The 54,926-nt window shown below is 70.7% G+C and carries 55 protein-coding genes (2 of these 55 cut by a window edge); 23 read left to right on the top strand and 32 right to left on the bottom strand.

The genetic code is table 11. From position 1 onward, the window contains the following. On the top strand, nt 1-1,179 hold the 3' portion of the coding sequence (gene miaB, locus QQA12_RS06225; RefSeq protein ID WP_233324825.1) for a tRNA (N6-isopentenyl adenosine(37)-C2)-methylthiotransferase MiaB. Its footprint begins 114 nt before the window's first position; 1,179 of the gene's 1,293 nt are visible here — the last part of the coding sequence; the start codon falls outside the window, past its left edge; its stop codon occupies nt 1,177-1,179. 271 nt (nt 1,180-1,450) lie between these two features. Here the strand turns inward: miaB and QQA12_RS06220 are convergent, their stop codons facing one another. From QQA12_RS06220 to QQA12_RS06205, 4 genes are read right to left on the bottom strand one after another with little or no spacing between them, the layout of a single operon-like run. Next, a complete protein-coding gene (locus tag QQA12_RS06220; protein ID WP_226050021.1) occupies nt 1,451-2,539 on the bottom strand; it encodes an ABC transporter permease in 1,089 nt (362 codons plus the stop codon). Next, nucleotides 2,536-3,462 carry an ABC transporter ATP-binding protein gene (locus QQA12_RS06215; RefSeq protein ID WP_054668637.1) on the bottom strand — a complete coding sequence of 309 codons (927 nt, stop codon included), beginning with the start codon at nt 3,460-3,462 and terminating at the stop codon, nt 2,536-2,538. The genes QQA12_RS06220 and QQA12_RS06215 overlap by 4 nt, the downstream gene beginning before the upstream one ends. A gap of 20 nt (nt 3,463-3,482) precedes the next feature. Next, a complete protein-coding gene (locus QQA12_RS06210) occupies nt 3,483-4,448 on the bottom strand; it encodes an HlyD family secretion protein (protein ID WP_226050022.1) in 966 nt (321 codons plus the stop codon). Next, the gene (locus QQA12_RS06205) at nt 4,441-5,175 is read right to left on the bottom strand and encodes a TetR/AcrR family transcriptional regulator (protein ID WP_226050023.1); all 735 of its coding nucleotides are present in this window, start codon (nt 5,173-5,175) and stop codon (nt 4,441-4,443) included. The genes QQA12_RS06210 and QQA12_RS06205 overlap by 8 nt, the downstream gene beginning before the upstream one ends. 192 nt (nt 5,176-5,367) lie before the next feature. On the opposite strand from QQA12_RS06205, the gene QQA12_RS06200 reads away from it, so the two are divergent. From QQA12_RS06200 to QQA12_RS06160, 9 genes are all read left to right on the top strand, one after another. After that, nucleotides 5,368-6,351, top strand: a complete 984-nt coding sequence (locus tag QQA12_RS06200) for a PhoH family protein (RefSeq protein WP_056932112.1) — start codon at nt 5,368-5,370, stop codon at nt 6,349-6,351. 88 nt (nt 6,352-6,439) lie between these two features. Next, on the top strand, nt 6,440-6,877 hold the full coding sequence (locus QQA12_RS06195; protein WP_226050024.1) for a hypothetical protein: 438 nt from the start codon (nt 6,440-6,442) through the stop codon (nt 6,875-6,877). 56 nt (nt 6,878-6,933) lie between these two features. Further along, on the top strand, nt 6,934-7,419 hold the full coding sequence (gene ybeY, locus QQA12_RS06190) for an rRNA maturation RNase YbeY (RefSeq protein WP_054664592.1): 486 nt from the start codon (nt 6,934-6,936) through the stop codon (nt 7,417-7,419). Nucleotides 7,420-7,501: 82 nt separating this feature from the next. Continuing rightward, nucleotides 7,502-8,017: a hypothetical protein gene (locus tag QQA12_RS06185; RefSeq protein ID WP_226050025.1), complete on the top strand. Its 516-nt coding sequence runs from the start codon at nt 7,502-7,504 to the stop codon at nt 8,015-8,017. A gap of 43 nt (nt 8,018-8,060) precedes the next feature. Beyond that, nucleotides 8,061-8,624, top strand: a complete 564-nt coding sequence (locus tag QQA12_RS06180; RefSeq protein ID WP_225546734.1) for a hypothetical protein — start codon at nt 8,061-8,063, stop codon at nt 8,622-8,624. Nucleotides 8,625-8,693: 69 nt separating this feature from the next. Further along, entirely contained in the window at nt 8,694-9,572 is an 879-nt protein-coding gene (locus tag QQA12_RS06175; protein WP_182212466.1) for an HlyC/CorC family transporter, read from the top strand. 53 nt (nt 9,573-9,625) lie between these two features. Beyond that, complete coding sequence (locus QQA12_RS06170) at nt 9,626-10,822, top strand: DUF4105 domain-containing protein (protein WP_225546733.1); 1,197 nt, start codon at nt 9,626-9,628, stop codon at nt 10,820-10,822. Nucleotides 10,823-10,837: 15 nt separating this feature from the next. Further along, nucleotides 10,838-11,851, top strand: coding sequence for a magnesium and cobalt transport protein CorA (locus tag QQA12_RS06165; RefSeq protein WP_152985045.1), 1,014 nt, complete (start codon nt 10,838-10,840; stop codon nt 11,849-11,851). Between the two features lie 54 nt (nt 11,852-11,905). Continuing rightward, nucleotides 11,906-13,210, top strand: a complete 1,305-nt coding sequence (locus QQA12_RS06160; protein WP_226050026.1) for a Xaa-Pro peptidase family protein — start codon at nt 11,906-11,908, stop codon at nt 13,208-13,210. Nucleotides 13,211-13,234: 24 nt separating this feature from the next. Here QQA12_RS06160 and QQA12_RS06155 read toward each other — a convergent pair whose 3' ends face one another. From QQA12_RS06155 to QQA12_RS06130, 6 genes are all read right to left on the bottom strand, one after another. Continuing rightward, entirely contained in the window at nt 13,235-14,602 is a 1,368-nt protein-coding gene (locus QQA12_RS06155) for an NAD-dependent succinate-semialdehyde dehydrogenase (protein WP_226050027.1), read from the bottom strand. 101 nt (nt 14,603-14,703) lie between these two features. Beyond that, nucleotides 14,704-15,549 carry an ABC transporter permease subunit gene (locus QQA12_RS06150; protein ID WP_054664574.1) on the bottom strand — a complete coding sequence of 282 codons (846 nt, stop codon included), beginning with the start codon at nt 15,547-15,549 and terminating at the stop codon, nt 14,704-14,706. After that, complete coding sequence (locus QQA12_RS06145; RefSeq protein ID WP_226050028.1) at nt 15,546-16,472, bottom strand: ABC transporter permease subunit; 927 nt, start codon at nt 16,470-16,472, stop codon at nt 15,546-15,548. The genes QQA12_RS06150 and QQA12_RS06145 overlap by 4 nt, the downstream gene beginning before the upstream one ends. Continuing rightward, nucleotides 16,469-17,611, bottom strand: a complete 1,143-nt coding sequence (gene potA, locus QQA12_RS06140; protein ID WP_056932098.1) for a polyamine ABC transporter ATP-binding protein — start codon at nt 17,609-17,611, stop codon at nt 16,469-16,471. The genes QQA12_RS06145 and potA overlap by 4 nt, the downstream gene beginning before the upstream one ends. 258 nt (nt 17,612-17,869) lie before the next feature. Beyond that, entirely contained in the window at nt 17,870-18,997 is a 1,128-nt protein-coding gene (locus QQA12_RS06135; RefSeq protein ID WP_226050029.1) for a polyamine ABC transporter substrate-binding protein, read from the bottom strand. A gap of 139 nt (nt 18,998-19,136) precedes the next feature. Continuing rightward, nucleotides 19,137-20,528: a glutamine synthetase family protein gene (locus QQA12_RS06130; protein ID WP_054664559.1), complete on the bottom strand. Its 1,392-nt coding sequence runs from the start codon at nt 20,526-20,528 to the stop codon at nt 19,137-19,139. Between the two features lie 175 nt (nt 20,529-20,703). Between QQA12_RS06130 and QQA12_RS06125 the strand changes: the two genes are divergently transcribed. Then, nucleotides 20,704-21,996, top strand: a complete 1,293-nt coding sequence (locus QQA12_RS06125) for an FAD-binding oxidoreductase (RefSeq protein ID WP_233324819.1) — start codon at nt 20,704-20,706, stop codon at nt 21,994-21,996. A 46-nt stretch (nt 21,997-22,042) separates the two neighbouring features. Here QQA12_RS06125 and QQA12_RS06120 read toward each other — a convergent pair whose 3' ends face one another. From QQA12_RS06120 to QQA12_RS06095, 6 genes are all read right to left on the bottom strand, one after another. Continuing rightward, complete coding sequence (locus tag QQA12_RS06120; RefSeq protein WP_226050031.1) at nt 22,043-23,299, bottom strand: TolC family protein; 1,257 nt, start codon at nt 23,297-23,299, stop codon at nt 22,043-22,045. Then, nucleotides 23,296-23,598, bottom strand: a complete 303-nt coding sequence (locus tag QQA12_RS06115) for a DUF3240 family protein (protein WP_054664553.1) — start codon at nt 23,596-23,598, stop codon at nt 23,296-23,298. Before QQA12_RS06115 ends, QQA12_RS06120 begins: the two co-directional genes overlap by 4 nt. Further along, entirely contained in the window at nt 23,598-26,657 is a 3,060-nt protein-coding gene (locus tag QQA12_RS06110; RefSeq protein WP_182334025.1) for a CusA/CzcA family heavy metal efflux RND transporter, read from the bottom strand. Before QQA12_RS06110 ends, QQA12_RS06115 begins: the two co-directional genes overlap by 1 nt. A gap of 4 nt (nt 26,658-26,661) precedes the next feature. Continuing rightward, a complete protein-coding gene (locus tag QQA12_RS06105; protein WP_226050032.1) occupies nt 26,662-27,744 on the bottom strand; it encodes an efflux RND transporter periplasmic adaptor subunit in 1,083 nt (360 codons plus the stop codon). A 248-nt stretch (nt 27,745-27,992) separates the two neighbouring features. After that, on the bottom strand, nt 27,993-29,390 hold the full coding sequence (locus tag QQA12_RS06100; RefSeq protein ID WP_226050033.1) for a histidine kinase dimerization/phospho-acceptor domain-containing protein: 1,398 nt from the start codon (nt 29,388-29,390) through the stop codon (nt 27,993-27,995). Continuing rightward, entirely contained in the window at nt 29,377-30,042 is a 666-nt protein-coding gene (locus QQA12_RS06095; RefSeq protein ID WP_054664541.1) for a response regulator transcription factor, read from the bottom strand. The genes QQA12_RS06100 and QQA12_RS06095 overlap by 14 nt, the downstream gene beginning before the upstream one ends. Before the next feature lie 165 nt (nt 30,043-30,207). Between QQA12_RS06095 and QQA12_RS06090 the strand changes: the two genes are divergently transcribed. Next, nucleotides 30,208-31,518: a diguanylate cyclase gene (locus tag QQA12_RS06090; RefSeq protein WP_226050034.1), complete on the top strand. Its 1,311-nt coding sequence runs from the start codon at nt 30,208-30,210 to the stop codon at nt 31,516-31,518. A gap of 87 nt (nt 31,519-31,605) precedes the next feature. Further along, a complete protein-coding gene (locus QQA12_RS06085; protein ID WP_054664537.1) occupies nt 31,606-32,067 on the top strand; it encodes a bacteriohemerythrin in 462 nt (153 codons plus the stop codon). A gap of 148 nt (nt 32,068-32,215) precedes the next feature. Here QQA12_RS06085 and QQA12_RS06080 read toward each other — a convergent pair whose 3' ends face one another. Beyond that, complete coding sequence (locus QQA12_RS06080) at nt 32,216-33,496, bottom strand: MFS transporter (RefSeq protein WP_200909216.1); 1,281 nt, start codon at nt 33,494-33,496, stop codon at nt 32,216-32,218. A gap of 372 nt (nt 33,497-33,868) precedes the next feature. On the opposite strand from QQA12_RS06080, the gene QQA12_RS06075 reads away from it, so the two are divergent. Continuing rightward, nucleotides 33,869-34,303 carry a PepSY domain-containing protein gene (locus QQA12_RS06075; RefSeq protein ID WP_054664533.1) on the top strand — a complete coding sequence of 145 codons (435 nt, stop codon included), beginning with the start codon at nt 33,869-33,871 and terminating at the stop codon, nt 34,301-34,303. A gap of 75 nt (nt 34,304-34,378) precedes the next feature. On the opposite strand, the gene dapA is transcribed toward QQA12_RS06075, so the two are convergent. The 3 genes from dapA to QQA12_RS06060 form a co-directional block, all read right to left on the bottom strand. Beyond that, entirely contained in the window at nt 34,379-35,278 is a 900-nt protein-coding gene (gene dapA / locus QQA12_RS06070; RefSeq protein ID WP_226050035.1) for a 4-hydroxy-tetrahydrodipicolinate synthase, read from the bottom strand. 105 nt (nt 35,279-35,383) lie between these two features. After that, nucleotides 35,384-35,740 carry a GlpM family protein gene (locus QQA12_RS06065; protein ID WP_226050036.1) on the bottom strand — a complete coding sequence of 119 codons (357 nt, stop codon included), beginning with the start codon at nt 35,738-35,740 and terminating at the stop codon, nt 35,384-35,386. Nucleotides 35,741-35,794: 54 nt separating this feature from the next. Beyond that, entirely contained in the window at nt 35,795-36,154 is a 360-nt protein-coding gene (locus QQA12_RS06060; protein ID WP_226050037.1) for a DUF1304 domain-containing protein, read from the bottom strand. A gap of 121 nt (nt 36,155-36,275) precedes the next feature. On the opposite strand from QQA12_RS06060, the gene QQA12_RS06055 reads away from it, so the two are divergent. The 3 genes from QQA12_RS06055 (at nt 36,276) to QQA12_RS06045 (ending at nt 39,647) form a co-directional block, all read left to right on the top strand. Next, nucleotides 36,276-37,151, top strand: coding sequence for a plasmid replication/partition related protein (locus QQA12_RS06055; RefSeq protein WP_226050038.1), 876 nt, complete (start codon nt 36,276-36,278; stop codon nt 37,149-37,151). Between the two features lie 136 nt (nt 37,152-37,287). Beyond that, on the top strand, nt 37,288-38,361 hold the full coding sequence (locus tag QQA12_RS06050; RefSeq protein ID WP_182212468.1) for a DUF5671 domain-containing protein: 1,074 nt from the start codon (nt 37,288-37,290) through the stop codon (nt 38,359-38,361). A 2-nt stretch (nt 38,362-38,363) separates the two neighbouring features. After that, a complete protein-coding gene (locus QQA12_RS06045; RefSeq protein ID WP_056932108.1) occupies nt 38,364-39,647 on the top strand; it encodes a DUF445 family protein in 1,284 nt (427 codons plus the stop codon). Nucleotides 39,648-40,008: 361 nt separating this feature from the next. On the opposite strand, the gene QQA12_RS06040 is transcribed toward QQA12_RS06045, so the two are convergent. Both QQA12_RS06040 and QQA12_RS06035 read right to left on the bottom strand, forming a co-directional pair. After that, the gene (locus tag QQA12_RS06040) at nt 40,009-40,356 is read right to left on the bottom strand and encodes a RidA family protein (protein ID WP_054664520.1); all 348 of its coding nucleotides are present in this window, start codon (nt 40,354-40,356) and stop codon (nt 40,009-40,011) included. A 50-nt stretch (nt 40,357-40,406) separates the two neighbouring features. Continuing rightward, nucleotides 40,407-40,982, bottom strand: coding sequence for a DUF998 domain-containing protein (locus QQA12_RS06035; RefSeq protein WP_226050276.1), 576 nt, complete (start codon nt 40,980-40,982; stop codon nt 40,407-40,409). A 215-nt stretch (nt 40,983-41,197) separates the two neighbouring features. Between QQA12_RS06035 and mprF the strand changes: the two genes are divergently transcribed. Then, entirely contained in the window at nt 41,198-43,756 is a 2,559-nt protein-coding gene (mprF, locus tag QQA12_RS06030) for a bifunctional lysylphosphatidylglycerol flippase/synthetase MprF (protein ID WP_226050040.1), read from the top strand. Here mprF and QQA12_RS06025 read toward each other — a convergent pair. Both QQA12_RS06025 and QQA12_RS06020 read right to left on the bottom strand, forming a co-directional pair. Beyond that, nucleotides 43,722-45,092: an AcvB/VirJ family lysyl-phosphatidylglycerol hydrolase gene (locus QQA12_RS06025; RefSeq protein WP_226050041.1), complete on the bottom strand. Its 1,371-nt coding sequence runs from the start codon at nt 45,090-45,092 to the stop codon at nt 43,722-43,724. The two genes, mprF and QQA12_RS06025, sit on opposite strands and share 35 nt — an antisense overlap. 70 nt (nt 45,093-45,162) lie before the next feature. After that, a complete protein-coding gene (locus QQA12_RS06020) occupies nt 45,163-45,351 on the bottom strand; it encodes an oxidoreductase-like domain-containing protein (protein WP_226050042.1) in 189 nt (62 codons plus the stop codon). Nucleotides 45,352-45,402: 51 nt separating this feature from the next. Here QQA12_RS06020 and QQA12_RS06015 point away from each other — a divergent pair, with 51 nt between their 5' ends. Further along, on the top strand, nt 45,403-45,525 hold the full coding sequence (locus QQA12_RS06015; protein ID WP_267913850.1) for a hypothetical protein: 123 nt from the start codon (nt 45,403-45,405) through the stop codon (nt 45,523-45,525). A gap of 662 nt (nt 45,526-46,187) precedes the next feature. Here the strand turns inward: QQA12_RS06015 and QQA12_RS06010 are convergent. Further along, nucleotides 46,188-46,787 (bottom strand): hypothetical protein, encoded by a 600-nt coding sequence (locus QQA12_RS06010; protein WP_226050043.1) that lies wholly within the window; start codon nt 46,785-46,787, stop codon nt 46,188-46,190. Between the two features lie 88 nt (nt 46,788-46,875). Continuing rightward, nucleotides 46,876-47,463 (bottom strand): RNA 2',3'-cyclic phosphodiesterase, encoded by a 588-nt coding sequence (thpR, locus tag QQA12_RS06005; protein WP_056932764.1) that lies wholly within the window; start codon nt 47,461-47,463, stop codon nt 46,876-46,878. A 297-nt stretch (nt 47,464-47,760) separates the two neighbouring features. Between thpR and QQA12_RS06000 the strand changes: the two genes are divergently transcribed. Then, the gene (locus tag QQA12_RS06000) at nt 47,761-48,873 is read left to right on the top strand and encodes a tetratricopeptide repeat protein (RefSeq protein WP_226050044.1); all 1,113 of its coding nucleotides are present in this window, start codon (nt 47,761-47,763) and stop codon (nt 48,871-48,873) included. A 27-nt stretch (nt 48,874-48,900) separates the two neighbouring features. Here the strand turns inward: QQA12_RS06000 and QQA12_RS05995 are convergent, their stop codons facing one another. From QQA12_RS05995 to QQA12_RS05980, 4 genes are all read right to left on the bottom strand, one after another. After that, nucleotides 48,901-49,233: a zinc ribbon domain-containing protein YjdM gene (locus tag QQA12_RS05995; protein ID WP_054664497.1), complete on the bottom strand. Its 333-nt coding sequence runs from the start codon at nt 49,231-49,233 to the stop codon at nt 48,901-48,903. A gap of 81 nt (nt 49,234-49,314) precedes the next feature. Then, on the bottom strand, nt 49,315-50,208 hold the full coding sequence (locus QQA12_RS05990; RefSeq protein WP_226050045.1) for a DUF4097 family beta strand repeat-containing protein: 894 nt from the start codon (nt 50,206-50,208) through the stop codon (nt 49,315-49,317). Between the two features lie 12 nt (nt 50,209-50,220). Beyond that, nucleotides 50,221-50,745: a hypothetical protein gene (locus tag QQA12_RS05985; protein WP_226050046.1), complete on the bottom strand. Its 525-nt coding sequence runs from the start codon at nt 50,743-50,745 to the stop codon at nt 50,221-50,223. Beyond that, nucleotides 50,742-51,320 (bottom strand): sigma-70 family RNA polymerase sigma factor, encoded by a 579-nt coding sequence (locus tag QQA12_RS05980; protein ID WP_226050047.1) that lies wholly within the window; start codon nt 51,318-51,320, stop codon nt 50,742-50,744. The genes QQA12_RS05985 and QQA12_RS05980 overlap by 4 nt, the downstream gene beginning before the upstream one ends. A gap of 367 nt (nt 51,321-51,687) precedes the next feature. On the opposite strand from QQA12_RS05980, the gene QQA12_RS05975 reads away from it, so the two are divergent. The 3 genes from QQA12_RS05975 (at nt 51,688) to QQA12_RS05965 (ending at nt 54,166) form a co-directional block, all read left to right on the top strand. Continuing rightward, nucleotides 51,688-52,269 (top strand): mechanosensitive ion channel family protein, encoded by a 582-nt coding sequence (locus QQA12_RS05975; RefSeq protein ID WP_054664487.1) that lies wholly within the window; start codon nt 51,688-51,690, stop codon nt 52,267-52,269. Nucleotides 52,270-52,402: 133 nt separating this feature from the next. Continuing rightward, nucleotides 52,403-53,653, top strand: a complete 1,251-nt coding sequence (locus QQA12_RS05970; protein ID WP_226050048.1) for a sugar transporter — start codon at nt 52,403-52,405, stop codon at nt 53,651-53,653. A 48-nt stretch (nt 53,654-53,701) separates the two neighbouring features. Beyond that, entirely contained in the window at nt 53,702-54,166 is a 465-nt protein-coding gene (locus QQA12_RS05965; protein WP_226050049.1) for a GNAT family N-acetyltransferase, read from the top strand. Between the two features lie 92 nt (nt 54,167-54,258). Here the strand turns inward: QQA12_RS05965 and QQA12_RS05960 are convergent, their stop codons facing one another. Together QQA12_RS05960 and QQA12_RS05955 are read right to left on the bottom strand one after the other, a co-directional pair. Next, on the bottom strand, nt 54,259-54,525 hold the full coding sequence (locus QQA12_RS05960; RefSeq protein WP_056932757.1) for a DksA/TraR family C4-type zinc finger protein: 267 nt from the start codon (nt 54,523-54,525) through the stop codon (nt 54,259-54,261). Nucleotides 54,526-54,601: 76 nt separating this feature from the next. Next, a protein-coding gene (locus tag QQA12_RS05955) for a DUF2058 domain-containing protein (RefSeq protein ID WP_054664476.1) crosses the window boundary here: on the bottom strand, nt 54,602-54,926 show its 3' portion. 233 nt of this gene lie beyond the right edge of the window; 325 of the gene's 558 nt are visible here — the last part of the coding sequence; its start codon lies beyond the right edge, outside the window; it ends in the stop codon at nt 54,602-54,604.

The raw sequence follows: 54,926 nt of genomic DNA, 5'->3' as shown, positions 1-54,926 counted from the left end.
CGCGAGAAGGCGCAGGAAAAGGTGTTCAGCCAGCTCGGCCGCTGGAAGGAGCTCAAGGCCGGCGGCCGCGACGTCATCATCGGCGTCGGCGGCTGCGTGGCGTCGCAGGAGGGCGAGGCCATCGTCAAGCGCGCGCCCTACGTGGACCTGGTGTTCGGGCCGCAGACCCTGCACCGGCTGCCGGAACTGATCCGTGCCCGCCGCGAGCAGAACCGGCCGCAGGTGGACATCAGCTTCCCCGAGATCGAGAAGTTCGACCGCCTGCCCGAGCCGCGCGCCGAAGGCCCGTCCGCATTCGTGTCGATCATGGAAGGCTGTTCCAAGTACTGCTCGTTCTGCGTGGTGCCCTATACCCGCGGCACCGAGGTCAGCCGCCCGTTCGAGGACGTGGTGGTCGAATGCGCGCAGCTGGCCGCGCAGGGCGTGCGCGAGATCAACCTGCTCGGGCAGAACGTCAACGCCTACCGCGGCCCGTATGGCGACGGGGAGCTGGCGGACCTGGGCCTGCTGATCCGTACCATCGCCGAGATCGACGGCATCGGCCGCATCCGTTTCACCACCTCGCACCCGCTGGAGTTCAGCGATTCGCTGGTGGACGCCTACCGCGACGTGCCCAAGCTGGCCAACTACCTGCACCTGCCGGTCCAGGCCGGCAGCGACCGCGTGCTCAGCGCGATGAAGCGCGGCTACACCGCCCTCGAGTTCAAGGCCAAGATCCGCAAGCTGCGCGCGGTGCGCCCGGACATCTCGATCAGCTCGGACTTCATCGTCGGCTTTCCCGGCGAGACCGAGGCCGATTTCGAGAAGACCATGAAGCTGATCGAGGACGTGGGCTTCGACCAGAGCTTTTCCTTCATTTACTCGCGCCGCCCCGGCACGCCGGCCGCCGACCTGGAGGACACCACCTCCGAGGCCGAGAAGCACGCACGCCTGTCGCGCCTGCAGGCGCACATCAACGCATATGCCGCCGACATTTCCAGGAACATGGTCGGCAGCGTGCAGACCGTGCTGGTCGAAGGCACCTCGCGCAAGGACGACAACGAGCTGACCGGCAAGACCGAGAACATGCGCTCGGTGAACTTCCCGGGCCCGAAGCGGCTGATCGGCCAGTTCGTCGACGTGGTCATCACCGAGGCGCTGACCAATTCGCTGCGCGGGCGCATCGTCACCGCCGACTGAATCGTGCCCGATGGCCGGCGGGCACGCCCTGGCGTGAACTGCCGGCCACTTCCGGAGTGGCCGAGCAGGCCTTGCGTGTGGCGGGCGGCACCATGGTTTGCCGGCATGGTCGCGCAGGCATCAGCCATACCCGCGGTGGACAACCGGCCGCGCCCTGGACAGATCTTTACCAGCACCCGCAACGCCTTGCCACGCATGGCCTGCGCGCATCCATCCACAGCTTCGTCGTGCAGGCATCCACATGCGGTGTGGACAACCGCGCAGCGTGCGCTCAGTCCAGCCGCTTGCGGAAGCGCAGGATCGCGCCGGCCATCATCACCGCGCTGAAGACCAGCAGCGCCAGCGCATCGGGCCACAGCTCCCACAGGCTCGCGCCGCGCAGCATCATGCCGCGGATCAGGCGCAGGAAGTGGGTCAGCGGCAGCAGCTCCGCCAGCCACTGCACCGAGCGCGGCATGCCCGAGAACGGGAACATGAAGCCGGACAGCAGGATCGACGGCAGGAACAGGAAGAAGGTCATCTGCATCGCCTGGAACTGCGACTGCGCGCGGGTCGAGATCAACAGGCCCAGCGCCAGGTTGGCGACGATCAGCAGGCTGGCGGCGATGAACACGTGCCACAGGCTGCCCGCCATCGGCACGTGGAAGAACCATGCGCCCAGTGCCAGCACCATGCCGGTCTGCAGCAGGCCGACCGCCACGTAGGGAACGACCTTGCCGACCATCAGCTCGGCACTGGTCAGCGGCGTGGCGATCAACAGTTCCATGTTGCCGCGCTCGCGTTCGCGCACGATCGCCACCGCGGTGAACAGCACCATGGTCATGGTCAGGATCACCCCCACCAGCCCCGGCACGATGTTGGTCGCGGAACTGCGCTGCGGGTTGTAGAAGCTGACCACGCTGATCGCACCCGGCGCCAGCGGGTCGAAAGCCATGCCCTCCAGCGGCATGCGCGCCAGCTGCGCCGCCGCACTCTGGACCGCGTTGTCGCTGCCGTCGACCAGGATCTGCAGCGCCTCGCGGCCTTCGGCGCGGCGGCGCTCGTAGTCCGGCGGGATGACGATGCCGATGCTGATCTCGCCGCGGCGCATGGCATCGAGCAGTTGCTGCGGCGTCGCCGCCTCCAGCACCGGCGAGACCACGCCGCTGGCCACGATGTCGCGCGCCAGCATCCGCGAGGCCGAGGTGCGCGCCTGGTCGGCGAAGCCGGCGGACAGGTCGCGCAGGTTGGTGTTGATCGCGTAGCCGAACAGCAGCAGCTGCATCACCGGGATGCCGATGATCATCGCCAGGGTGATGCGGTCGCGTCGCATCTGCCGCAGCTCCTTGGTCATCACCCCCAGCAGGCGGCGCAGCTTCATGCGTCGCCCCTGCCGGCCGCCGGGCGCTGCCGGGTCGCGGCGACGAACACGTCCTCCAGGCTGGCGGACTGCGGCAGCAGGCGCGCGGCGATGCCCGCCGTCTCCAGCGCCTGCGCCAGCGGCGCCTGCCCCGCGTCCTTGTCCAGCAGCACGCGCAGGCGGTTGCCGATCTGCGCCACGCTGGCCACGCCCGCGCAGGCCGACAGTACCCGTGCCGCCTGCCGGGGCTGGTCGGCATCAATCACCAGGGTGCGCCCGGCCAGCGCGGCGGTGAGTTCGGCCGGGGTACCGTCGGCCACCAGCACGCCGCGGTCGAGGATGGCAATGCGATGGCAGCGCTCGGCCTCGTCCATGTAGTGGGTGGAGACCAGCAGCGTGGTGCCGGCATCGGCCAGCTCGAACAGCTTCTCCCAGAAATCGCGGCGCGACTCCGGGTCCACCGCACTGGTGGGCTCGTCGAGGAACAGCAGTTCCGGCTGGTGGATCACCGCCGCCGCCAGCGCCAGGCGCTGCTTCTGGCCGCCGCTCATGGTGCCGGCCAGCTGCTTCTGCCGGTCCTGGAAATGGTACTGCTCGACCAGCGCGTCGATGCGCCGCCGCGCCTGCGCCCTGGGCAGGTCGTGCACGGCCGCGAGGAACTCCAGGTTCTCGCGCACGCTCAGGTCGTCGAACAGCGAGAACTTCTGCGTCATGTAACCGATGCGGCTGCGCAGTGCCTCGGCCTGCTCGGGAATGCGCAGGCCCAGCACCTCGATCTCGCCGGCGCTGGGCGTGAGCAGGCCGCACAGCATGCGGATGGTGGTGGATTTGCCCGAGCCGTTCGGGCCGAGGAAGCCGTACACCTGCCGGCGCGGCACGTCCAGGTCGACGCCGTCCACCGCCAGCAGCGTGCCGAAGCGCCGCACCAGGCCGCGCGCACGGATAGCGACGCCCTCGTCCTCCATCACCGCGTCCCCGCCGCCGCGTCGGCCAGCACCTGCAGCGGCGCGCCCACCGGCAGCGCCGCAGCCTCCTTGCCCAGGCTGATTTCAGCCAGGTAACTCAGGCGCTCGGTATCCTGCCCGGTCAATGCAAAGTAGGGAGTGAATACCGGGTCGCTGCGGATCATGCGCACGCGCCCGTCGAACACCTGCCCGGCCGGCTGTATCTGCACCCGCAGGCGGTCACCCACCGCCAGGCGGTTGCGCAGCGCCTGCGGCAGGTAGACACGCGCATGCGGCGCCTCGCCCACCAGCAGTACCACCAGCGGCGCCCCCACCCCGGGCTGGTCGCCGAGCTTGTAGGGAAGGCTGTCGACGCGGCCGGCACGCGGCGCCACCAGCGTCAGCTTGTCCAGCAGCACCGATTGCGCCGTGGCCGTGGCCCGGGCCGACGCCAGTGCCGCCTCGCCCTGCGCCAGTTGTTCGCTGCGGCTGCCGCGCAACCGTTCGTCCAGCACCGCCGCGGCCAGCCGCACCTGTGCCTGTGCGCTGCGCGCGGCGGCAAGGGCGCGGTCCAGCTCCGCCGGCGCCACCAGCTGGCGCCGGGCCAGCGGCTGCAGCCGCGCGTGGTATGCCTGCGCTTCCCGCGCCTGCGCCTGCGCCGCGGCCAGCGCCGCGCGGGCCTGGTCGATGTCCTCGACGCGCGGACCGTGGCGCAGCTCCAGCAGCGCGGCGTCGCTTTGCTGCACCCGCGCCTGCAGCGCGTCCAGCTGCGACCGGGTCTGCGCCGGTTCCAGCTGCATCAGCGACGCACCGGCAGCGACCTGCTGGCCTTCGCGCACGTCAAGGCGCACGATGCGCTCGGACACCGGCGCCGGCACCGTCACCCGGTCCCATTCCAGCGTGCCCAGCGCCTGCGGCGCCGGCTGCGAGCAGCCGGCCAACGCCAACGCCAACAGCATTGCCACGGGGATGCCTTGGTCATTCATGTCCCGGCTCCAGAGCGTGCGTCAACATCGCCAATGCGTGCCGCTGTACCGCATCGGCGCCCAGTTCCCCGGCACCGAACACCTGCTGCCAGATCGGCGCACTGGCCAGCGGGAACATCGTCAGCCCGACCATCGACACCACCATCAGCCGCGGATCCAGCGCCGGGGCGAGTCGCCCGGCCTGTTGCGCGGCGCTCAACCGCTCCACCAGCAGGCGCGGCAGCAGCGGCCCGGCCTGTTCGATCATCATCCCGCGCAGGGCACCGCCTTCGCAGAGGATTTCCCGTACCCACAATGTCGGCAGCCACGGATTGGCGACCACCGCGCGGGTGATGCCGGTGACGAAGCCGCCCACCATCGCCGCCACGTCGTCCCCCGCCTCGGCCACGCCGGCATGGACCGTGGCCATGACCGGCAACAGCCGCTCGGCCACGACCGCCTGCCGCAGCTGCAACTTGTCACCGAAGTAGTAGTGGACCAGCGCCGGCGTCACTCCGGCGCGACGGGCGATGTCGCGCAGCGAAGTGGCGTTGATGCCGTGGGCGACGAAGCAGGCCAACGCCGCGTCCAGCAGCCGTTCGCGCAGGTCGACGGCATCGGCGCCGGGCCGCCGTCCCGGTGCGCGCTTGCGAGGCTTGCGCGCGACAGGCACCGGCTGCGCCTCGGCAGGCCGCGGCAGGGCGGCACCGGCAGGGTCCGCGGCTGGATTGGATCGGATGCGTTTCATGACCCTATTTAATTCAATGTATAATTAAATTTCAATGATGATCCGTAGCGGCCTGCACGGGGTGACGGCCCGCGGCGCCGTGGCGCCGGCCCTGCCCGCCCTCTCGAGGCATCCGCGCGAAGCTGAAGTGAGACAATGCGGCATCGGCGCAGCGGCATTGATACCGGGCGCATCGGCACCATTTCTGCATCCATGACCGCGACCATCCATCACGACTTCACTCTCGACCCGGCCGACAACGAGCGGCTGGCCAACCTTGCCGGCCCGTTCGACGAGAACCTGCGCCAGATCGAACTGCGCCTGGGCGTGCAGATCGCCAACCGCGGCAACGTGTTCCGCGTCACCGGGCCGGACAAGGCCGCCAGCGAGGCCGAACGCCTGCTCAAGGCGCTCTACGATGAAGCCGCCGGCACCACCCTGGACAGCCACGCCATCCACCTGCTGCTGAGCCGTGCCAATGTCGAGCAGGTGGCCGAGCGCGCCTACGAGGCCCAGGATGTGGCGATCAAGGTCAAGCGCGGCACCGTGCGTGGCCGCGGCCAGAACCAGTCGCGCTACCTGCACCAGATAGCCACCCACGACATCAACTTCGGCATCGGCCCGGCCGGCACCGGCAAGACCTTCCTGGCGGTGGCCATGGCGGTGGAAGCACTGAACGAATCGCGCGTGCAGCGGCTGATCCTGGTACGCCCGGCGGTGGAGGCCGGCGAGAAGCTGGGCTTCCTGCCCGGCGACCTCACCCAGAAGGTCGACCCCTACCTGCGCCCGCTGTACGACGCGCTGTACGAGATGCTGGGCGTGGAAAAGGTCGCCAAGCTACTGGAAAAGAACGTCATCGAGATCGCCCCGCTGGCGTACATGCGCGGGCGCACGCTCAACGACGCCTTCGTGATCCTGGACGAAGCCCAGAACACCACCATCGAGCAGATGAAGATGTTCCTGACCCGCCTGGGCTTCGGCTCCACCGCGGTGGTCACCGGCGACCTCACCCAGACCGACCTGCCCAAGCACGTCAAATCCGGGCTGCGCGACGCCATCGAGGTGCTGCGCGACGTCGAGGGCGTGAGCTTCACCTTCTTCGAATCGCGCGATGTGGTCCGCCACCCGCTGGTGGCGCGGATCGTCAGCGCCTACGACCGCCGCGACCTGCAGCGGGTCAACCCCGCGGCCGGGTAAGGACCGGCACGCCCGGCACCGATCCGCGCGGGAGGTGGCATGACCGGAGACGGGCGACGCGACGCCCGCCACCGCCATCGACGCGGCTGTGCTCGCGGCCAAGGCCAAGGCCGGGCAACCGGCCGGGCACAAGCTGCACCTGAGCATGCGCCCGCCGCCGCAGGACTGGCCGCCGTATTCCAACGGCTCTCTGTCCTGCAGGCAGCGCTGCTACTTCAGGCTGCGCGCCCCGGCAGCGCAGGCGCGTATTCCGCAGGATGAACTCGACGTACTGACCGACCGGGCCGCACGCGTGCTGGCCCCTGCCCTGCAGGTGGCCGATGCCGGCGGCTGCGCAGGCCGCACCCTTCATGTATCCAACGACATGAGGCCGGAAGCGTGGGCGGCGCAACCGGTCCGCCAGATCACCCTGCTGCTGGGCGACAACCGCCATGCGTCCGCCGAAGAAGCCGGCATCGCCGACCCGCGCGCCACCGCCGAGATCGTGGAAATCGCCTTCGACGCGGACGCGTGGAAGTCGCAGTGAAACGGCTTGCGCGCGATACTGTGCATCTCCGCACTGCCTGATCGCTGGAACCTGCCATGACCAAGGGCCCCGTCCGTCTCGATGTCGCCGTCAGCTACGCCCTGCCCCGCGCCGGGCTGCCGGCCGCGGTGAGTTTCCGGCGCTGGGTCGCCGCGGCGCTGGAGGGACGCATCCGCGAGGCCGACCTGGCGATCCGCCTGGTCGATGCCCGCGAAGGCCGCTCGCTGAACCGCCATTACCGCGGCAAGGATTACGCCACCAACGTGCTCAGCTTCCCGGCCGAGATTCCCGAAGGACTGCCCAAGGGCGTCAAGTTTCCGCTGCTAGGCGACCTGGTGATCTGCGCGCCGGTGGTCGCGCGCGAAGCCGGCGAGCAGCGCAAGGCACTCAACGCGCACTACGCGCACCTGACCGTGCACGGCGTACTGCACCTGCTCGGCTGGGATCACGAGGACGACAAGGAAGCCGAGGCGATGGAACAGCTCGAGCGCGAGATCCTCGCCGAACTGGGCATCGCCGACCCCTACGCCGGCGAGCGCTGACCGCGCCGACCGCACCCCGGTTGCAGCCGGCGTCCATTCATCATTCAATGGTGCCACTCAGCCGCCAACCGAGTCATTCAGGATGAACGACCACACCCCGGCCCCGGTTCCGTCCACTCCACACCATCGCATCAGGCGCGTCGTACGCATGGTGTTTGGCACGGTGTTCCTGGTGTCGTTCGCGGCCACCTGCTGTCTGTCGCTGATGGCGCCGCTCTTCGGCACGCGCACGTTTCCCGCGACGTGGGCGCTGGGGGTGGCAGGGCTGTCGCTGTTGACGGCGCCAATGGGCTGGCGCGCGATCGCCCGTCTGTTCGCCGGGCGTCCAGTCGCGGCGCTGCCGTTCTTCCGTGCATCGCCCCTGATGCTTGGCCTGGCATTCGCGCTGGCGGCGGCGTACTTCGCCCTGGCTCCGCGGTTCGATGCGGCCCAGGCGGCATTCTCCCTGCATATCAACACGGCAATGGCCCTGCAGGCGATCGGCGCGGCGGCAACGCTGCTGTTGCTGTGCACACTGCTGGCCGTTCCGCTGATCCTGCTGCTGCGCCTGCTGGGATGGAGTGGCGACTGGCTGTGGCGGCGGATGAGCGCGCACTGATAACGTGGGCGTCCCTGCAACCGCCCCGCCCCTCGTGCCCACGATCCGCCCGATACCGCTGCTGCTCGCCGCCGCGCTGCCTGCCACCGCACTCGCCGACCCGGCGATCGACCTGCCCGCCCTGATCGAGTGCCGCCAGGGCGTGAGCGAGTTCGTCGCGCTGGCGCCGATCGCCGCCGATCCGCTCAAGGCGGTGGCCCTGGGCTGGCGGCCGCTGCCGCAGGGCAACCTGTTCATGAACGAGTACATGCTGAACACGCCGGTGACCGTGTTCGGCCATACGTCCGACCATATCGCCATGGCCGGCTCCAGCATCATGGCAATCCTCGACCTGGCCGATCCACGGCCGCTGGCCAAGGCGCTGGAACTGGAAACCGGCTACGACGCCGACGGCAAGTTCATGGCCGGCCGCGAGCTTGTCAGCCGCGACGTCAACGATGCCAGGACCGGCGAAGCGCTGATCGAATCTGTGATCCTGAGCGTGTCCAACGTCAAATCCCACCCCGGCAAGACCCTGGCCGGCTGCACCTACAGCCTGGATCTGCCGGCCGAGAACGAGGTGCCGGCCCCCGCCGCGGGCGCCACGGCGGACACGCCGCCGGGCTGAGCAGGCGCCCGCGGACATCCTGCTAGACTTTCCGTACCGCCCGGTCCGCCGGGTGCCCTGAACGAAGAGATGTCCGAAGACGACAGTAGTACCCCCCCGGAGCTGGGCGAAAAGAAACGCGGCTGGCTTGAACGCCTCAGCGCGGCCTTCTCCGGCGAACCCCATACCCGCGACGAACTGGTGGCCGTGCTGCAGACGGCCGAACAGGACGGCCTGATCGCCGCCGATACCCTGCGCATGATGGAAGGCGCCATCTCGGTGGCCGAGCTGACCGTCGGCGACGTGATGATCCCGCGCTCGCAGATGGTGTCCCTTCCGGTCGAGCAGCCATTCCTGGAACTGATGAAGCAGGTGGTCGAATCCGGCCATTCGCGCTTCCCCGTGCACGGCGAGAACAAGGACGACGTGCTCGGCATCCTGCTGGCCAAGGACCTGCTGCGCGGCGTGGTCGCCGACAACAGCTACGCCACCATCCGCGAACTGCTGCGCCCGGCGGTGCTGATCCCCGAGTCCAAGAAGCTCAACGTGCTGCTCAAGGAGTTCCGGCTCTCGCGCAACCACATGGCGATCGTGGTGGACGAGTACGGCGGCGTCGCCGGGCTGGTCACCATCGAGGACGTGCTGGAGCAGATCGTCGGCCAGATCGACGACGAGCACGACGAGGCCGAGGACCACACCGCGCAGATCGCCATCCAGGCCGACGGCCGCTACGTGGTCGACGCGCTGACCGCGATCGAGGACTTCAACGAACGCTTCGGCGCCGGGTTCTCCGACGACGACTACGACACCATCGGCGGACTGGTCACCGAGGCCATCGGCCACCTGCCCGAGATCGGCGACGAACTCACCCTGGACCGTTTTGTGTTCCGGGTGGCGCGTGCCAACGCGCGGCGGGTGCAGGCCTTCCACGTCACCGTGCTGCCGCCCGACCCGCAGGAAGACGCTTGACCGCCCCGCGCCTCTCCCGGCCGCTGCGCCGTGCGCTGCCGCTCGCACGCCTGCTGGCGTGCGCGCTGCTGTACCTGCTGGTGGCCGGCGTGGCATCGGCCGCGGCCACCCCCGCCGCCGATGCCGCAACCGGGGCACCGCGCATCGGCGTGGTGACGATGCAGCCCGGCGAGGTGTTCTTCGAACGTTTCGGCCACGACGCGCTGGTGGTGGCCGAGCCCGGCGGCGGCCCCGCCATTTCCTACAATTTCGGCTTCTTCGACCCGTCCGAGCCCGACTTCATCGGCAACTTCGTGCGCGGGCGGATGATGTACTACCTGGTCGCGCTGCCGCTGGACGAGGACCTGGCGCAGTACCGCGATGCCGGGCGCGGCGCATCCATCCAGTGGCTGGACCTGCCGCCACGGCAGGCGCAGGCGCTGGCCGACGACCTGGCCGAGCGCTCGCGGCCGGAGAATGCACGCTACCGCTACGACTACTTCACCGCCAACTGCTCGACGATGGTGCGCGACGCGCTCGACCGCGCCATGGGCGGCAGCCTGCAGTCGCAGCTGTCCGGGCGTTCGCGCGGCAACACCTACCGCAGCGAAGCGGTGCGGCTGGCCTCGCCGTCACCGTGGATGTGGCTGGGCTTCGACCTCGGCCTGGGCCCGTGGGCCGACCAGCCGCTGTCGCGCTGGCAGGAGGCGTTCGTGCCGATGCGGCTGGCCGACGGCCTGCGCGAGGCGCGCAACGGCGAGGGACGCCCACTGGTGCAGGCCGAACAGGAACTGCTGCCGCAACGGCTGGCCCCCGAGCCGGGCGAGCATGACCGCACCTGGTGGCCCTGGCTGCTGACCGGCCTGGTCCTGGCCGGGCTGGTCTACGCCGCTCGCCGCCACCGGCGCATGCTCGGTGGCGTCGCGCTGCCGTTCTGGCTGTTCTGCGGCGTGGCCGGCGTGCTGCTGGCCTACCTGTGGGGTGCCAGCGAACACCGCGCCGCCTGGGGCAATCGCAACCTGCTGCTGCTCAATCCGCTGGCGCTGGCCCTGCTGCCGGGCGCCTGGCAACTGCTGCGCGGGCGCCTGCCGGGCCGTGCGTTCGGCTGGCTGCTGTGGACGCTGGCCGCCATCGCCGCGCTGTCGCTGCCGCTGCATTGGCTGTCGCTGCAGGCCCAGTTCAACATGCAGTGGATCGTGCTGCTGCTGCCGGTCCACCTGGCGCTGGCACTGGTGCTGGGCCGCCGCGGCTTGGCGCCTGCGCCGGGCTGAGGCACGATGCGGCCCATGGACCCCGGTATTTCTCCCGCGGTGGCGCCGGCCAACCCGCCCTGTGTCATCAACTGCACCTGGTATGGCGAGGACGGCACGTTGCGCAATCTGTCGCTGGATTCGATCAGCGACGTGCTCGAAGCCAGCAGCCGGGGCTTTGTCTGGGTCGGCCTGTACGAACCCGACGACGCCGTGCTGGACAAGGTCCAGGCCGAGTTCGGGCTGCATGACCTGGCCATCGAGGACACGCGCAAGGCGCACCAGCGGCCCAAGGTGGAGACCTACGGCGACTCGCTGTTCGTGGTGGTGCACACCGCGCAGGTTGTCGAGGAGCGCATCCGCTATGGCGAGACCCATGCCTTCCTCGGCCCGCGCTATCTGGTGACGGTGCGCCACGGCGCCTCGCTGTCGTACGCGCCGGTACGCGCGCGGCTGGAACGCGAGCACGACCTGGTGGCCCAGGGGCCGTCGTTCTGCCTGTATGCGGTGCTCGACGCGGTGGTGGACAACTACCTGCCGATCACCGACAGCTTCGGCGATACGCTGGATTCGCTGGAGAAGGACATCTTCGCCGAGAACTACCGGCGCCGCACCGTCATCCGCCTGTACGACCTCAAGCGCGAACTCAACAAGATGCGGCTGGCGGTCACCCCGCTGCAGGACGCGCTGGCGCAGCTGCAGCGCAACCCGGTGCAGCTGCTCAACGACGACGCACGGCTGTACCTGCGCGACGTGCAGGACCATGCCGCGCGGGTCAACGACGCCATCGACACCCTGCGCGAAATGCTCGGCACCGCGCTGAGCGTGAACCTGTCGCTGGTCACCCTGGCGCAGGGCGAGACGGTCAAGCAGCTCGGCGCGTGGGCGGCGCTGCTGGCCGCACCGACCCTGATCACCAGCTGGTACGGCATGAACTTCACCCACATGCCGGAGCTGGCCGGACGCTTCGCCTACCCCCTGCTGGTGCTGATCGTCGGCGCGGTCTGCGCGGTGCTGTACCGGCTGTTCAAGCGTTCCGGCTGGCTGTAGGCCCGCACCGCCCGCGGCCACTCCGACCCACATCACTGCCCTGCGGGGAACGCCATGCGCAACGATGCCCTCTTCGATCACCGCCGCCGGCATTTCCTGCGCGGCTCGCTGGCCGCCGGCGCCATGGCGCTGCCGGTGCTGGGCCAGCCGGGCAGCGTGCTGGCTGCCGAGGGCCGCGGCGATGCGGCGGCGATGCCCGCGTCGATCCGCGCGCTGCAACCGGTCGCGCAGCGGGTGGTGCCGATCAGCGCCGGCGAACGCGCGCAGCGCCTGGCGCGCGCGCAGCAGCTGATGGAGCGGCACCGGATCGATGCGGTGTTCATCGGCGCGGGCACCTCGTTGACCTACTTCACCGGCATGCACTGGTGGAACAGCGAGCGCCTGACCGGGGTGATCCTGCCGCGCTCGGGCGAGCCGGTCTATGTCACCCCCGAGTTCGAACGCGGCCGCACGCTGGAACAGATCCGGCTCGGCAACGACGTGCGCGGCTGGCAGGAAGACGAGGATCCGTATGCGCTGGTCGCGCAGGTGCTGCGCGGCGTCGGCGCCGGCAATGGCACGATCGGCATCGAGGAGACCGTGCCGTTCTTCCGCAGCAAGGGCATCATGGGCGCCCTGCCCCACGCCACCTTCGTCGATGCCTGGCCGGTCACCGCCGGCTGCCGGCGCATCAAGAGCCCGGCGGAACTGGCGCTGTTGCGCCTGGCCAACCAGACCACGCTGGCGGTGTACGAGGCAGTGTGGAAGGCGCTGGTGCCGGGCATGAGCGAGGACGACATCGCCGGGCTGGTCGCCATGGCCTATGCCCGCACCGGCCTGCGCGGCAGTGCCGACGTCAACATCGGTCCATACACCGCCTCGCCACACGGCTCGGATGCGCCGCAACGGCTCACCGAGGGCATGCCGGTCATCTTCGACGGTGGCTGCAGGGCCGACGGCTACACCAGCGACATCACCCGCACCGTGGTGCTGGGCCAGGCCGGCGACGACATCCGCCGGGTCTTCGACATCGTGCTCGACGCGCAGACCAGCGCGCTGCGGGCGGCGCGCCCCGGCGTGGCGATGGAGGCGCTGGACGCCGCCGCGCGCAAGGTCATCGTCGATGCCGGCTACGGCCCGGACTACGCCTACTTCAGCCACCGCCTCGGCCACGGCATCGGCATGGACATGCACGAGTGGGATTACCTGGTCCGCGGCAACACCCGCCTGCTCGAACCGGGCATGACCTTCAGCGACGAACCCGGGATCTACATCCCCGGCAGGTTCGGCATGCGCCTGGAGGACATCCTGCACATCACCGCCGACGGCGCCGAACTGCTGACCCCGCAGAGTCCGTCGATCGATCACCCGTTCGGCTGACGCACCGCGCGTGCCGGCACCGGCTCAGGCCACGTAGACGGTCTTGATGTTGGTGAATTCACGGATGCCGTGTTCGGCCAGTTCGCGGCCGAAGCCCGAGCGCTTGGTGCCGCCGAACGGCAGCCGCGCATCGCTCCTGACCACGGAATTGACGAACGCCGCGCCGCACTGCAGCTGCGCGGCGACCCGCTCGCCGCGCGCGGCGTCGCCGGTCCACACGCTGCCGCCGAGCCCGAACGGGGTGTCGTTGGCCACCCGCACCGCCTCGGCCTCGTCCTTCACCCGCACGATCGCCGCCACCGGGCCGAACAGTTCCTCCTCGTAGGCCGGCATGCCCGGCGCGACGTGGTCGAGGATCGACGCCGGGTAGCCCGCATGCGTACCGGCCAGCGGCTCGCAGCCCAGCAACGCTCTGGCGCCCTGGTCGATGCTCTGCCGCACCTGCCGGTGCAGGCCGTCGCGCAGGTCGGCGCGCGCCAGCGGCGCCAGCGTGGTGGACGGGTCCTGCGGATCGCCGTACACCCGCGCCTTGGCCGCCGCGACGAAGCGCTGCACGAAGGCGTCGGCAATGGCGTCGACCAGCACGAAGCGCTTGGCCGCGATGCAGGTCTGCCCGGCGTTGTCGAAGCGCGATTTCACCGCCGCGGCCACCGTCGCGTCCAGGTCGGCGTCGTCCAGCACCACGAAGGCGTCGCTGCCGCCCAGCTCCATCACGCACTTCTTCAGCTGGTCGCCGGCGTTGGCGGCGATGGCGCGGCCGGCGCGCTCGCTGCCGGTCAGGGTGACCGCCTTGACCCGGCGGTCGCGCAGCACCCCGGCCGCCTGTTCGTTGTCGATGTGCAGCACCGCGAACACCCCGGCCGGCATGCCGGCATCGGCCAGCACCGCGGCGATCAGGTCGGCGCAGCCGGGCACGTTGCTGGCGTGCTTGAGCAGCGCCACGTTGCCGGCCATCAGCGACGGCGCGAGGAAACGGAACACCTGCCATACCGGGAAATTCCACGGCATCACCGCCAGCACGCAGCCGATCGGCTGGTAGACCACGTAGCTGCGCTGCGCCTCGGTCGGGATCGGCTGCGGGCTGAGGTAACCGGCGGCATGGTCGGCGTAGTACTCGCAGGCCGCCGCGCTCTTCTCGATCTCGGCCAGCGCCTCGCCGCGCAGCTTGCCCATCTCCCGGGTCATCGTGCGCTGGATCTCGTCGCGGCGCGTGCGCAGCGCCGCGGCCACCTGGCGCAGCAGCACGCCGCGCTGCTCCAGCGGCAGGCCCGACCACGCCGGGAACGCCGCCTGCGCGGCGGCCAGCCGCTGCTCGACGGCGACGGCGCTCATCAGCTCGACCGTGCGCAGGTCACGGCCGTCGAAGGGGTTGAGGGTCGGGTAGGAAGCCATGGCGCTGCACCTGCATGAAACGGATGCGTCCATGGTAGCGCCGCCGGCGTTGCGCCCGCGTCAGCAGGCCAGGCGCCGGCCGCGCCCGGCCTGCGGCCGGATCAACCGTTGTCCTGCAGCGCCAGCTGCATGTCGCGCTGGCGCCGCCTGTCGGCGCGGGCGGAGATCCACCAGCCGAGGACCGCCACGGTCGATACCGCCAGCACCAGCAGCGTGGCCAGCGCGTTGATCTTGGGACTCACGCCCATGCGCACCGAGGCGAAGATCTTCATCGGCAGCGTGGTCGAGCTGGGCCCGGCCACGAAGCTGGCGATCACCACGTCGTCCAGCGACAGGGTGAAGGCCAGCAGCCAGCCGGACAGCAGCGCCGGGGCGATGATCGGCAGGGTGATCAGGAAGAACACCTTGAGCCGGTTGGCGCCCAGGTCCATGGCCGCCTCTTCCAGCGAGCGGTCCAGCTCCTGCAGGCGCGAGGACACCACCACGGTCACGAACGACAGGGTGAAGGTGACGTGCGCGATCCAGATCGCCACCACGCCCTTGGACGGCAGCCCGAACAGGCCGCCCATCGACACCAGCATCAGCAGGATCGACAGGCCGATGATCACCTCCGGCATCACCAGCGGCGCGGTCACCAGCGCGCCGAACACGGTCTTGCCGGGGAAGCGCCGGAAGCGGGTCATCGCCATCGCCGCCATGGTGCCGAGCACCATCGACGCGCTCGCGGTCCAGAACGCGACCTTGACGCTGACCCAGGCCGCGTCCAGCAGTTGCCGGTCGCGGAACAGCTCGCCGTACCACTGTGTGGAAAAGCCCGCCCACACCGTCGCCAGCCGCGAGGCATTGAACGAATACAGCATTAGCAGCAGGATCGGCAGGTACAGGAAGGCGTAGCCGAGCAGCAGCACGCCCCAGCCCAGCCAGCGTTGGCCGCGGACCATGCTCATGCCAGCTTCCCTTCCAGCGCGCGCTGCTGGGACCGGTTGAAGATGATGATCGGGACCAGCAGCAGGACCAGCATCACGATCGCCACCGCCGAGGCCAGCGGCCAGTCGCGGTTGTTGAAGAACTCGCCCCACAGCACGCGGCCGATCATCAGCGTGTCCGGCCCGCCCAGCATTTCCGGGATGACGAACTCGCCCACCGCCGGGATCATCACCAGCATGCAGCCGGCGACGATGCCGCTGCGCGACAGCGGCAGGGTGATGCGCACGAACGCCTGCCACGGCCTGGCGCCGAGGTCGTAGGCCGCCTCCAGCAGGCGATGGTCGAGCTTGACCAGGTTGGCGTACAGCGGCAGCACCATGAACGGCAGGTAGCAGTAGACGATGCCGATATAGGCCGCCAGCGGCGTGTACAGGATCTGCAGCGGCGCGTCGATCAGGCCCATCCCCAGCAGCGTGCGGTTGACCAGGCCGTTGCTGTCGAGGATGCCGATCCAGGCATAGACGCGGATCAGGAACGAGGTCCACGACGGCAGCACCACCAGCATCATCGCGATGTTGCGCGCCGACGGCGACATGCGCGAGATCACGTAGGCCATCGGGTAGCCGATCAGCAGGGTGAGCACGGTGGCGATCACCGCGATCCTGATCGAGCTGAGGTAGGCGACCACGTACTGGCTGTCGGCGAACAGCTGGGTGTAATTGCCCAGGTTGAGGTTGACGGTGAAGGCGTTGTCCACGTACGCCACGATGGACGTGTACGGCGGCATCGCCACCGCCATCTTCGCGAACGAGATCTTCAGCACGATCAGGAACGGGATCGCGAAGAACAGCAGCAGCCACAGGTAGGGCACGCCGATCACGCCGGCGCGGGTGCCCGGCAGCCAGCGCCGCCAACCGCCAGGGTTCGGCCCGCGCGCGCTCATGAGGTCAGCACCACGCCGTCGTTGTCGTCCCAGCTCACCCAGACCTCGTCGTTCCAGGTGATGCCGTCGCTGTCCCAGCGCTTCATGTTGGCGAAATTGGACAGGATCTTGGCGCCGCTGGGCAGGCGCACGTGGTAGACCGAATGGCTGCCGAAGTAGGCGATGTCCTCGACCACCCCGAACGCCTTGTTGGTGTCGCCGGCGGGCTCGTCCTTGGCGATGTGCACCTTTTCCGGGCGCAGCGCGAACGCCACCGGCTGCCCTTCATAGCCGGTGATGCCGTGGCCGACGTAGATTGGTGCCGGGAAGTCGGCGGTGCGCACGGTGACGTACTCGGGCAGGTCCTCGTCGATCACGCCCTCGAACAGGTTCACCGAGCCGATGAAGCCGGCGACGAAGCGGTTGGCCGGCTGCTCGTAGATGTCGTCCGGCTTGCCGATCTGCTGGATCCAGCCCTGGTCCATCACCGCGATGCGGGTGGCCATGGTCATGGCCTCTTCCTGGTCGTGGGTGACCATCACGCAGGTCACGCCGAGCTGCTCGATGATGTTGACCAGTTCCAACTGCATCTTCGAGCGCAGCTTCTTGTCCAGCGCGCCCATCGGCTCGTCCAGCAACAGCAGCTTGGGGCTCTTGGCCAGCGAGCGCGCCAGCGCCACGCGCTGCTGCTGGCCGCCGGAGAGCTGGTGCGGCTTGCGCTTGCCCAGCTTCTGCAACTGCACCAGTTCCAGCATCTCGCCGACGCGGCGGGCGATGGCGTCGCGGGCCATGCCGTCCTGCTTCAGGCCGAAGGCGATGTTCTGCTCCACGGTCATGTGCGGGAACAGCGCGTAGGACTGGAACATCATGTTGATCGGCCGCTCGTAGGGCGGCAGCGCATTGATTTCCTGGCCGTCGAGCAGGATCCGGCCGCGGGTCGGGGTCTCGAAGCCGGCCAGGCAGCGCAGCAGCGTGGACTTGCCGCTGCCCGAGCCACCCAGCAGCGCGAAGATCTCGCCCTTGCGCACGTCCAGGTTGACGTCGTCGACGGCGACGAAGCCATCGAACTCCTTGCGCAGGTCGCGGATGGACAGGTAGCCGGGCTCGCTGTTCAGGGCGATGGCGTCGGGCCGGATGTCGGGCTTGGCATCAACGGGCATGAAGGGTTCCGGGAACGGGCGGGACGGACGGGCGCGCGTAGTGTAGTGCCGGCATTTTGCCGGGGACATCACGCTTTTTCACGAAAGAACGTCCTGTTCGACGCCCCCTCGGCCGGAGGCGCACGGCAGCCGTGCCCGGCGCGGGCGCAGCCCCCTGGAGTCCAAGGGGGCCGGCCAGAGGCACGGGCGACGCGCGGAAAGGGGGCCATGGCCCCGGGGTTGCCCTGCGGCTCCCGGGGAACCGTGCGAACGCGTGGTTCAGCGCCCGGTCTTGATCTCGGTCCAGAGCCGGGTATAGAGCTTGTCCACTTCCGGCGGGTTGATCGCGTAGGTGAACATCTTCGCCGCCACGTCCTGCGGCGGATAGATGGTGCGGTCCTCGCGGATCGCCGCGTCCACCAGCGGCGTGGCCGACTTCACCGGGTTGGCGTAGTGGGTGACGTTGGTGTTGTTGGCGGCCACCTGCGGCTCGAGCAGGTAGTTGATGAACGCATAGGCGTTCTCCGGGTGCTTGGCATCCTTCGGGATGGCCAGCATGTCGAACCACTGCGGCGCGCCTTCCTTCGGGATCGAATAGGCCACTTCCACGCCGTTTCCGGCCTCCTCGGCGCGGTCGCGGGCCTGGATGATGTCGCCCGACCAGCCCACCACCAGGCAGGTGCTGCCATTGGCCAGCGAACCGACGTACTGGCTGGAGTGGAAGTTCTGCACGTACGGGCGGATGCTCTTGAGCAGGTCCGCGGCCTTCTGGATGGTGGCCGGATCGGTACTGTGCGGGTCCTGGCCCAGGTAGTGCAGCGCGATCGGGATCATGTCCGCCGGGGTGTCGAGGATGGTGACCCCGCAGTCCTTCATCCTGGCGATGTTCTCCGGCTTGAACACCAGGTCCCAGCTGCCGGCGATGTCGGTGCTGCCGCCGAAGCGCTCCTTGAGCTTGGCCACGTTGTAGCCGATGCCGGTGGTGCCCATCATGTACGGCACGCCGTATTTGTTCTCCGGGTCCTGGCCGGCGATGCGCGCCATCACCTCCGGGTCGAGGTTGGCCAGGTTCGGGATCTTGCTCTTGTCCAGCGGCAGGAACACCCCGGCCTGGATCTGGCGGCCGAAGAAATTCAGCGTCGGCACCACGATGTCGTAGCCGCTGTCGCCGGTCAGCAGCTTGGTCTCGACCATCTCGTCGCTGTCGAACACGTCGTAGGTGACCTTGATGCCGGTCGCCTTCTCGAAGTTCGGGATGGTGTCCTCGGCGATGTAATCCGAGTAGTTGTAGACGTTGAGGACCTTGGCCTCGCCGCCGGCGTCGGCGGTCTGGGCGCCCTGCTCCTTGCCACCACAGGCGGCAAGCAGGGACAGGGCGACGCCAGCGGTCAGGATGCGCAGATTCATGGGTTCTCCAGTGTGATCCGGGAGGGGGCCGGCTGAACCGGCGGGACGGGCCATTGTCCCACGAAGCACCGGGCGGAGCGACGCCGCCCGCCCCGCCTTCACGCGGCCGCGGCGGCCGGAACGCGCACCGGGCGGGCGTTCACACGTTGAGCAGCAGGAACTCGCGCTCCCAGGAACTGATGACCCGGAAAAAGGTCTCGTACTCCTTGCGCTTGACCGAGACATAGGCCCGGCAGAAGCGGCGGCCGAGCAGTTCCTGCAACGGCTCGCAGCCTTCCAGCCCGTCCAGCGCCTCGCCCAGCGAGCGCGGCAGCGCGTAACCGGGCGCCTTGGCGTTGCCGGCCACCGGCGCGGTCGGGGTGAGTTTCTCGCGGATGCCGAGCAGGCCGCAGGCCAGGGTCGCGGCCATCGCCAGGTAAGGGTTGGCGTCGGAGCCGGCGAAACGGCTTTCCACGCGGCTGTTCTCCAGGCTGTCGATCGGCACGCGCAGGCCGCAGGTGCGGTTGTCGAAGCCCCACTCCACGTTGCTCGGCGACACCTCGCCGAACACCAGCCGGCGGTAGGAATTCACGTTCGGGGCGAAGAACGCCATCGCCATCGGCACGTACTTCTGCAATCCGCCCAGGTACTGCATGAACAGCGCGCTGTACTCGCCCTCGCCGTCGCCGGCGAACACGTTGGCGCCGTCGCGGATGCGCAGCAGGCTCTGGTGGATGTGCATCGCGCTGCCCGGCTCGTTCTCCATCGGCTTGGCCAGGAAGGTGGCGTACACCCCGTGGCGCAGCGCCGCCTCGCGCATGGTGCGCTTGAACAGGAACACCTGGTCGGCCAGCGCCATGGCATCGGCGTGGGTGAAGTTCACCTCCAGCTGCGCCGCGCCGGATTCGTGGATCAGCGTGTCCACGTCCAGCTGCATCGCGTCGCAGTAGTCGTACATCAGGTCGAGGATCGGGTCGAACTCGTTGACTGCGTCGATCGAATACGACTGGCGCGCGGTCTCCGGGCGCCCGGAACGGCCGGCCGGCGGCAGCAGCGGGAAGTCCGGGTCGGTGTTCTTCTGCACCAGGAAGAACTCCACCTCCGGCGCGACGATCGGCTTCAGCCCCAGTTCCTCGTAGGCGGCCAGCACCCGCCGCAGCACGTTGCGCGGCGCCAGTTCGTGCGGCTGCCCATTGCGGGTGTAGCAGTCATGGATGACCTGCGCGGTCGGGTCGGTCGCCCACGGCACCATGCGCACCGTGTCCGGGTCCGGGCGCAGCACCATGTCCGAATCGGCCGGCGCCACCAGTTCGTAGTAGTCGTCGGGCGAGTCGCCGGTGACGGTGGTGGCGAAGATGCCCTCGGGCAGGCGCGTGCCGTAGTCGTGCGAGAACTTGTCCGCGGGGATGATCTTGCCGCGCGCGTTGCCGGTGATGTCCGGCACCAGGCATTCGACCTCGGTGATGTTGCGCTGCTTGAGCCAGCGCAGCAGGGTGCTGTCTTCCTGCACGACGGCGGGCTTGCGGGGGCGGGAACGGGGACGGGAGCTCATGACGGTTCGGCTTCGGTGGCATGACAGGCGCCCGCCACCGGTCTGTATGCCCTGCCCCGGTGGACAGGCCTGCTGGCACGCTACTGCCGCGCCGGCGTTTAGGCAACCGCATGCCGCCGTGCCCCGCGCTGCCGGGACACGTAGACTGCACTGCCCGCCCGCTTCGATGCGCCTGATGCCCGACGCCGCCGCCCGGCCCGACTATCCACCCAGCTGGTATGCGGCCAGCCTGCCGCCGCTGGCGCCGCGCGCGCCGCTGCGCGGCCACGCGCGCGCCGACGTGGCGGTACTGGGCGCCGGCTATACCGGACTGACCGCCGCCCTGGCCCTGGCCGAAAAGGGCTACCGGGTGACCGTACTGGAGGCCGAACGCGTCGGCTGGGGCGCCTCCGGCCGCAATGGCGGGCAGGCACTGGTCGGCTATGGCTGCGACCTGCATACGCTGGAATCGCTGCTCGGCCATGACGATGCGCGGCTGCTGTTCGAATTCTCGCGCGAGGGCCTGCGCCGGCTCAGGCAACGCATCGCGCGGCACGGCATCGACTGCGACTGGCGCGATGGCCATGCCAGCGTGCCGATCCGCCGCCGCCAGGAACGGGCGCTGCGCGCGGACATGGAAACCCTGGCGCGGCGCTACGACTACCCGCTGCAGTGGTGGGACCGAGCGCAGTTGCGCCAGGTACTGGCCAGCGACCGCTACCGCGGCGCGCTGTACGACCCGGGCAGCGGCCACCTGCACCCGTTGGCGTATGCGCAGGGGCTGGCGCGCGCGGCCGAGGCGGCCGGTGCCACCGTGCACGAGCATTCGCCGGTGCAGCGGCTGGAGCGTGGCGCGCGCCCGCTGCTGCATACCGCGCAGGGCAAGGTCGAGGCCGATTTCGTGGTGCTGGCCGGCAATGCCTGGCTGCAGGGCATCGCCCCGGAACTGGAAACCCGGATGATGCCGGTCGGCACCTATATCGGCGCGACCGCACCGCTCGGCGCCGAACGCGCGCGCGCACTGATCGGCAACGACATGGCCGTGGCCGACGTGAACTGGGCGCTGGACTATTTCCGCCTCAGCCGCGACCACCGGCTGCTGTTCGGTGGCCAGGCCAGCTATTCGGCGCTGCCGCCGCCGGGCCTGCGCGGGGCGATGACCCGGCGCATGCGCGCGGTGTTCCCGCAGCTGGCCGACGTGGAACTGGAATACGTCTGGGGCGGCTACATCGACATCACCCGCAACCGCGCCCCGCACTGGGGCCGGCTCACTCCCAACATCTACTTCGCGCAGGGCTTCTCCGGCCACGGCGTGGCCAGCACCGGCCTGGCCGGCGATGTCATCGCCGAGGCCATCGCCGGCCAGGCGCAGCGGCTGGACGTGTTCGAACGGATCGCGCACCACCGCTTTCCCGGCGGTACCGCGCTGCGCCGCCCGCTGCTGGTGGCGGCGATGTCCTGGTACAAGCTGCGCGACCTGCTGTGGTGAGCGGCCGGCCACGCGGCCGGGCCGTGTCCGGTGCCCGGCGCCGCGCTCAGGCGTCGTTGTCCCCGGCGTCGTGCCACAGCTCGTGCGCGTCGACGCGGATGAGCAGGGCCGCCTCCAGCGCATTGGCACGGGCGTCGGATTCGGCCAGCGCGCTTTCCTGCTCCTGGCGCTGCGCGGCGATCAGCTCGGCGATCCCGGCCTCGCCCAGCGCATAGGCGCGACGGACCTTGGCGGTGCTGGCACGCACCGCCTCCAGCGCCTGGCGGCTGTCACGCCACAACCGCCAGGCAGCATCGGCGTGGCGCACGGTCTGCTCGGCCTCGCGCTGGATCATGCGCCGCATGCTCTCGGCCATGGCACTGCCGGCCTCGGCACTGGCGCGTTGCGCGTCGGCAGTGGCCGAACGCGCCGCGCCGCCGAACGGAATGCTGACCACCACCCCGAGCGAGCGTTCCTCGCCACCGCGCTCGTCCAGCCAGCGCAGGCCCACACTGGGATCCGGCCGGCGCTCGGCGCGGGCGCGCAGGGCCGCACGGTCCAGCCGCTCGGCCTCGCGCTCGGCGGCGCCGATCTCGTGGCTGCGGCTGACGATATGGTCGATGTGCAGTTGCGCACCCGCATCATCGGCGACCGGTTCCGGCAGCGCCGGCGCGCGCCCGGGCAGCGGGATCGAGGGAAACGTGGTGCGCAGGGCGATGCGCGCGGCCTCGCAGCGTGCCGCCGCCGCGGTCGCCTGTGCATGGGCCTGCGACAACGCGGCCTGCGCGCTGTCGAGGTCGCGCCGGGCGGCATCGCCGGCGGTGACACGGCGGGCGATGGCGTCGCGGTCGCGCTGCACCAGCTCCAGCTGCGCCTGTGCCTGGGCCACCCCGCCTTCGGCCCGCAGCCACTCCATCCACTGCGCCAGCAGCAGGCGCGCGGCCTGGTGCTCGGCATCGGCCAGCTGCAGGCCTGCGACCTCGCGGCCCAGCCGCCCGAGCTCGCGATCCAGCCGCGCCTTGCCCGGCAGCCGCACGCCACGGGTGAGCTGCGCTTCGTACTCGCGGTAGTCCAGCCCGCCGTGCACGCGTCGCTGCTGCGACATCAGGCTCAGGGTCGGCTCGTGCGCACCGGCCGCCAGCCCGCGCGCCTCGGCCTCGGCACGGCGGGTGCCGGCCGCGGCGGCCTGCACCTGCGGATGCGCGGCGATGGCCTGCAGGACCAGCGTCTCCGGCGGCAGGTAGCCGGCATCGGTGGCGGCCGGTGCCACGCCGGGAAGGGCAAGGCAGGCGGCCAGCGCCAGGGTCGAGCGCAGGCGTCTCATGCCAGCCTCCCGAAGCGTTCGACGATCTCGCTCCACCAGCGGATGTCGGCGCCGGGCAGGCGCTGGCGCAGTCCGTCCAGCACGTCGTCCACGCGCTCGGCCGGCAGCACCAGCCAGGCCATGTCGCGGGCGACGCGGCCGCGCACGCGCTCGCGGCTGCTGGCCTTGTCGAAGCTGCTGCCATGGCCTTCGCCATGCAGCGTGGTGAAACCGGGCAGGTCGGGCATGTCGAGCAGCGCGGCGATCACCGCGTCCTCCAGTACGGGAGAGAAAACCAGGTTCAGGCGACGCAGTTCCATCAACGGGCTCCGAAGCGGCGGAACAGGACCGGCAGCAGCAACAGCGTCAGTGCGGTCGAACTGACCAGCCCGCCGATCACCACGATCGCCAGCGGGCGCTGGATCTCCGAGCCGGGGCCGCTGGCGAACAGCAGCGGCACCAGCCCCAGGCCGGTGATGCTGGCGGTCATCAGCACCGGGCGCAGGCGCCGCCGCGCGCCTTCGCGCACCACCGTCGCCATGGCCATGCCGGTAGCGGACAACTGGTTGAAATGCTCGACCAGCACCAAGCCGTTGAGCACCGCGATGCCGAGCAGGGCGATGAAGCCGATCGAGGCCGGCACCGACAGGTATTGCCCGGTCAGCCACAGCGCGAGCACGCCACCGACCATCGCGAACGGCACGTTGCCCAGTACCAGCAGCGCCTGCCGCATCGAACCGAAGGTGGAGAACAGGACCAGGAAGATCAGGCCGATGGCCACCGGCACGACCATGCCCAGGCGCGCGGCGGCACGCTGCTGGTTCTCGAACTGGCCGCCCCAGACGATGCGGTAGCCTTCGGGCAACGGCACCTCGCCGGCGACCCGGGTACGCGCCTCCTCGACGAAGCCGACCAGGTCACGGCCGTCGACATTGGCCTGCACCAGGGCGAAGCGCGAGCCGTTCTCGCGGCGCACCGCCACCGGGCCGGTGCTGCGCTCGATCTGCGCCAGCGCCGACAGCGGCACCTCGCCGGCGCCATCGCCGCGCGCCAGCAGCAGCCGCTCGAAGCGCGCCGGGTCCTGCTGCACGCCGGCATCCCCGCGCACCAGCACCGGGATGCGCCGGTCCGGTGCGATCACGGTGCCGGCCGGCAGGCCCTCGATCTGCGCGCGCAGTTCGTCCTGCACGTCGGCCACGGCCAGGCCGGCGCGGCCGGCGGCCTGGGCATCGATCTGCAGGCGCAGGTATTCCACGCCCTCGGCGGTCTGCGCCAGCACGTCCTGCGCGCCGGCCACGTCCTGCAGCACCTGCGCGATGCGCGTGCCGAGCTGGTTGACGGTGGCCAGCTCCGGCCCGAACACCTTGACCGCGACGTCGCCACGGCTGCCGGTGAGCATCTCGCTGACCCGCATCTCGATCGGCTGGGTGAAGCCATAGCCGACGCCCGGGAAATCCTCCAGCACGGTGCGGATCTGGTCGGCCAGCCATTCCTTGTCCGGCTTGCGCCACTGCGCCTTGGGCTTGAGCTCCAGGAACACGTCGCTCTCGTTCAGGCCCATCGGGTCCAGGCCGAGTTCATCCGACCCCACCCGCGCGATCACGTGCAGGATCTCCGGCACCCGTGCCTTCAGCGCCCGTTCCACCGCCAGGTCCTGTTCGACGCTGCTTTCGATGCCGATCGACGGCAGCTTGGCCAGCTGCACCAGCAGGTCGCCCTCGTCCATGGTCGGCAGGAAGGTCTTGCCGACGCCGAACCACGCCGCCACGCCCAGCAGCAGCGCCGCGCCGGCACCGATCGCCACGCGGCGCGGCCGCGCCAGCGCACCGTCGAGCAGCGGCATGTACAGGGCATCGAGCTTGCGCATCAGCCACGGCTCGCTGTGGGCGCGTTCGCGCAGCAGCAGCGAGGCCAGCACCGGGATCACCGTCAGCGACAGCAGCAGCGAGCCGGCCAGCGCGAACACGATGGTCAGCGCCACCGGGCCGAACAGCTTGCCCTCCAGCCCTTCCAGCGTCAGCAGCGGCAGGAACACCAGGCAGATGATGAGGATGCCCGATGCCACCGGCGCGGCCACTTCGCGCACCGCGGCGAACACCCGGTGCAGGCGCGGCAGGCCCGCGCCGGACGCACCGGGGTCGAGCCGGCTGACGGTGTTCTCCACCACCACCACCGCCGCATCGACCAGCATGCCGATGGCGATCGCCAGCCCGCCCAGGCTCATCAGGTTCGCGCTCATGCCGAACGCGCGCATCATCAGGAACGTGAGCAGCGCCGCGAACGGCAAGGTCAGCGCCACCACCAGCGCCGCGCGCAGCTCGCCCAGGAACAGCAGCAGCAGCACCACCACCAGTACGGTGGCCTCGAGCAGGGCCTTGGTGACGGTGCCGACCGCGCGGTCGATCAGCGCGCTGCGGTCATAGAACGGCTCCACCCGCACCCCGGCCGGCAGTTGCGGCGCCAGCTCGGCCAGGCGCGCGCGCACCGCGCTGACCACCGCGCCGGCATCGGCACCGCGCAGGCCGACCACGATGCCCTGCACCGCCTCGCCCTGGCCGTCGCGGGTGACCGCGCCATAGCGGGTCATCCCGGCCATGCGCACCTGGGCCACGTCGCCGACCCGCAGGGTGATGCCGTCCTGTACCTTCAATACGATCCGGCGCAGATCCTCCAGCCCGCGCACCGCGCCCTCGGCGCGGACCACCAGCGCTTCCTCGCCGTCGCCGAGGCGGCCGGAGCCATCGTTGCGGTTGTTGCGCTCCAGCGCGTCGGCCAGGTCGCGGAAATGCAGGCCGGCGGCCGACAGCGCGGCGCGGTCGGGCACGACCACGTAGCTGCTCACCTCGCCGCCGAGCGCGTTCACGTCGGCCACGCCGGGGATGGTGCGCAGCGCCGGGCGGATCACCCAGTCCAGCAGCGCGCGGCGCTCGGCCAGCTCCAGGTCGCCGCCCTCGATGGTGAACATGAAAAGATCGGACAGCGGCGTGGCGATCGGCGCCAGCCCGCCGCCGACGCCGTCCGGCAGCGCGACGTTGCCGAAGCGCTCGGCAACCTGCTGCCGCGCCCAGTAGATGTCGGTGCCTTCGGCGAAGTCCAGGGTGATGTCGGCGATGGCGTACTTGGCGGTGGAGCGCAGCATCGTGCCGTTGGGCAGGCCGAGCAGCTCCAGCTCCAGCGGCGCGACGACGCGGCTCTCCACTTCCTCCGGGGTCATCCCCGGCGCCTTCAGGATCAGCTTGACCTGGGTCGGCGCGATGTCCGGGTAGGCATCCACCGGCAGTTTCAGGAACGCCAGCGCGCCGGCCAGCGCCAGCCCCGCGGCGGCCACCAGCACCAGCACCCGCTGGGTCAGGGAGAATTCGACCAGGCGTCCGAGCATCGGCTTACTCCCCGGCCGCCAGCAGCGCCTTCAATGCGCTGGTACCGGCCACCGCCACCGCCGTACCGGCCGCGAGCGGCCCGCGCACCACCACCTGGGTCGCCGATTCGCCCAGCACCTCGACGGTCACCACCCGGTAGCCGCCAGCCGTGGCGGCGAACACCACGCTGTCGCGCCCCACCCGTGCCAACGCGCCGCGCGGCAGCGCCAGCGCTCCCTGCGGTGCCGGCAGTTCCAGCGTCACCGCCACCGGCTGGCCCGGTACGAGCACGCTGCTGGCCTCGAAGCGTGCGCGCACCGGCACGGTCTGGCTGGCGCCATCGACCGCGCTGCCCACGGCGGTGATCCGGCCACGCGCGTCGGTACCGTCGATGCGCGCCACCTGCCCGGCCGCCAGGCGCATGCGTGCTGCCGCCGGGGCGCGTATGGCCACGTCCAGCTGCGAGGTATCGGCCACCACGAACGCGGCGGCCATCGCCTCCAGCGCCTGCCCCGGCGCCACCTTGCGCTCGAGCACGCGCCCGGCCAGCGGTGCGCGCAGCTCGTATTCGCCCGGCAGCCCACCCCTGGCCGCCGGCGCCAGCGCCAGTGCCCGCGCGAACTGCGCCTGGGTGGCCCCGGTCTGCTCCTGCAACGCGCGGCTGCTCTCGGCACGTGCGGCCGGCACGATGCCCTCGGCCAGCAGGTCGGCATCGCGCCGCGCCTGCCGCGCCGCCAGCCGTGCTTCGCTGGCCGCGCGCCCGGCATCGGCCTCGAGCATCATCCGTTCGCGGCTTTGCACCCGCGCCAGCGGCGCACCGGCGGCGACCTGGCTGCCCTCGACCGCCAGCACCCGGGTCACCGTACCGGCGTACGGCGCGGTCACCACCGCGCTGCGTTCCAGCGCCGGTTCCACCGTCGCCGGCAGGTGTTCGAGCGGAATGCCGGTGGCTGCGACCGCCGCCGCGTTGCGTACGCCCAGTGCGCGCGCCTGCTCGGCCGGCATGCGGATCGCCGCAGGTGCGGCGGCAGCCACCACGGTGCAACTGGCCAGCAGCAGCGCCAGGCCGAACGGCAGCGCCGGAAGGAAACGGGTACGGCAGGACATCGAACAACCTCGACGTGGGGTGCGGGGGTGCCGGGAGTCTGCGCGGCGCGGCTTTGGAAACGCTTAAGGTGCTCGAGTGCGAAGCAGTTGCGTTTGCGTCTCCGCCATGGCGGCGATGGGCCCCGGTACGCACCGCGATACCGGCCAAGACGCTGCCTGCGGCGACACCCGGTGCCCGCAGCCGGCAATGGCCGGTGACCGGCTGCGGCCGGTCCGGGAGATGGAATGCCGGTGTCGGCCCTGCGGCCTCAGGCTTCGGGCAGCGCCGGGAACGGGCCAAGGCGGGCGACGAGGTCGCCGGCGTCGAGCCGGAAGTGCAGCTGCAGCACCAGTACCCGCGCCAGGGTCCGTGCCAGGGCCAGGCCGAGCCCGCCGTGGGTATCGGGCGCCCGTTCCGGGCGCTTGCGCCAGAAACGTTCGCCCAGCCGCGGCAGGTCGCTGTCATGCAGGTCGGGCGCGGGATTGCGGACCTCGAGCCAGGCGCCCTCCGCCGTCACCTTCACCCCGGCGAGGATGCGGCTGCCGGCCGGCGCGTATTCGACGGCGTTCTGCAGCAGGTTGGCGACGATGCGCTCGAGCAGGGCGGCATCGCTCGACGTCCACCACTCCGCCGCGCCTTCGAGCTGGATGTGCGCACCGGCGGACGTGGCGCGGGCCAGCACCTGCCGCTGCTGTTCGAGCAGCGCGCGCAGGTCGAGCGGCTCGGGTTGCGGTTCGGCCTGCCCCGATTCGTAGCGCGACAGGGCCAACAGGCCATCGACGCTGCGTTGCATGCGTTCCACCGCCGCCAGCGATATCGCCAGCGCCGCCGCCGCGCGGCCGGGGTCGCCACCGCGCAATGCCAGCTCGGCGCTGGTGCGGATCTCGGCCAGCGGCGTGCGCAGTTCGTGGGCGACGTCGCGCGCGAACCGGCGTTCGCGTTCCAGCGCGTCGTAGAGGCGGCCGAACGCGCTGTCCAGGGCCGCGGCCAGCGGCGCCAGCTCGGACGGCAGCGTCGCATCGAGCAGCGGCACCTGCGCGGTTTCCGGCGACAGCGACCCCACCCGGCCGCCCAGCCGCAGCAGTGGCCGCAGGCCACGGTTGACCACCACGATCGCCAGCGTCGCCGCGCCCAGCGCCGCCAGCAGGCTGACCAGCAGCAACGACAGGTGGATGCGCCGCTCCAGCACGTCGACATCGGTGCGTTCGATGGCGACGGTGATCAGCGCCGCGCGCGGGTCGCCGGCCGGGCCCGGGGCCACCTGCTGCGCCACCGCGCGGCCACGGTGGCCGTCGGGAAGCACCAGGTCGTAATACAGCGGTTCGGCGGCCGGCATCCGCGGGGGGCGTGCCAGCGCCTGCGTGCCGCTGGAGGACGAGCGCGCCAGCACCGCGCCGGCCGTGTCCCAGATGGTGTAGAAATCGGTGTGCCCGTGCTCGCGGAACTCCGGCATCAGCGCATCCACCGGGGTGCCGCTGGCGAGCAGCGCGCCGACCGCGCGCGCGCGGTCGAGCAGCTGCGCGTCCAGCCGCGCGTACAGGTGGTGGTCGAGCATCTGGTCCAGCAGCAGGAACAGCACCACCAGCAGGCTGCCCAGTCCCCCGACCAGCGCCACGATCAGGCGCCGCCGGATCGACCTCAGCCAGCGCCGCTCAGACGACCACATAGCCGAACCCGCGGCGGGTCTCGATCAGGCCATCGACGCCGGCACGCGCGAGCTTGGCCCGCAGGGTGCTGACCAGCACCTCGATCACCTTGTCCGAGGCGGTGCTGCTGCCGGCATACAGCCGCTCGAACAACGCGTTGCGGGTATGCACGCGGCCGCGCTCGCGCAGCAGCAGCTCCAGCAGCGCGTACTCCTTGGGCGACAACGCGATCGCCCCGCCCGGGCCGGTCGCCAGGCAGGTGGCGGTATCCACGCTCAGCGCCCCGGCGGCCAGCCGCGGCGAGGCGTCGTCGAAGCGGCGCCGCGCCAGCGCCTTCAGCCGCGCCAGCAGTTCGTCGAAGGCGAAGGGCTTGACCAGGTAGTCGTCGGCGCCGCGGTTGAGCGCCTCGACCCGGTCGCTGACCTGGTCGCGCGCGGACAGCACCAGCACGCGCGTGGCGCGCCGCTGCGCGCGCAGCCCATCCAGCACCCCGAGTCCGTCGACGCCCGGCAGGGCCAGGTCCAGCACCATCAGGTCATAGTCGTAATGCGCCAGGAATCCCAGCGCCTGGGTACCGTCGGCGGCCGCGTCCACCGCATGGCCCTCCGCGGCCAGGGCAAGGGCCAGGCTCTCGCGCAGGGCGGTGGAATCCTCGACAAGCAACAACCGCATGGGGCAGACGGCATCAGCAGAGACGGCGGCATCATGCCCTGTCTGCCCGGCCAATGCACCGCGGGCCCGTCATCGCGGCGTCGCCGGGGCCGGGGCCGGGTTAAAGTCCGCCGCGCCGCGGCCGCTAACTGGATGCGACGACCCGCCACCGGATCCCACCCACCCATGACAGTGTCGCCGCCGGCCGGCTTCGACAGCCGACCGATCACCCCCCTGCCCCAGCGCATCCTGCTCGTCGAGAACTCGCGCACCTTCACCACGATGCTGCGCGAGGCCATCGAGCAGCGTCTGGAACTGCCGGTCAGCGTGGCCTCCTCGCTGGCCGAGGCCGGCGCCCTGCTCGACGCAGAGGACGACTGGTTCCTGGTGCTGACCGGGCTGGTGCTTTCCGACGGCGACCGCGACGGCGTGGTGGCCTACTTCGTCGAACGCGGGCTGCCGACCATCGTGGTCAGCAGCGTCTACGACGAGGACCTGCGCCGGCGCGTGCTGCAGCAGGACATCATCGACTACGTACTGAAGAACACGCCCGGCAGCCTGGATTACCTGGTGTGGCTGGTACAGCGGCTGGAGCGCAACCGCCGCATTTCGGCGCTGGTGGTGGACGATTCGCCCTCGGCGCGCGGCTATGCCGCTTCGCTGCTGGCCATGTACGGCTACCGGGTCACCGAGGCCGGCGACGGCCAGGCCGCACTGCAGGCGCTGGAAGCCGACCCGGCGATCCGCCTGGCCATCGTCGACCAGGAGATGCCGGGGATGGATGGCGTCGAATTGACCCGGCGCCTGCGCGCACTGCGCGCGCGCGACCGGGTCGCGGTGATCGGCATCTCCGGCAACTCCGACCCTTCGCTGATCCCGCGCTTCCTCAAGAACGGCGCCAATGACTTCCTGCGCAAGCCGTTCTCGCGCGAGGAGTTTTTCTGCCGGGTCTCGCAGAACGTCGACCAGCTGGAGCTGATCGGCACCCTGCAGGACCTGGCCACCCGCGACTTCCTCACCGGCCTGCCCAACCGCCGCAGCTTCCTGGAGCGCAGCCAGCGCCACCTCGAGCGGCATGGCGCCGAGGCCGGCAGCGTCGCGGTGGCCATGGTCGACATCGACCACTTCAAGCACATCAACGACAGCCTCGGCCACGAGGCCGGCGACCAGGCGCTGCGCGCCGTGGCCGGGGTCCTGCATGCCCACACCCGTCCGCAGGACCTGAGCGCCCGCTTCGGTGGCGAGGAATTCTGCCTGCTGGTCGGCGCACCGGACGAGGACGCCTGCACCCGTCACTTCGAGCAGTTGCGCGCGGCCGTGGCCGCCCTGGAGCTGAGCCTGGGTGGCAGCACGCTGCGCATGACCGTCAGCATCGGCGTATGCCGCATGCCCGCGCACAACTGCACGCTGCATGCGCTGATCGCCGAGGCCGACCGCCAGCTGTACCTGGCCAAGGCCGGCGGCCGCAACCGCGTCCACGGCGTGACCCTGAACTGACCGCCGGCGGGCTTTGATCCAGATCAACGCGCCGCACCACCGCCCTGCCTAGAGTGCGCCCGACAGCATCTACTTGGAGAAGCGGCGGTGGCACTTTTGGTCTGGCAGGACGATCTCAACACGGGCGTGGAGGTCATCGACCACCAGCACATGCGCATCGTGGAGATGCTCAACCACCTGCATGTGACCCAGAAGAGCATGGAGCGGGTCGCCGTGGGCGAGGTGATCGACGAACTGATCGACTACACGCTGTCGCACTTTGCCTTCGAGGAAGAGCTCATGGAGGAGGCCGGCTACCCGTTCTGCGCCGCGCACAAGCGCGTGCACGAGGTCTTCATCAAGCGCGTCTCCGAGTACCGCATGCGCTTCGAGTCCGGCGAGGACATCACCGACGACCTGCGCAACATGCTCTCGCGCTGGCTGTTCAACCACATCCGCGGCGACGACAAGGCCTACGCCGAGCACGTCAAGCGCCACCTCAACAAGTTCGCCCGCGAACACGAGGAAGGCGGCTGGCTCGGACGCACCCTCAAGCGCCTGTTCCGCTGATCGCACCGGGAGCCTGCCGGCGCCGCGCGGCGCATGGCGGCAGGCCCTGCACCATGGAACCGCCGGGAACGATGCCCGGCACCCGGCCATCGACGGCCGATGGCCGCCAAGGATGGCGGCCCCTCTTGCCCGCCACGCGCGGGACGGATCAGGGCCGCGCCGCGGCGCGGCGCTGGATCGCCCACAACGCCAGCGCGGTGGCCAGCGCGGTGGCGCACAGGTAACCGCCGACCGCACCGACCCCGAACCTGCCCGCCAGCCATGTGGCCGCATACGGCGCCGGCGCGGCGCCGAGGATGCCGGCAAGGTTGAACGACAGCGATGCGCCGGTGTAACGCACCTGCACCGGATAGAGGCTGGCCAGCATGGTGCCGCAGGGGCCATAGGTCAGGCCCATCAGGAACAGGCCCAGCGACAGGAACCCCAGCACCTGCCACGGGTGCGCGGCCTGGAACAGCGGCTTGAACAGCAGGCCGAACACGAAGATCGCCAGCGTCGCCCACAGCATCGTGCGGATCGTGCCGTGGCGGTCGCCGTGCAGCGCCGCCAGCGGGATGCCGGCGGCGAAGAACAGGATGCCGACCATCTGCAGCAGCAGGAACTGTTCACGGCTGTAGCCCAGCACCGACGTGCCGTAGCCCAGGGTGAACACCGTCATCAGGTAGAACAGCACGAAGGTCGCGAACGCCGCCAGGGTCCCGGCCACCAGCGCGAAGCCATGGCCGGCGATCACCTCGCGCATCGGCAGGCGCACCCGCTGCCCGTGCGCTACCGCGCGGCGGAAATCCGGGGTCTCGTGGATGTTCAGGCGCACCCACAGGCCGACGATCACCAGCAGCGCGCTGGCCAGGAAGGGCACGCGCCAGCCCCAGGCCAGGAACGCGGCATCGTCCATCAGCCGGCCCAGCAGCAGGAAGATCCCGGCCGACATCAGGAAGCCCAGTGGCGCGCCCAGCTGCGGGAACATGCCGTACCAGGCGCGCTTGCCCGGCGGCGCGTTCTCGGTGGCCAGCAGTACTGCCCCGCCCCATTCGCCGCCCAGGCCCAGGCCCTGGCCGAACCGGCACAGCGCCAGCAGCGCCGGGGCCAGCAGGCCGATGCCGGCATAGGTGGGCAACAGGCCGATGGCAACCGTCGACAGGCCCATCGTCAGCAGCGCCGCCACCAGCGTGGCCTTGCGCCCGATGCGGTCGCCGTAGTGCCCGAACAGCGCCGAACCGACCGGCCGCGCGATGAACGCCACCGCGAACGTGGCCAGCGACTGCAGCAGCGCCGCATTGGGGCTGGCTTCGGGAAAGAACAGCTTCGGGAACACCAGTACCGCCGCGGTGGCGTAGATGTAGAAGTCGAAGAACTCGATGGTGGTGCCGACCAGGCTGGCGGCGAGCACCCGGCGCGGTGAGTTGGCGGAAGTCGCGATGGAGGGCATGGGCGCCATGGCCGAGGGATACCCGCGCAGTCTGCCACGCGCCATGCGCCGCCAGCAGGCCGGTTGCGGACGACACCATCGTCCAGCCGCGGCCTGCCGCCTGCGGCCTGTGCCCAGGCCGCAGGGCGATGCCCCGTCGGCCGCCACGGCCGCATGCCGGCATCCCGCCAGCCTGCCTGGAGGCGTGCGCGTTGACGCCCTCGCCACACCCGCCGAACAGGAAATGAACTTCTTTTTGCCGCGCCCTCCACGTCGGTTAACCGTAGCGCAGCGGCATACCGCGCGCCGACGCCGGTTCACGGTGGCGTACAGGAAACCTCCGCTACGTTCCGCTCTACGCGCAGCAACGCGCCGATACGACAGGAGCAACCCATGAACAATCGACCGCTGCATACCGCCCTCTTCGCCGCCACGCTGGCCCTGGCCGGCACCGGCGCCGCCCAGGCCCAGGACGCGCTCACCGCGCCGCAGGTGCGCGCGCAGCTGGAGGCGCAGGGCTATACCAAGGTCGAGGACCTGGAGTTCAAGGACGGCATGTGGAAGGCCGATGCCACCAGTGCCAACGGCAAGCGGGTGGACGTGCGCCTGGACCCGCGTAGCGGCAACGTGTACCCGGACAAGCCGGTGCCGGCGCTGGGCGAGGCCGATATCCGCGCCCAGCTGTCCACCGCCGGCTACAGCGGCGTGCATGACGTCAAGCTCGACGACGGCCTGTGGAAGGCCAAGGGCACCACCGCCGCGGGCGAGAAAGTGAAGGTCCAGCTGGACCCGACGACGGGCGAAGTGATCGCGCTGGAAAAGGACTGAGCACTCTTGCGGTGCCGGCGGCATGAGCGCCGCCGTTCACCCGGTCCGGGCCGACCACTGCGGCCCGGGCCACGCTCAGCCCAGCAGGCCGGCCTCGCGCAGGGCTGCTTCCACTCTGGGCTGGTTGCCGGGCTCCAGTTCGGTCATCGGCAGTCGCAGCGTGCCGCCACACAGGCCCAGGCGCTGCATCGCCCATTTCACCGGGATCGGGTTGGCTTCGACGAACAGCTGTCTGTGCAGCGGCAGCAAGCGCTGCTGGATCACCATGGCCGCCTGCACCTGGCCGGCCATCGCCGCCATGCACAGCGCGTGCATCAGCCGCGGCGCCACATTGGCGGTGACGCTCACGTTGCCGTGGCCGCCGCAGAACATCAGCGCCACCGCGGTGGCGTCGTCGCCCGAATACACCGCGAACCCGTCCGGCACCTCGCGGATCAGCCATTGCGCGCGTTCCAGGTTGCCGGTGGCTTCCTTGATCCCGACCACGCCCGGCACCTGCGCCAGCCGCAGCACGGTGTCGTGCTGCAGGTCGGCCACGCTGCGCCCGGGCACGTTGTAGAGCACGATCGGCAGGTCGCCGGTGGCCTCGGCGATGGCCCGGAAATGGCGGTACTGCCCTTCCTGGCCGGGCTTGTTGTAGTACGGCACCACCTGCAGCTGGCTGTCGGCGCCCACTTCCCGCGCATACCGCGCCAGGGCGATGGCCTCGGCGGTGGAATTGCCGCCGCATCCGGCCATCACCGGCACCCGCCCGGCGGCCTGTTCCACCGCCACGCGGATGATCTCGCAGTGCTCTTCCACGTCCACGGTGGGCGACTCGCCGGTGGTACCGACCACGCCGATGCAGTCCGTGCCCTCGGCCACGTGCCAGTCCACCAGACGGCGCAGCGCCGCATAGTCCACGCTGCCGTCTTCGTGCATGGGCGTGACGAGCGCGACGATGCTGCCGCGGAGGGGGACGTGGGAGGATGTCATCGCGGTATCCGGAAGGCGTTCGGGGGAACCCGGATTCTAATCGCCAAGCGCCGCCCGCCGCCTTCCACGCCGGCAATGGTTTCAATTGGCAGCAAACCGGCGCGCTCAGGCGCCCGCGGCGGCCGGATGCAGCCGTGCCCACAGCACGATCATCACCAGCGCCATGAGCACCCACACCGCCGTGGCCACGCCCAGGGTCACCGCCAGCGGCCAGCGCACGCTGCCGAAGTACACCGCCACCAGGTAGCCGGCATAGGGAAACAGCGACCACAGCCCGAACAGCGCGGTTTTCTGCAGGTCGGCGCCGGAGCGCTGGCTGCCGACGATGTAGTGGGCGATCAGCGCGAAAGTGGGAAACAACGGCACCAGCCCGGCGATGAAGAAACTCTTCGATCTGGCCAGCAGCGCGATCAGCAGCACCGCCAGGGCGCCCAGCAGCGATTTCAGGAACAGGGAAATCATCGGGTCGTCGAGGTGGCCGTGCGGGGAATGGCGGGCGTCCTGCCCCGGCGCCGGCTAGCGGGCCGCAAGGACCAGCGCCAGCGCGATGGCGGCCGGCAGCGCCTGCACGAACAGGATCCTGCGGCTGGCGGTGGCGGCGCCGTAGAGGCCGGCCACGAGCACGCAGGCCAGGAAGAACACGCGCACGGCGTGTCCGGACGGGCCCAGCACCAGGCCGAACACCAGGCCGGCGGCCAGGAAACCGTTGTAGAGCCCCTGGTTCGCCGCCAGCACCCGGGTCTGCTCGGCGAATTCACGGGTCAGGCCAAAGGCCCTGCGTCCTGCCGGCCGCGTCCACAGGAACATTTCCAGGACAAGGATCCAGGCATGGATCAGCGCGACCAGGGCGGTTGCGATATCGGCAATGAGGAGCATGACCGCCTCGTGCAGTCGCGGCAGGCGAGCATGATCGACTTCCCGCAGGCCGGCAAGCACCGCGGCCGTGCCGTCCCCGGCCTCACTTACAATGCCGCCCCCTCGTTCCACCGGCATGCGCATGGACATCATCGTCAACGAAGAACTCAAGGCCTACATCGATCCGCTGACCCCGGACGAGCACGACGCGCTGGAGCGCAGCCTGCTGGCCGAGGGGTGCCGCGACGCACTGGTGCTGTGGGGCAACGTACTGGTCGACGGCCACAATCGCTACGGCATCTGCCGCAAGCACGGCATCCCGTTCCAGACGGTGCAGAACACCCGCTTCCAGTCGATGCAGGACGTGCACCTGTGGATGATCGAGCAGCACCTTGGCCGGCGCAGCGTGTCCGATTTCCAGCGCGGCGTGCTGGCCCTGCGCAAGCGCGCGATCGTCGAGGCCCGGCACCGCGCCGAGCAGGAACAGCTGCGCCGGGAGAGCGAGGGCGAGGCGCCGCTGGCGGCCGCCGACGGTCCGGCCGATGCCGATCTGCCGCCATGGGAGCCGGCGCCGAAACTGTCCAAGGCCGAAATCGCCCGCGAAGCCAAGCTCAGTGCCAGCCAGGTGACGCTGATCGAGAAGATCAGCGCGCAGGCCGCGCAGGAGGTGATCGAAGCGGTCAAGGCCGGCGAGATCTCGCTCAGTGCCGCGGCGGTGGTCGCCAGCCTGCCGGAAGCGGAACAGCGCGCGGCCGCCCAGGGGGGCAAGGACCAGCTGAAGGAAGCCGCCCGGCGCGTGCGCGAATCGCGTCGCAAGCCCAGGGCGGCGCCCGAGCCGGATACCGCACAGACGCCGCCGGCCATGCCCGCGCAGGCCGACGGCGATGCGGGCGAAGTGGACGCCCTGCGCCAGCGCGTGGCCTCGCTGACCGCGGAAAACCAGGCGTTGCGCATGGAGCTGGAAGCGCTGCGCGCGCGCCTGGCCAGCGCCGCCACGGCGGAAGCCACCGAAGCCTGAGTGCCCTGGCGGTGACACGCCGCGCGCCTCCGCCAGGGCACCGGCGGCATGCGCCGGCGCTGCCGGCAGCCGGCGGTGGAATTGCAAGACGGCGGGCGAGGCGGTCACCATGCGCGTGTCCCCACAGGAGTCGGCCATGGCCTCGGCATCCCCTGAACTGGAGCAGTTCGTCCGCGACGCGCTGATGCGCGGCCACGACCGCGAGCAGGTGCGCCAGGCCCTGCTGGCCGCCGGCTGGAGCGCCGAGCAGATACGCGGCGTGCTGGACGGCTGGGCCGAAGTGGGTTTCGCGCTGCCGGTGCCGCGCCCGCGCGCCTCGCTGTCGGCGCGCGAAGCCTTCCTCTACCTGGTGCTGTTCAGCACCCTGTACTTCTTCGCCTGGAACCTGGGCAGCCTGGTGTTCGCCCTGCTCGAGCACGCCCTGCCCGACCCGGCCGACGCGCAGTGGCAGGTGGCGCGGCTGACCGGTTCGATCCGCTGGTCGATCTCGGCGCTGGTCATCGCCTTCCCGGTGTTCGCCTTCCTCGCCCGCCACCTTGCCCACGACGTGGCGCGCAACCCGATCAAGCGCCTGTCGCCGGTTCGCCGCTGGCTGACCTACCTGACCCTGTTCGTCGCCGCCAGCGTGCTCATCGGCGACCTGACCACGCTGGTGTTCAACCTGCTCGGCGGCGAACTGAGCCTGCGCTTCGTGCTCAAGGTCGCGGTGGTGGCGGCGATCGCCGGCACCGTGTTCGGCCACTACCTGCGCGACCTGCGCCGCGAGGAAGTCGCCGACGGCGGCCACGCCGGTTCCGGTCGCGGTGTGCTGTGGGCGACCGGCGTCGCCACGGTGCTGGCGGTCGCTGCCGGCGTATGGACCATGGACTCGCCGATGCAGCAGCGGCAGCTGCGGCTGGACGAAGCCCGCATCGGCGACCTGCAGACCCTGGAGTCGGCCATTGCCGCATGGCGCGGCGAACACGACGCGCTGCCGCCCGACATGGACGCGCTGGCCGCGCAGCCGGGCGTCAACCTGCCGCGGCGCGATCCGGCCGGCGGCGCGGATTACCGCTACCGCCGCATCGATGACAGCCACTACGAACTGTGCGCGGACTTCGCCACCGACAGCGGCCAGCGCCGCGCGCGCTGGCGCCTGCCGCAGGCCGGACAATGGGCGCATCCGGCCGGATCGCACTGCTTCCGCCGCAGCGCGGGCGACAAGGATTGAGCTTGGCGCCGGCCGATCCGCGCCGCGCCCAGCTGCGCCGGCTCAAGCTGTACGCGCTGGCGATGCTGCTGGCGATGCTGGCCGGCTTCGTCCTCAGCCACTTCAATGGCGGGCACGGCGCCTGGGCGTGGGTCGGCGCGTTCTGCGAGGCGGCCATGGTCGGCGCATTGGCCGACTGGTTCGCGGTGGTGGCGCTGTTCCGCCGCCCGTTGAACCTGCCGATCCCGCATACCGCCATCATCCCGCGCAGCAAGGCGCGCATCGCCGACAGCCTGGCGCTGTTCGTGCGCGACCACTTCCTCGAGCCGGAGGCGTTGCTGGCCAAGCTGAAGGTATTCGACCCGGCCACGCGCCTGGGCCACTGGCTGGCGCAGCCGCAGCAGGCGCGGATGCTGGCCGGCATGGCACGCGGCTGGGCACTGCAGGCGCTGGACCTGCTGGACGAATCGGCCGTGCGCCGGGCCATCCAGGGTTTCGTGGTCGAACAGCTGCGGCAATGGAACGCCGCGGCCACCGCCGGCGACCTGCTCGGCCTGCTGACCGCCGACGACCGCCACCAGCGGGTGCTGGACGAGGGCCTGACCCGCATCGCCGGCTGGCTCGACAGCGACACCGTGCGCCAGCGCGCCTCGGCGCTGATCGTGCGCTACATCCGCAAGGAATGGCCGAAGCTGGCCAGCACCGTGGACTGGGTCAAACCGATCGACGAGATCGGCGATTCGCTCGCCGAGCGCATGGCCCGCGCCGGGCTGGACGAACTGCAGGCGATCCTGTCCGAACCCGGGCATCCGCTGCGCCAGGACTACGCACGCTGGCTGGGCGGCTACCTGCAGCGGTTGCGCGACGATCCCGCACTGGCCGCGCGGGTGGACGCGCTCAAGCAGCAGGTGATCGACCATCCGGCCGTGCAGGACTACGTGCAGGGCCTGTGGCAGCGCATCCACCAGCAGCTGCGCGACGACCTGTCGCGCGAGGATTCGGTGCTGGCCGCGCACCTTGAACGCAACCTCGGCAAGCTCGGCGCCACCATCGGCCGCGACCCGGCGCTGCGCGATGCGCTCAACCAGCACATGCTGGCCGGCGCCGAACGCCTCACCACGCGCCTGCGCAGCGGCGTGACCACGCACATCGCGCAGACGCTCAAGGCCTGGGACGAGCGCAAGCTGGTCGAGCAGCTGGAACTCAGCGTGGGCCGCGACCTGCAGTACATCCGCTTCAACGGCACCCTGGTCGGCGGCCTGATCGGCGTGCTGCTGCATGCACTGACCGTCTGGCTGCGCTTCTGATACCGGCCGGACCGCGATACGCCGGGCATGGCCGCACCGCGCGGCCTCCTGTTCGATCAATCGAGAATGGCGCGGGCTGGGCTGGGCGATGCTGGTCCTGGGCGCAGGCCCGTGCGCACGCGCGCAGGGCTGGGCACCGGGGCCGGTAATTGGGCTCGGCGCGCTGACGCTGCCGGACTGCTGCTGGCCCTCGCGCTCCATCCATGCCGGCCGCGCCGGGTGGTGCCGCTGGCGTGGACGCCGCCGCCCGCCGGACTGCGGGTCGCGCGGGGTTGACGGCAGCGGCGCATGCGCGGCGATGCCGGGCGATGGGCGCTCCCCCGTTCCCGGATCGACGACCCGGGAACGGCACCGGCCACGCTTACGGCACGGCCGCGGTGACGACGATCTCGATCTTCCACGCCGGGTTGGCGAGCTTGGCCTGCACCGTGGCGCGCGCGGGCGTGGCGCCTTCCGGCACCCACTTGTCCCAGGCCTGGTTCATGCCCGCGAAATCGGCCATGTCGGCCAGGAAGATCTCCGCGCGCAGGATGTGGCGCTTGTCGGTCGGCGCCAGCCGCAGCAGGTCGTCGATGGCCTGCAGCACCTGCTCGGTCTGGCCGACGATGTCGGCGCTGGTGTCTTCGGGCACCTGCCCGGCCAGGTACGCCACGCCGTGGTAGATGGTCATTTCCGACATGCGCGGACCGGTATCGAAACGTTCGATCATGGGTTTTCCCGTGGGTGGATGTAGGCCCATTGTGCCCGCAACCGATGGTTTCAGCGGTGGCGGCGCGGTTGCCGCCACAACTGCAGGGCGGCCAGCGCCAGCCAGCCGACCACCAGCGCGATCACCGCCTTCTGTCCCAGCCCGCGCGGCGTGTCGCGCCAGAGCACGTGCAGCCACAGCCCGGCGAACACCAGCCACGCCCACCACCACGCAAGCCGGTGGACGCCGCGCCAGCGGCGGTCGCGGCCGAAACACCAGGCCTGCAGCAGCATCGCCGTGGTGACGCAGAGGAATGCGGTCTGCGCAGCCAGCGCATGCACCAGCGGCGCCAGCGCCGGTGCGCGCTGCGGCAGCCAGCTGTCGCCCACGGCCACCGTGGCCAGGCCGATGCCGGCCACGCAGAACAGGGCCAGCGGCAGGCCGCGCCGTGCCGCGCCGTGCGCCTGCGCGTACAACGCGGTGGCGAGCACCACGATCGCCACCGCCAGCACGCAGTAGGCGCCGCGCAGCCACAGCCCGTGCGGGCCGTGCAGGTACAGGCTGAGCGTGGCGCGCGTCCAGTCCAGGTCGGTGCGCGCGATCTGCAGCCAGGCCGCGGTAGCGGCGAACAGCAGCAGCGCGGCCAGCACCGGCAGGGCCGCCAGGTGCGCGCGATCACGGCACGGGCTGGGGCGGGAAATGGCCAGGGCAGGTTCCTTGCGGATGGGCAGGGCGCCAGCTTAGCCGCATGCCCCACCCGTCCGCCGGCTGAAGGCCGCGCGCCCGCTTGCCAGCATCGTCACGCCATGCCGATAGTCTCTGCACTCCCGCGCCTGCATGGCGCCCTGTTCCCCCGCCCCGCATGGTCGATCCCGCCGCCCCACCCGCACCCGCAACCGCCGGCTGGCGCCGGTTCGCCGGCGTCGCCATCACCCTGGCGATCATGGGCATGGCCCTGCACGCACTGGCCGGCGAGTTCAGCGAACACGGCTACCGCCAGATCCGCGTCGCCATGCATGCGCTGTCGTGGTCTCAGCTGGGGCTGGCGCTGCTGCTGGGCATGGCCAGCTATGGCTGCCTGATCGGGTTCGACGCGATCGGGCTGCGCCGCGCCAACCGACGCCTGCCGGCGGGCCGGGTGGCGATCACCGCCTTCCTCGCCCATGCCGCCGGACAGACGCTGGGCTTCGCCGCGCTCACCGGCGGCGCGATCCGCGTGCGCAGCTATGGCAACGCCGGGCTCGGGCTGGCCGAGATCGGCCAGGTGGTGCTGATGAGCACGCTGGGCTTCGTGTTCGGTGCCTGGGTCCTGCTGGGCCTGGCGCTATGGCTGGAACCGGGCGCGGCGGCATTGGCGCTGCCGCTGGCCGTGCCGTGGGTGCGCATGCTGGGCATCGCCCTGCTGCTGGGTTTCGGCGCGATGTGGCTGCTGGTCGGAGCCGGCGGCCGCAGCATCGGCTGGCGCCGGCACCGGGTGTGGATACCGGACCGGCGCACGGTGCTGGAAGTCACCGCGCTGAGCCTGGTGGAGCTGGGGCTGGCGTCGGCCGCGTTCTACGTGTTGCTGCCGGCGCAGGACGGGGTGGGCTATATCGGCTTCGTCGGGCTGTACCTGGTGGCGGTGGTGGCCGGGCTGCTCTCCACGGTGCCGGCCGGGCTTGGGGTGTTCGAATGGAGCCTGCTCAAGCTGCTGCCGCAGGTGGCGCCGGCGGCCATCCTCGCCGCGGCGGTGGCCTACCGCGTCACCTATTACCTGGTGCCGCTGTTCCTCTCCACCCTGCTGGCTGGGCTGGCCGCCATCCGCCGGCCGCTGCGCAGCGGCGCCAGCACCGCCTGGAACGTGCTGCGCCCGTGGCTGCCGCAGGTCATCGCACTGGCGGTGTTCGCCGTCGGCGCGCTGCTGGTGATCGACGGCACCCTGCCGGCGCCGCGGCAGCGCGCGCTGCATGCGCCGCTGCCGATCGTGGAGACCTCGCACCTGCTGGGCAGCCTGGGCGGCGTGCTGCTGCTGCTGATCGGCCAGGGCCTGCAGCGGCGCAGCCATGCGGCATGGCTGATCGCGCTGGCGCTGAGCGTGGTGCTGCCGATCCCGGCCTGGCTGCGCGGCGGCCATGCACTGGTGGCGCTGACCCTGCCGCTGGTGGCGGCGGCGCTGTGGGCGGCGCGGCGCGAGTTCTACCGGCAGGGCGCGCTGCTCGACGAGGCCTGGTCCTGGCCCTGGCTGCGCAACGTGGCGCTGGTGCTGGTGGCCACGGTGTGGCTGCTGTTCTTCGTCTACAGCCATGTCGAGTACCAGAACGAGCTGTGGTGGCAGTTCGCCACCTCCGGCAATGCCCCGCGCGCGCTGCGCGCGCTGCTGCTGGTCAGCATCGTGGTGATCGTGTTCGGGCTGGCGCGGCTGCTGCACAGCACGCGCGCGCCGTTGCCGCTTCCCGATGCCGCGCTGCTCGAACAGCTGCGGCCGCTGCTGGCACGCGCGCACGACACCCAGGCCTGCCTGGCGATGACCGGCGACAAGGCGATCCTGCGCAGCGAAGACGGCAACGGCTTCGTGATGATGCAGCGCTACGGCGGTTCGCTGGTATCGATGGGCGACCCGGTCGGCCCGCCGGACACGGTGCGCACGTTGATCTGGAAGTTCCGCGAGGAGGCCGACCGCCTCGGCCTGCGCCCGGTGTTCTACCAGACCGGCGACCAGCACTGGCAGACCTATCTCGACCTGGGCCTGACCCTGGTCAAGCTCGGCGAGGAGGCGATGGTGTCGCTGGACGGCTTCAGCCTGGAAGGCAGCGCGCGCGCGGAACTGCGCCAGGCCTGGAACAAGGGCAGGCGCAGCGGCCTCGGCTTCCGCGTGGTGCCGGCCGAGGACGTCGCGCCGCTGCTGCCGGCGCTGGAGGCGATCTCCGACGCCTGGCTGGAGGAGAAGGCCGGCGACGAGAAGGGCTTCTCGCTGGGCAGCTTCGATCCCGCCTACCTGTGCCGTTTCCCGATGGCCCTGGTCGAAGCCGGTGGCCGGATCGTGGCGTTCGCCAACCTGTGGCAGGCACCCCTCGCGCAGGAATTGTCGGTGGACCTGATGCGGCACTCCGCCGATGCCCCCAAGGGCACCATGGACTTCCTGTTCATCGAACTGTTCCTGTGGGGCGCGGCCAACGGCCATACCCGCTTCTCGCTGGGCATGGCACCGCTGACGGGGCTGGCCGAACACCGCCTGGCCGGGCGCTGGAACCGCTTCGCCAACCTGGTCGCGCGCCACGGCGAGCGCTTCTACGGTTTCGGCGGCCTGCGCCGCTTCAAGTCCAAGTTCGCGCCGGAGTGGCGCCCGCGCTACCTCGCCGCGCCGGGCGGCATGCACCTGCCCGCCGCGCTGCTGGACGTGACCCGGCTCATTTCGCTGGATCCGCGCCGGCAGACGAACTGAGCGCGCGCAGCCGCTGCAGGATCACCCGCGCCAGCCCCGCATAGTCGCCCTGGAAATGATGGTCGCCGGGCATGCGCACGACCTGCGCCGAACCGGCCGGCAGCCGCGGGCACAGCGCATCGTCGTCGTCCTGGCCGTACACGCAGACCGTGCGCGCCGCCGGCAGCCGGCGCATCTCCGGGGCGATCGGCAAGCCGTCGCCATCGCCGCCCAGCCAGTTGCTGACGTGGAACTCGTAGTCGGCGTGCGTGCCCACCGACAGCAACGCCGTCATCGCCAGCATCGAGGCGGTATCGGCCGACAGCCGGTTGATCGCAGCCGGCAGCACGTCGGCACCCTGCGAGAAGCCCAGCAACACCAGCTTCGGGCGCTGCCACTGCCGCGCGTAGTGGCGGGCGATGCGGTCCAGGTCGGCGGCGAAACCGGCCGGCGTGCGCGCACTCCAGAAATAACGCAGCGAATCCACGCCCACCACCGGGATGCCGGCCTGGGCCAGCGCGCCGGCGACCTCCTTGTCCAGCCCGGCCCAGCCGCCATCGCCGGAAACGAACACGGCGAAGGTGTCGCCATTGCCGGCAGCCGGCACTTCCACCAGCGGCAGGCCGTCCAGCTCGTGCGGCACCGGCGGCAGGCTCACCCCGCGCTGCGCGCCCAGTACCCGCGCCGCGGCGACCTCGCCCGGCAGCGCGCTGCCGGCGGCAGTGCGCTGGAAGCGCCGCGCCAGCGGTACCGCCCGCGCGAACGCCTCGACCTCGCCCGCCGCACAGCGCGGGGCACGCCCCGGCGCGGCATCCAGCCACGGGAAACCCAGTGCCACCGGCAGCAGCGTGCCGCCGTGGATACCGTCGCCACAGATCATCCGCGCATCGTCCAGGCGCGGGCAGAAATCCTCGGTGAGCAGACCGGCGAACACATCCGGGCCGGACTGCGCCGACACCGCATAGGCCAACGCCGCCCCGGCGCCATCGCCGCCAAGGATCGGCAGGTGGTAGGTCGGTACGCGCAGATAGGCCTGCACGTAGCGCGAGAAGTTCTCCACGTCGCCGGCGGAGAAGCCGCAGCTGCCCCCCGCCTTGGCCAGTACCCCGGCCAGGTGGCGGGTATCGACGTCCACCACCATCGCACCGTCGCGGCGCAGCGCCTGCAGTCGCGCCTGCCGCAGCGCGGCGTCGCCCTGCCCGGCGAACCACACCACCACCCGCTGCACCGGTCCGTCGGGCAGCAGCACCGGCACCCGTTCGAACCGACCGTGACTGACCGGCTCCACCGCCAGCGCCGGCGCGGCCAGCAGGCCCGACGCCATCACCACCACCAGAGCCAGCGACGCATGTGCCATAAGAGCTTCCTTGACCGGGGAAACTGCAAGCCTACGCCTGCCGATGCGGGAACGGGGTGGAAACGCGGTGTCAGTCCTGCGCGTCCGGATGGCGCAGCTTCCACGCCGCCAGCGCCTGCCGGTAGCGCGCCAATTCGTCGGCATACAGGTCCAGCACGCACAGCGGACAGCCGCTGCCGCAGCACTCGTTGGGACCCGGCTCCTCCGGCGGCATGGGCCGCGGGTCCGGGTCGGGCGTGGGGATGGGAATCGGGTTCATCGCGTCGGCCAGCGCGGCCGTCGTAAAAACAGGATGGAGCAATTCTAGGCCATGGGGCCGCCAGGCGGCCTCAACCTCAACATGCTGTTGCTGTTGCTGTTGCTGTTGCTGTTGCCGTTGCCGTTGCCGTTGCCGTTGCCGTTGCCGTTGCCGTTGCCGTTGCCGTTGCCGTGATTTTGCTCTGCTCCTGGCTTTTGCCTTCCGGGTCCCCTTCCGCAGCGACGGAGCCGGCGGGAATAACCCGAAGGGCGGCGTGCAGGGATGCACGCCGTTTTTCTACGCGACAGGGATGTCGCGTAGAAAAATCCCGCCGGCGGAGTGGACCCGGCACGCGTAGCGGGCTGGGCGCGGAGGCAGTGGCGTGTTGACCAGCCATTCGGCTGTTGAAAAGCGCCTCTTTGGGCCACGTTTCTTTGCACGAGCAAAGATAAGGTGGCTCGCGCCCCGAAGGGGAGCGAAAGCCCTTGATCCTGCTCCGCTCCAACCCTTGCTTGGCCTCTCAAGCCGGCAGGAGCCAAGGCCAAGGCGATAACCGCGAAGTTCAATGGCCAGGGCCAAGTATGAAAGCGGAAGCTTGAGAGCAGGGCTTTCGCCCCTGCTTCGCAGGAGAGAGTTGCTTCTCTTTGCTCGTGCAAAGAGAAGTAACCAAGAGAGGCGCATTTCAACAGCCGAATGGCTGGTCAACACGCCCCTGCCTACACGCCCTGCGCGCCTTCGGCACTCCGGGTCCACTCCAGCGGGGCCTTGTCAGTCGACTCCGTCGCTACGGGTGGGGCTCTGAAAGCAAAAACCAAAGAGCAAGCAGGCAACAGCGAAAGCCAAAGCCAAAGCAGGCTTTACCCCGTCACCCGCCGCAGATTCTCCCGCGCCTGCGCGTCATAACGCGCATGGAAGAAATCGCTGAAGAAAATGCGCGGCTGCGCCAGCACCCCTTTCAGGAAATGCCGGCGGTTGAGCCGGAACAGAAAACCCGGCACCTTGCCGCGATACTCCTCGGCGATGCCACGGTCATAGGCATCGAACACGTCCGGAGGCGCGCCAAGAATGGCCATGTCGGCATCCAGGAACAGCGCCGCGTCCGCGTCCAGCTCATCACCACGCACATGGCCGTGACGCGCGGTGAGCTCGATCAACGCCGCCACCCGCTCCGCATCCACGCCGGCATCGGGCAGCCAGCGCGCGATCGCCGCCCGCGCCATCATCGCCGAGCGCGCTTCGTTGTCGCCGCGCCCGGCCTCGTACACCGCATCGTGGTACAGCATCGCCAGCGCCACCTCGCGCGGCTGCCGCCATCCCGGGCTGGCGGCGACGTCGCGGTGGTGCTGCAGAAGCGCCTGCACATGGCCGAAATTGTGGTACGCGCGCGGCGGCTGCGCGTGCGCCGCTTCGATCTCGGCCAACTGGTCTGCCGGCAGGGGCATCGGGATCAGGTCCATGCGCCATTCTAGGCACCGGCTGCGGCGTCGGCGACGTCCCTCGCGGCCGGCTTGACCGCTGCGCTGCCGGCCCGCCCGGTGGCGCGTATCAGCCCAGGCTCCAGCGCCCTTCCATCTGGTAGCGGGTCTGACCCAGGTAGCTGCGGATCAGCACGAACTCGCGCACCAGCCAGCGCATCGGCTGCACCGGCTGTACCGGCAAGCGCCGCTTGTCGTAGAGCAGGGTCAGGTGCGGCGTGAACCCCGGATCCGGGCGGCTGCCGATGGCCTGCAGACAGCGCGCCAGCTCCTGGTGCAGGCCCAGCAGCAGGTCGGCGCCGTGCTCGCTGCGCAGCACGAACGGATGCTGGCGGCCGCCGGCGAAGCTGCCGACTTCATCGAAACACACTTCGAATTCCGGCATGCGCACCCGCGCCGCGGCCTGCTGCACCTTCGCCAGCAGGCTCGGTGGCAGGCCGGCGTAATCACCCAGGTGATGCAGGGTGACGTGCAGGCGCTCGCGCGCCAGCGGGCGTCCGTCCAGGCCATGTTCGGCGCGCAGTCCCTCGGCCAGTTCGGCGATGCGCCAGGCGGTGGCCGGATCGGGCATCACCGCGAAGAACAGGCGCTCGGTGGGAATGTCGCTGCCGAGACCCAGCGACAGTTGCGCCTCGGCGGAGGGAATGAACTTCGTCATGGTCGAATGGAAACGCCGGCCGGCGGGAGCACGCCGGCGTGCGGCGGCCGGCCTCGTCTGGGGCGCGGATACTAGCAGACCCTGCGGTACGCCGGGCCGCCCGTTGCCGGCGCCCGCGGTGCGCATGGCGAAAATATGACCAGCCCCGCGCAACGCCGCTGGCGCAAGGGGTGCCGTGACTTATCCACATCTTTGCCAGCGCCCGGTCCACACCGCCTGTGGATTGCACGGCGGCTGCGCCGGCGCCCCCGGACAGGCATACACTGGCAGCGCCGCAGCACCTCACCGGTGGTCGCCATGATCGCTTGGAACGCCTTTGCCCTGCTCGCCGCCATCACCCTCGCCCCACCGGAAGCGCCGGTCACGCCGCCGACGCCCGAACAGATCATGGCGATTCCCCCCGCGCTGAAACAGCAGGTGCGCGATGAGGTCATCACCCCCACCCTCTCCCCGGAGCAGCGCCTGCATCGGCTGGTCGAACTCGTGTTCCGGCCAAGCGCGCCGGATGCGAAAGCCGCCGCCGATCCGGCACTGGAGTACGACACCGCCGCGACCCTGACCGTCGCCGAGGCCTGGGCCCAGCGCCGCGCCAACTGCCTGTCGTTCACCCTGCTGTTCGTCGCCCTGGCGCGCGAAGCGGGCATCGACGCCGAAGTCCAGGAGGTCGGGCGGGTCGTCAGCTGGTACCAGGAACAGGGCGTGGTCTACAACGCCGGGCACGTCAATGTCGGACTGCGCGTCAACGGCCGCAGCGCCACCCTGGATCTGGACCAGAACGTGCTGTACGACCGCCGTGGACCGCGCCCGGTTTCCGACCGGCGCGCACTGGCCCACTTCTACAACAACCGCGGCGCCGAGTTGCTGGCTGCCGGCCAGGTCGCGGCGGCCCGCGCGCATTTCCGCCTGGCGCTGGAGCAGGAAGGACGCTTCGCACCGGCATGGAACAACCTGGGCGTTCTGGAGACCCGCCTGGGCGATACCACGGCAGCGCTTGCCGCATTCGACAAGGCCCTGGCCATCGATCCGGACCTGCCCTCCACGCTGTCCAATGCCGGTGCGCTGTACCTGCGCATCGGCGACACGCAGCGCGCGGCGCGGCTGGACGCGCGGCTGCGGCGCGAGTACCAGCATGACCCGTTCTACCAGTTCATGCAGGGCGTTGACGCCGAGCGACGCGCCGACTATCCCGCCGCCATCCACTACTACCGGCATGCGGTGCGGCTGTACGCCAGCGCCCACCAGTTCCACTTCGGCCTGGCGCGGGCCTACTCGCTCAGCGGCGACAACCGCCGCGCGCTGCGTGAACTGGAACGGGCCCGCGCGCTAGGCGGCAGCGACAGCCAGCGCGCGATCTACCAGGCCAAGCTGGATACGCTGCGCAGGCTCAGCGCCCGCCACGCCGGGCATTGACGCGCCCGGCGCCTGCCGCGCCGTGGTTCAGGCCTTGCGCAGGAAGCAGGTCTTGAGCACCAGGCCCTTGATCTTGTCCGAGTTGCCTTCGATGTGTTCGGCATCGTCCTCGACCAGGCGGATGTTGCGGATCACCGTGCCCTGCTTGAGCGGGATCGACGACCCCTTGACCTTCAGGTCCTTGATGACGGTGACCGTGTCGCCGGCAACCAGCACGTTGCCGTTGCTGTCGCGCACCACCAGCGCCGATTCGGCGGCCTCGCCCGGGGTCCATTCGTGGCCGCAATCGGCGCAGATCCACAGCGCGCCGTCGGGGTAGACGTTCTGCGACGAGCACTGCGGGCAGGAAGAAACGGGCATGGCGACTCCAGACGATGACGTTGCAAGCCCGCTATTGTAGCCGCCCGCCCCGGCGCACCGGGGCGGACGCGCCGGGGACGCTCAGCGCGCGCCGAGGTCCACCCGCACATTGCCCGAATGCGAGGTGATGGAAATATCGCCATCGCCGCCGCCGATGCGCGCGTCCAGGCTGCTCCCCGGCCCGTAGCGCGGGCGTTCGACCTGGCCCACGTCCGAGCGGATGGAGCCGCTGAAACTGCTGACCTTCAGCTGCGCGGAGGTGCGCGCCGGCAGCGCCAGCGAGATCGGCGCGCTGACCGTCTGCAGGCTGATGCGCCCGCCCGGCTGCAGCCCGGCGCTGCGCACGCCGAGGCCGCCGGAGACGGTTTCGACGTCGAGCCGCTGCACCGCCGACAGGTCCAGGTCGACCGAACCGGACACCGAGTTGGCCGCCACCTCGCCGCCGCTGCTGCCGGCGGCATTGATCGCGCCGCTGACCGTGCGCAGCTCCAGCCGCGGGGTGCGCAGCTGCGAGCGGATCGCGCCGCTGACGGTATTGAGGCTGGTCTGCCCGGCCTGCCCGCGCGCGGTGATGCCGCCGCTGACGGTGTTGGCCTGCAGGCGCCGCAGGTCGACATCGGCCACGTCCAGCGCGGCGCTGACGGTGCCGGCCTGCAGTTCGCTGCCGCGCGGCACCCGCAGCTCCAGTACCGCGCCCCGGTTGCCCCGACTGTTACGCGGGTACACCACTTTCAGCTGCACCCGGTTGGCGCTGTTCTGTACCTCCAGCCGCTGGCCTTCGCCGAGGGTGCCGGTCAGCTGCACCTCGTTGCGGTCCCAGCCGCGCACGCTCACCGAGCCGGCGATGTTGCTGATCTCCACCCGCCCGCCGCTGGACAGCGCGTGGCGTTCATTGACCGACGTCTGCGCCAGGGCCGGGGCCAGCGGGGCCAGCAGCGCGACGGCGGCCAGCAGGTGTCGCAGGGAAACATTCATGGGGATTCTCCTTCAGGTGGGAAGACCGGCGGCATCCAGGCCCTGCCGGGTAAGTTCCAGGCGCAGCGCGTAGGTGCGCCGCAGTTGGCCGAGCAGGAAGCCGGCATCGGGGCTCTGTGCGATCGCCGAGCGGATGCTGCCTGCACTGGCATCGAGTTCGCGCAGCGCCGGGGCGAGTTCGGCGGGCACGGTGTCCTGCGGAATCGCCGCCAGCGCCTGGCGGTAGCTGGCGGCCAGCGCATCGGCCTGCACCTCCAGCGGCGAAACCTGCGTGGCCTGCGCCTGCGGTGGCTGCACGGCCCACCAGCGGCCGGCGCCGAGCAGCGCCAGCGCGGCAACCGCCGCGGCCGCGGCGACGGACGGCCAGCGCCGGCGGCGCCGGGGCGGCGTGGCGATGGCGGACCGCTCGCGCGGCGCCTCGTGCAGCTGCGCGGCGATGCGCTGCCAGGCCGCGGCCGGCGGCACGCGCTCGGAAGGAAGCTGGCGCAGGCGCGCGGCCAGGTCGTCGTGGTCGTGTTCGGAATCGTGTTCGTTCATGGTGTTTCTCCCAGACGCGCGCGCAACAACCCGCGCGCGCGATGCAGCTGTGCCTTGGAACTGCCGACGGCCATCTGCAGTTCCTCGGCGATCTCGTGGTGTTTCCAGCCCTCGATGTCGTGCAGTACCAGCACCGCACGGGCGCGCGGCGGCAGGGTCTCCAGCGCGCGCTCCAGGTCCAGCCCGGTGGCCTGGCAGCGGCTGGACGCCGGCATCCGCGCCAGCACGTCCATGCCGCCCTCGCCGATGTCCAGGGCCTCGAACGCGGCACTGGCGCGCAGCTCCATCAGCGCCGTGTTCACCGCCATGCGGTGCAGCCAGGTGCCCAGCGCGCTCTCGAAACGGAACTGCGGCAACTTGCGCCAGGCCTGGATGAAGGTCTCCTGCAGTGCGTCCTCGGCGCGCGCCGCGCTGCCACCGCACAGCCGCCACAGCAGCGCGTACAGGCGCGGGGCGTGGCGGCGGTAGATGCGCTCGTAGGCATGGCTGTCGCCTGCGGCGGCGGCACGCGCCACCGCGGCGTCGTCGGCAGCCTGCGGAAAAGGGGCGGTGGCGGTCACGGTGGCGTCGAGCATATCCGTTGGATGCGGCGGCCAGCGGAAAGGTTTAAAGCCGCCTGCGATCTTTTTGCCGGGGCGGCGCAGCGGCCACGCCGGCATGGGCTGACAAGGCCGCGCCGGCTGGCCGACAATCCCGCTTCGCCCCCCGCCTGCCAACCATGTCCCTGTCCACCGCCGCCCGCACCGACGCCGGCGCCGCGCCCCGTCGGCAAGCCCGCCGCGGCCGCTGGTGCCCGGCGTGCGCGGTACGTACGCCGGCCTCGCGCCGGCCCGTGCCCGGGCCGTGGCACAGCAGTACCGGCGACATGGCCACGCAGCGCTTTCCCGAACGTTGCAACGCAGGCGCCCGCGACCGGGCACGGCGTCGCAAGGAGACAGACCGATGAAGAACTACCTGCCCGAATGGATGCATGGATGGATCAACCTGCTCGACACTGCGCTGGTCGTCATCCTGATCCTGCTGGTGGCGTGGCTGCTGCGCCTGCTCACCCGGCGCCTGCTGGCGCGCCTGGGCATGCACTACACGCTGCCGCCGCAGGTGGAAACCGCGGCCCGGCGGCTGTCCAACTTCGTGATCGGAAGCGCCGCGCTGGTGGCCATCCTCGACCAGCTCGGGGTATCGCCAACCATCCTGTGGACCGCGTTCACCGGTTTCGCCGCGGTCGGCGCGGTGGCGTTCTTCGCCGCCTGGAGCGTGCTGTCCAACATCTTCTGCGCGCTGCTGATCTTCACTACCCGGCCGTTCCGCCTCGGCGACCGCATCGAACTGCTGGAGAACGGCGAAAAGCCCGGACTGAAGGGCCAGGTGATCGACATCAACCTGATCTACACCACGCTGCAGGAAATCGGCGGCCCGGCCGAAGGCACGCTGATGCAGATCCCCAACAGCCTGTTCTTCCAGCGCGGGCTGCGCCGCTGGCCGTCCACCGCTGCCCAGGCGCACGTGATCCAGGGCGACGGCTGAGTTCTGCCGGCGACGAGCATGGGCCCGTCGCCGAGGGCGTACCACAGCGTTCCGCCCGTGCGTGGCCGGTGCGTGCGAAAATCCCACCGCGGCACCGCCAAGGGGCCGTCCCCCATCGGCTCTCCCCTCCGCAATGCCCCGCTCTCCCACGCCCTCGTGTCCCGCCCCCGCGGCGGACACCACGTCGCCCGTTCCCGCCGTCCGCAGCGACCGCCAGCGCTGGCTGGGGGTGGTCGCGCTGGCCATGGCCGCGTTCGTATTCAACACCAGTGAATTCGTGCCGGTCGGGCTGCTGAGCGACATCGGCGGCAGTTTCGGCATGCCCATCGAACACGTCGGGCTGATGCTCACCGCCTATGCCTGGGTGGTCGCATTGACCTCGTTGCCGGGCATGCTGCTCACCCGCGACATCGACCGCCGCCGCCTGCTGCTGGGCGTATTCACGCTGTTCGTCGCCAGCCACCTGCTGTCGGCGCTGGCCTGGAACTTCGGCGTGCTGATGCTCAGCCGCATCGGCATCGCCCTGGCGCACGCGGTGTTCTGGGCGATCACCGCCTCGCTGGCGGTGCGCATCGCGCCGGCGGACAAGCGCCCGCAGGCGCTCGGCCTGCTGGCCACCGGCACCTCGGTGGCGATGGTGCTGGGCATTCCGCTGGGCCGCGTGGTCGGCGAACTGCTGGGCTGGCGCGTCACCTTCCTGGCCATCGGCGGCGTCGCCCTGCTGGCGATGGGGGTGCTGGCACGGCTGCTGCCGCCGCTGCCCAGCCAGAACAGCGGCTCGGCGCGCAGCCTGCCGCTGCTGCTGCGGCGTCCGGCATTGCTGGCGCTGTACCTGCTGGTGATGGTGGTGGTGGCGGCGCAGTTCACCGGCTACAGCTACATCGAGCCGTTCGTACAGCAGGTCGGTGGCTTCGATGCGCACGTGACCACCTGGGTGCTGCTGCTGTTCGGCGGCATGGGTTTCTTCGGCAGCGTGCTGTTCTCTCGCCTGGGTATGTGCTGGCCGCGCGGCTTCCTGCTCGCCGCCATCGGCACCCTGGCGCTGTGCCTGCTGGGCCTGCGCCTGGCCACCGGCGGCGCCTGGATGCTGTACGCGCTGGCCTCGGTGTGGGGCGTGGCGATGATCTGCTTCGCGCTGTCGATGCAATCCAAGGTATTGCGGCTGGCGGCCGACGCCACCGACGTGGCGATGGCGCTGTTCTCGGGCATCTTCAACATCGGCATCGGCGCCGGCGCGCTGATCGGCAGCCAGGTCGGCCTGCACCTGGGCATGCAGCACATCGGCCTGGTGGGCGGGCTGCTCGCCAGCGCCGGCTGGCTGTGGTGGCTGTTCGCGATGCGGCGCTGGGCCGTCAGCTTCCGTACCGTCGACGCACCGCGCTGATCCGGCGCAACCGCTATGCTCGGGCCCTGCACGACGAGGGACGGGACGATGCCAGCTCGAATCACGGTACGCGATGGACACGCGGACGATGCGGCCGCGCTCTGCGGCCTGGTGACGCCGCTGGCGCGGCACCTGCTCGATGCCGGGCCCGGCACTGCGCCCGGCACCCACCCGCTGCTGGCCACATTCACCGCGGAGAGCTTTGTGCAGCGATTGCTTTCCCCGCAGTTCGCGCACTACGTGGCCGAGCAGGACAACCGGTTGTGCGGCATGATCGCCCTGCGCGATGGCAGCCATGTCCAGCACCTGTTCGTCCGCGACGACACCCGCGGGCGCGGCATCGCGCGCCAGCTCTGGGAACACGCGCTGCGGCTCCACGGCGACCGCGCCTACACGGTCAATTCGTCCGAAACCGCGGTTCCGGTGTACACCCGGTTCGGCTTCATCGGCAGCGGCCCGGCGCAGACGGCCAACGGCGTGCGTTTCGTGCCGATGCAGCGGCGGGTGCGGTAACGGGCAATCGCCGCTGCAGGCCCCACCGGCGGCAATGCACCAGACCGTACGCACGGGCGCCCCTGCGCGGCCGTTACCGTGCCGCCCGCCCCTCAGCGCAGCTGGCTGTCCTTGCTGCCGCGGCGGTTGTAGCCGCTGTGCGCCGATTCCTCCACGTCCAGCGCCTGCTGGCAGGCAACGCACAGGCGCACGCCGGGAATGGCCTTGCGCCGCGCCTCGGGAATCGGCGCATCGCATTCCTCGCAACGCTCCAGCCCGGGTCCGCTGGGCAGGCGGCTGCGGGCGCGCTTGATCGCGTCCTCGACGGTGGCGTCGATCTGATCCTGAACGGCGGTGTCTCCCGCCCAACCGGTGGCCATGGCTGGCTCCTCCGAAGTGACCCGGTTCCAGCCTAGCGCAATCGCCTGTACGCCGGGCCAATGCACCGGGGCGGCATCACCACACCAGGTCGTCGGGCACCACGAACTGCGCGTAATAGGCGTCGTCTTCGGCATTGCCGCTGGACGCCGGCGCTTCCCCGGCCTGGCCGTGGTCGAGCACGATCAGGCTGGCATCGCGCTCGCGCACTTTCTCCGCGGCCAGCCGTGGCACCAGCTCGAACCCCTCGCCGTGGCGCACGATCACCAGCGTGCCGGCGGCCAGCTGCCGGCGCAGCGCCTCGTCCACCAGCAGGGTGCGGATCGCCGCGCCGTCGCTGAAGCGGTACTCCAGTTCGCCACGACGCGGCACCCGGCGGTCGGCGATGATCTGCCGCGCCTGC

This window comes from Stenotrophomonas sp. 17(2023) (genome assembly GCF_030345315.1).
Lineage (GTDB): Bacteria > Pseudomonadota > Gammaproteobacteria > Xanthomonadales > Xanthomonadaceae > Stenotrophomonas > Stenotrophomonas acidaminiphila.
This window is presented reverse-complemented; position numbering and strand designations above follow the sequence as displayed.

Excerpts from the sequence above, each read along its gene's own strand:
- QQA12_RS06220 (WP_226050021.1), bottom strand. The coding sequence starts at position 2,539 with ATGAAGCTGCGCCGCCTGCTGGGGGTGATGACCAAGGAGCTGCGGCAG.
- QQA12_RS06210 (WP_226050022.1), bottom strand. The coding sequence starts at position 4,448 with ATGAATGACCAAGGCATCCCCGTGGCAATGCTGTTGGCGTTGGCGTTG.
- QQA12_RS06205 (WP_226050023.1), bottom strand. The coding sequence starts at position 5,175 with ATGAAACGCATCCGATCCAATCCAGCCGCGGACCCTGCCGGTGCCGCC.
- QQA12_RS06200 (WP_056932112.1), top strand. The coding sequence starts at position 5,368 with ATGACCGCGACCATCCATCACGACTTCACTCTCGACCCGGCCGACAAC.
- ybeY (WP_054664592.1), top strand. The coding sequence starts at position 6,934 with ATGACCAAGGGCCCCGTCCGTCTCGATGTCGCCGTCAGCTACGCCCTG.
- QQA12_RS06185 (WP_226050025.1), top strand. The coding sequence starts at position 7,502 with ATGAACGACCACACCCCGGCCCCGGTTCCGTCCACTCCACACCATCGC.
- QQA12_RS06175 (WP_182212466.1), top strand. The coding sequence starts at position 8,694 with ATGTCCGAAGACGACAGTAGTACCCCCCCGGAGCTGGGCGAAAAGAAA.
- QQA12_RS06165 (WP_152985045.1), top strand. The coding sequence starts at position 10,838 with ATGGACCCCGGTATTTCTCCCGCGGTGGCGCCGGCCAACCCGCCCTGT.
- QQA12_RS06160 (WP_226050026.1), top strand. The coding sequence starts at position 11,906 with ATGCGCAACGATGCCCTCTTCGATCACCGCCGCCGGCATTTCCTGCGC.
- QQA12_RS06155 (WP_226050027.1), bottom strand. The coding sequence starts at position 14,602 with ATGGCTTCCTACCCGACCCTCAACCCCTTCGACGGCCGTGACCTGCGC.
- QQA12_RS06150 (WP_054664574.1), bottom strand. The coding sequence starts at position 15,549 with ATGAGCATGGTCCGCGGCCAACGCTGGCTGGGCTGGGGCGTGCTGCTG.
- QQA12_RS06145 (WP_226050028.1), bottom strand. The coding sequence starts at position 16,472 with ATGAGCGCGCGCGGGCCGAACCCTGGCGGTTGGCGGCGCTGGCTGCCG.
- potA (WP_056932098.1), bottom strand. The coding sequence starts at position 17,611 with ATGCCCGTTGATGCCAAGCCCGACATCCGGCCCGACGCCATCGCCCTG.
- QQA12_RS06135 (WP_226050029.1), bottom strand. The coding sequence starts at position 18,997 with ATGAATCTGCGCATCCTGACCGCTGGCGTCGCCCTGTCCCTGCTTGCC.
- QQA12_RS06130 (WP_054664559.1), bottom strand. The coding sequence starts at position 20,528 with ATGAGCTCCCGTCCCCGTTCCCGCCCCCGCAAGCCCGCCGTCGTGCAG.
- QQA12_RS06125 (WP_233324819.1), top strand. The coding sequence starts at position 20,704 with ATGCCCGACGCCGCCGCCCGGCCCGACTATCCACCCAGCTGGTATGCG.
- QQA12_RS06120 (WP_226050031.1), bottom strand. The coding sequence starts at position 23,299 with ATGAGACGCCTGCGCTCGACCCTGGCGCTGGCCGCCTGCCTTGCCCTT.
- QQA12_RS06115 (WP_054664553.1), bottom strand. The coding sequence starts at position 23,598 with ATGGAACTGCGTCGCCTGAACCTGGTTTTCTCTCCCGTACTGGAGGAC.
- QQA12_RS06110 (WP_182334025.1), bottom strand. The coding sequence starts at position 26,657 with ATGCTCGGACGCCTGGTCGAATTCTCCCTGACCCAGCGGGTGCTGGTG.
- QQA12_RS06105 (WP_226050032.1), bottom strand. The coding sequence starts at position 27,744 with ATGTCCTGCCGTACCCGTTTCCTTCCGGCGCTGCCGTTCGGCCTGGCG.
- QQA12_RS06100 (WP_226050033.1), bottom strand. The coding sequence starts at position 29,390 with ATGTGGTCGTCTGAGCGGCGCTGGCTGAGGTCGATCCGGCGGCGCCTG.
- QQA12_RS06095 (WP_054664541.1), bottom strand. The coding sequence starts at position 30,042 with ATGCGGTTGTTGCTTGTCGAGGATTCCACCGCCCTGCGCGAGAGCCTG.
- QQA12_RS06090 (WP_226050034.1), top strand. The coding sequence starts at position 30,208 with ATGACAGTGTCGCCGCCGGCCGGCTTCGACAGCCGACCGATCACCCCC.
- QQA12_RS06080 (WP_200909216.1), bottom strand. The coding sequence starts at position 33,496 with ATGCCCTCCATCGCGACTTCCGCCAACTCACCGCGCCGGGTGCTCGCC.
- QQA12_RS06075 (WP_054664533.1), top strand. The coding sequence starts at position 33,869 with ATGAACAATCGACCGCTGCATACCGCCCTCTTCGCCGCCACGCTGGCC.
- dapA (WP_226050035.1), bottom strand. The coding sequence starts at position 35,278 with ATGACATCCTCCCACGTCCCCCTCCGCGGCAGCATCGTCGCGCTCGTC.
- QQA12_RS06065 (WP_226050036.1), bottom strand. The coding sequence starts at position 35,740 with ATGATTTCCCTGTTCCTGAAATCGCTGCTGGGCGCCCTGGCGGTGCTG.
- QQA12_RS06060 (WP_226050037.1), bottom strand. The coding sequence starts at position 36,154 with ATGCTCCTCATTGCCGATATCGCAACCGCCCTGGTCGCGCTGATCCAT.
- QQA12_RS06055 (WP_226050038.1), top strand. The coding sequence starts at position 36,276 with ATGGACATCATCGTCAACGAAGAACTCAAGGCCTACATCGATCCGCTG.
- QQA12_RS06050 (WP_182212468.1), top strand. The coding sequence starts at position 37,288 with ATGGCCTCGGCATCCCCTGAACTGGAGCAGTTCGTCCGCGACGCGCTG.
- QQA12_RS06040 (WP_054664520.1), bottom strand. The coding sequence starts at position 40,356 with ATGATCGAACGTTTCGATACCGGTCCGCGCATGTCGGAAATGACCATC.
- mprF (WP_226050040.1), top strand. The coding sequence starts at position 41,198 with ATGGTCGATCCCGCCGCCCCACCCGCACCCGCAACCGCCGGCTGGCGC.
- QQA12_RS06025 (WP_226050041.1), bottom strand. The coding sequence starts at position 45,092 with ATGGCACATGCGTCGCTGGCTCTGGTGGTGGTGATGGCGTCGGGCCTG.
- QQA12_RS06020 (WP_226050042.1), bottom strand. The coding sequence starts at position 45,351 with ATGAACCCGATTCCCATCCCCACGCCCGACCCGGACCCGCGGCCCATG.
- QQA12_RS06015 (WP_267913850.1), top strand. The coding sequence starts at position 45,403 with ATGGGGCCGCCAGGCGGCCTCAACCTCAACATGCTGTTGCTGTTGCTG.
- QQA12_RS06010 (WP_226050043.1), bottom strand. The coding sequence starts at position 46,787 with ATGGACCTGATCCCGATGCCCCTGCCGGCAGACCAGTTGGCCGAGATC.
- thpR (WP_056932764.1), bottom strand. The coding sequence starts at position 47,463 with ATGACGAAGTTCATTCCCTCCGCCGAGGCGCAACTGTCGCTGGGTCTC.
- QQA12_RS06000 (WP_226050044.1), top strand. The coding sequence starts at position 47,761 with ATGATCGCTTGGAACGCCTTTGCCCTGCTCGCCGCCATCACCCTCGCC.
- QQA12_RS05995 (WP_054664497.1), bottom strand. The coding sequence starts at position 49,233 with ATGCCCGTTTCTTCCTGCCCGCAGTGCTCGTCGCAGAACGTCTACCCC.
- QQA12_RS05990 (WP_226050045.1), bottom strand. The coding sequence starts at position 50,208 with ATGAATGTTTCCCTGCGACACCTGCTGGCCGCCGTCGCGCTGCTGGCC.
- QQA12_RS05985 (WP_226050046.1), bottom strand. The coding sequence starts at position 50,745 with ATGAACGAACACGATTCCGAACACGACCACGACGACCTGGCCGCGCGC.
- QQA12_RS05980 (WP_226050047.1), bottom strand. The coding sequence starts at position 51,320 with ATGCTCGACGCCACCGTGACCGCCACCGCCCCTTTTCCGCAGGCTGCC.
- QQA12_RS05975 (WP_054664487.1), top strand. The coding sequence starts at position 51,688 with ATGAAGAACTACCTGCCCGAATGGATGCATGGATGGATCAACCTGCTC.
- QQA12_RS05970 (WP_226050048.1), top strand. The coding sequence starts at position 52,403 with ATGCCCCGCTCTCCCACGCCCTCGTGTCCCGCCCCCGCGGCGGACACC.
- QQA12_RS05965 (WP_226050049.1), top strand. The coding sequence starts at position 53,702 with ATGCCAGCTCGAATCACGGTACGCGATGGACACGCGGACGATGCGGCC.
- QQA12_RS05960 (WP_056932757.1), bottom strand. The coding sequence starts at position 54,525 with ATGGCCACCGGTTGGGCGGGAGACACCGCCGTTCAGGATCAGATCGAC.